This window comes from Telluria sp. ZT3P26 (assembly GCF_059686035.1).
In genome coordinates this window covers 338544-396214 of record NZ_JCASII010000002.1, presented here as the reverse complement: position 1 = coordinate 396214, position 57671 = coordinate 338544, and the positions used below count along the sequence as shown (strand labels likewise).

Annotated in this window: 40 protein-coding genes, 1 tRNA gene and 2 pseudogenes (2 of these 43 cut by a window edge); 15 read left to right on the top strand and 28 right to left on the bottom strand. The window is 57.5% G+C overall.

Annotation, left to right across the window (positions count from 1 at the left end; all coding sequences use genetic code 11):
* From prsR to AC56LN_RS09580, 4 genes are all read right to left on the bottom strand, one after another.
* A protein-coding gene (gene prsR / locus AC56LN_RS09595) for a PEP-CTERM-box response regulator transcription factor (protein WP_499571253.1) crosses the window boundary here: on the bottom strand, positions 1-1345 show its 5' portion. The gene continues 20 nt to the left of window position 1, outside the view; 1345 of the gene's 1365 nt are visible here — the first part of the coding sequence; the start codon lies at positions 1343-1345; its stop codon lies beyond the left edge, outside the window.
* A gap of 13 nt (positions 1346-1358) precedes the next feature.
* A complete protein-coding gene (gene prsK / locus AC56LN_RS09590; protein ID WP_499571251.1) occupies positions 1359-3434 on the bottom strand; it encodes an XrtA/PEP-CTERM system histidine kinase PrsK in 2076 nt (691 codons plus the stop codon).
* Positions 3435-3531: 97 nt separating this feature from the next.
* Complete coding sequence (locus tag AC56LN_RS09585; RefSeq protein WP_499571249.1) at positions 3532-4935, bottom strand: TIGR03013 family XrtA/PEP-CTERM system glycosyltransferase; 1404 nt, start codon at positions 4933-4935, stop codon at positions 3532-3534.
* A 600-nt stretch (positions 4936-5535) separates the two neighbouring features.
* Positions 5536-6639: a glycosyltransferase family 4 protein gene (locus AC56LN_RS09580; RefSeq protein WP_499571247.1), complete on the bottom strand. Its 1104-nt coding sequence runs from the start codon at positions 6637-6639 to the stop codon at positions 5536-5538.
* Between the two features lie 285 nt (positions 6640-6924).
* Between AC56LN_RS09580 and AC56LN_RS09575 the strand changes: the two are divergent.
* The 4 genes and pseudogenes from AC56LN_RS09575 to AC56LN_RS09560 form a co-directional block, all read left to right on the top strand.
* Positions 6925-7787: pseudogene (locus AC56LN_RS09575) on the top strand (IS30 family transposase); the annotation flags it as partial.
* Between the two features lie 291 nt (positions 7788-8078).
* Positions 8079-9302 (top strand): acyltransferase family protein, encoded by a 1224-nt coding sequence (locus tag AC56LN_RS09570; RefSeq protein WP_499571245.1) that lies wholly within the window; start codon positions 8079-8081, stop codon positions 9300-9302.
* Between the two features lie 176 nt (positions 9303-9478).
* Positions 9479-10495, top strand: a pseudogene (locus AC56LN_RS09565) (IS30 family transposase).
* 1685 nt (positions 10496-12180) lie between these two features.
* On the top strand, positions 12181-13098 hold the full coding sequence (locus AC56LN_RS09560; RefSeq protein ID WP_499571243.1) for a hypothetical protein: 918 nt from the start codon (positions 12181-12183) through the stop codon (positions 13096-13098).
* Positions 13099-13403: 305 nt separating this feature from the next.
* Here the strand turns inward: AC56LN_RS09560 and AC56LN_RS09555 are convergent, their stop codons facing one another.
* The 4 genes from AC56LN_RS09555 to AC56LN_RS09540 form a co-directional block, all read right to left on the bottom strand.
* A complete protein-coding gene (locus AC56LN_RS09555) occupies positions 13404-14084 on the bottom strand; it encodes a hypothetical protein (RefSeq protein WP_499571241.1) in 681 nt (226 codons plus the stop codon).
* A gap of 106 nt (positions 14085-14190) precedes the next feature.
* Positions 14191-15888, bottom strand: coding sequence for a hypothetical protein (locus tag AC56LN_RS09550; RefSeq protein ID WP_499571239.1), 1698 nt, complete (start codon positions 15886-15888; stop codon positions 14191-14193).
* A 4-nt stretch (positions 15889-15892) separates the two neighbouring features.
* The gene (locus tag AC56LN_RS09545; protein ID WP_499571237.1) at positions 15893-18442 is read right to left on the bottom strand and encodes a hypothetical protein; all 2550 of its coding nucleotides are present in this window, start codon (positions 18440-18442) and stop codon (positions 15893-15895) included.
* A gap of 1016 nt (positions 18443-19458) precedes the next feature.
* Positions 19459-20085: a hypothetical protein gene (locus AC56LN_RS09540; protein ID WP_499571235.1), complete on the bottom strand. Its 627-nt coding sequence runs from the start codon at positions 20083-20085 to the stop codon at positions 19459-19461.
* Between the two features lie 90 nt (positions 20086-20175).
* Here AC56LN_RS09540 and AC56LN_RS09535 point away from each other — a divergent pair, with 90 nt between their 5' ends.
* Positions 20176-20886 carry a hypothetical protein gene (locus AC56LN_RS09535; RefSeq protein WP_499571233.1) on the top strand — a complete coding sequence of 237 codons (711 nt, stop codon included), beginning with the start codon at positions 20176-20178 and terminating at the stop codon, positions 20884-20886.
* 9 nt (positions 20887-20895) lie between these two features.
* Complete coding sequence (locus AC56LN_RS09530) at positions 20896-21327, top strand: hypothetical protein (protein ID WP_499571231.1); 432 nt, start codon at positions 20896-20898, stop codon at positions 21325-21327.
* A gap of 52 nt (positions 21328-21379) precedes the next feature.
* On the opposite strand, the gene AC56LN_RS09525 is transcribed toward AC56LN_RS09530, so the two are convergent.
* Entirely contained in the window at positions 21380-22780 is a 1401-nt protein-coding gene (locus AC56LN_RS09525) for a replication initiation protein (protein WP_499571229.1), read from the bottom strand.
* A 779-nt stretch (positions 22781-23559) separates the two neighbouring features.
* Between AC56LN_RS09525 and AC56LN_RS09520 the strand changes: the two genes are divergently transcribed.
* Positions 23560-25677 (top strand): DUF4357 domain-containing protein, encoded by a 2118-nt coding sequence (locus tag AC56LN_RS09520; protein WP_499571226.1) that lies wholly within the window; start codon positions 23560-23562, stop codon positions 25675-25677.
* Positions 25678-25906: 229 nt separating this feature from the next.
* On the opposite strand, the gene AC56LN_RS09515 is transcribed toward AC56LN_RS09520, so the two are convergent.
* From AC56LN_RS09515 to AC56LN_RS09475, 9 genes are all read right to left on the bottom strand, one after another.
* Positions 25907-26617 (bottom strand): YgjP family zinc-dependent metalloprotease, encoded by a 711-nt coding sequence (locus tag AC56LN_RS09515; protein WP_499571224.1) that lies wholly within the window; start codon positions 26615-26617, stop codon positions 25907-25909.
* A 2-nt stretch (positions 26618-26619) separates the two neighbouring features.
* On the bottom strand, positions 26620-29901 hold the full coding sequence (locus AC56LN_RS09510) for a type I restriction endonuclease subunit R (protein ID WP_499571222.1): 3282 nt from the start codon (positions 29899-29901) through the stop codon (positions 26620-26622).
* A 36-nt stretch (positions 29902-29937) separates the two neighbouring features.
* Positions 29938-31200, bottom strand: a complete 1263-nt coding sequence (locus AC56LN_RS09505) for a restriction endonuclease subunit S (RefSeq protein ID WP_499571221.1) — start codon at positions 31198-31200, stop codon at positions 29938-29940.
* On the bottom strand, positions 31197-32807 hold the full coding sequence (locus AC56LN_RS09500) for a type I restriction-modification system subunit M (RefSeq protein ID WP_499571219.1): 1611 nt from the start codon (positions 32805-32807) through the stop codon (positions 31197-31199). Before AC56LN_RS09500 ends, AC56LN_RS09505 begins: the two co-directional genes overlap by 4 nt.
* 343 nt (positions 32808-33150) lie before the next feature.
* Positions 33151-33990 carry a hypothetical protein gene (locus AC56LN_RS09495; protein ID WP_499571217.1) on the bottom strand — a complete coding sequence of 280 codons (840 nt, stop codon included), beginning with the start codon at positions 33988-33990 and terminating at the stop codon, positions 33151-33153.
* A 9-nt stretch (positions 33991-33999) separates the two neighbouring features.
* A complete protein-coding gene (locus AC56LN_RS09490) occupies positions 34000-34641 on the bottom strand; it encodes a hypothetical protein (RefSeq protein WP_499571215.1) in 642 nt (213 codons plus the stop codon).
* A 12-nt stretch (positions 34642-34653) separates the two neighbouring features.
* Positions 34654-35448 carry a TIGR04255 family protein gene (locus AC56LN_RS09485; protein ID WP_499571214.1) on the bottom strand — a complete coding sequence of 265 codons (795 nt, stop codon included), beginning with the start codon at positions 35446-35448 and terminating at the stop codon, positions 34654-34656.
* A 1063-nt stretch (positions 35449-36511) separates the two neighbouring features.
* A complete protein-coding gene (locus AC56LN_RS09480; protein ID WP_499571212.1) occupies positions 36512-37087 on the bottom strand; it encodes an HAD domain-containing protein in 576 nt (191 codons plus the stop codon).
* A 164-nt stretch (positions 37088-37251) separates the two neighbouring features.
* The gene (locus AC56LN_RS09475) at positions 37252-37440 is read right to left on the bottom strand and encodes a hypothetical protein (protein ID WP_499571210.1); all 189 of its coding nucleotides are present in this window, start codon (positions 37438-37440) and stop codon (positions 37252-37254) included.
* A gap of 267 nt (positions 37441-37707) precedes the next feature.
* Here AC56LN_RS09475 and AC56LN_RS09470 point away from each other — a divergent pair, with 267 nt between their 5' ends.
* Both AC56LN_RS09470 and AC56LN_RS09465 read left to right on the top strand, forming a co-directional pair.
* On the top strand, positions 37708-38028 hold the full coding sequence (locus tag AC56LN_RS09470; RefSeq protein WP_499571208.1) for a hypothetical protein: 321 nt from the start codon (positions 37708-37710) through the stop codon (positions 38026-38028).
* A gap of 2063 nt (positions 38029-40091) precedes the next feature.
* Positions 40092-40469 (top strand): hypothetical protein, encoded by a 378-nt coding sequence (locus AC56LN_RS09465; protein ID WP_499571206.1) that lies wholly within the window; start codon positions 40092-40094, stop codon positions 40467-40469.
* Positions 40470-40626: 157 nt separating this feature from the next.
* Here AC56LN_RS09465 and AC56LN_RS09460 read toward each other — a convergent pair whose 3' ends face one another.
* From AC56LN_RS09460 to AC56LN_RS09445, 4 genes are all read right to left on the bottom strand, one after another.
* Positions 40627-40932, bottom strand: coding sequence for a hypothetical protein (locus tag AC56LN_RS09460; protein ID WP_499571204.1), 306 nt, complete (start codon positions 40930-40932; stop codon positions 40627-40629).
* A gap of 55 nt (positions 40933-40987) precedes the next feature.
* Positions 40988-41116, bottom strand: coding sequence for a hypothetical protein (locus AC56LN_RS09455; RefSeq protein WP_499571203.1), 129 nt, complete (start codon positions 41114-41116; stop codon positions 40988-40990).
* 26 nt (positions 41117-41142) lie between these two features.
* On the bottom strand, positions 41143-41718 hold the full coding sequence (locus AC56LN_RS09450) for an HAD domain-containing protein (protein ID WP_499571201.1): 576 nt from the start codon (positions 41716-41718) through the stop codon (positions 41143-41145).
* Positions 41719-41855: 137 nt separating this feature from the next.
* A complete protein-coding gene (locus AC56LN_RS09445) occupies positions 41856-42644 on the bottom strand; it encodes a HEPN domain-containing protein (protein WP_499571199.1) in 789 nt (262 codons plus the stop codon).
* Positions 42645-42707: 63 nt separating this feature from the next.
* On the opposite strand from AC56LN_RS09445, the gene AC56LN_RS09440 reads away from it, so the two are divergent.
* A complete protein-coding gene (locus tag AC56LN_RS09440; RefSeq protein WP_499571197.1) occupies positions 42708-42851 on the top strand; it encodes a hypothetical protein in 144 nt (47 codons plus the stop codon).
* A 68-nt stretch (positions 42852-42919) separates the two neighbouring features.
* Here the strand turns inward: AC56LN_RS09440 and AC56LN_RS09435 are convergent, their stop codons facing one another.
* From AC56LN_RS09435 to AC56LN_RS09425, 3 genes are all read right to left on the bottom strand, one after another.
* The gene (locus AC56LN_RS09435; RefSeq protein ID WP_499571603.1) at positions 42920-43138 is read right to left on the bottom strand and encodes a helix-turn-helix transcriptional regulator; all 219 of its coding nucleotides are present in this window, start codon (positions 43136-43138) and stop codon (positions 42920-42922) included.
* A 62-nt stretch (positions 43139-43200) separates the two neighbouring features.
* On the bottom strand, positions 43201-44460 hold the full coding sequence (locus AC56LN_RS09430) for a tyrosine-type recombinase/integrase (RefSeq protein WP_499571195.1): 1260 nt from the start codon (positions 44458-44460) through the stop codon (positions 43201-43203).
* 113 nt (positions 44461-44573) lie between these two features.
* A tRNA-Arg gene (locus AC56LN_RS09425) sits at positions 44574-44649 on the bottom strand.
* 178 nt (positions 44650-44827) lie between these two features.
* Between AC56LN_RS09425 and AC56LN_RS09420 the strand changes: the two genes are divergently transcribed.
* Together AC56LN_RS09420 and AC56LN_RS09415 are read left to right on the top strand one after the other, a co-directional pair.
* The gene (locus AC56LN_RS09420) at positions 44828-45748 is read left to right on the top strand and encodes a c-type cytochrome (RefSeq protein WP_499571194.1); all 921 of its coding nucleotides are present in this window, start codon (positions 44828-44830) and stop codon (positions 45746-45748) included.
* 287 nt (positions 45749-46035) lie between these two features.
* On the top strand, positions 46036-47685 hold the full coding sequence (locus AC56LN_RS09415; protein WP_499571192.1) for a right-handed parallel beta-helix repeat-containing protein: 1650 nt from the start codon (positions 46036-46038) through the stop codon (positions 47683-47685).
* A gap of 78 nt (positions 47686-47763) precedes the next feature.
* Here the strand turns inward: AC56LN_RS09415 and AC56LN_RS09410 are convergent, their stop codons facing one another.
* Together AC56LN_RS09410 and AC56LN_RS09405 are read right to left on the bottom strand one after the other, a co-directional pair.
* Positions 47764-49830 (bottom strand): M13 family metallopeptidase, encoded by a 2067-nt coding sequence (locus AC56LN_RS09410; protein ID WP_499571190.1) that lies wholly within the window; start codon positions 49828-49830, stop codon positions 47764-47766.
* Between the two features lie 76 nt (positions 49831-49906).
* A complete protein-coding gene (locus AC56LN_RS09405) occupies positions 49907-51994 on the bottom strand; it encodes a M13 family metallopeptidase (RefSeq protein ID WP_499571188.1) in 2088 nt (695 codons plus the stop codon).
* Positions 51995-52285: 291 nt separating this feature from the next.
* On the opposite strand from AC56LN_RS09405, the gene AC56LN_RS09400 reads away from it, so the two are divergent.
* The 3 genes from AC56LN_RS09400 to AC56LN_RS09390 all read left to right on the top strand — a co-directional run bounded on the left by AC56LN_RS09400 (position 52286) and on the right by AC56LN_RS09390 (position 56257).
* Positions 52286-53254, top strand: a complete 969-nt coding sequence (locus tag AC56LN_RS09400; RefSeq protein ID WP_499571186.1) for an IS1595 family transposase — start codon at positions 52286-52288, stop codon at positions 53252-53254.
* A 344-nt stretch (positions 53255-53598) separates the two neighbouring features.
* Complete coding sequence (locus AC56LN_RS09395; protein ID WP_499571184.1) at positions 53599-55023, top strand: S41 family peptidase; 1425 nt, start codon at positions 53599-53601, stop codon at positions 55021-55023.
* Between the two features lie 112 nt (positions 55024-55135).
* Positions 55136-56257 (top strand): beta-ketoacyl-ACP synthase III, encoded by a 1122-nt coding sequence (locus AC56LN_RS09390; protein WP_499571182.1) that lies wholly within the window; start codon positions 55136-55138, stop codon positions 56255-56257.
* Positions 56258-56421: 164 nt separating this feature from the next.
* Here AC56LN_RS09390 and AC56LN_RS09385 read toward each other — a convergent pair whose 3' ends face one another.
* Positions 56422-57671, bottom strand: partial view of an oxidoreductase gene (locus AC56LN_RS09385; protein ID WP_499571180.1) — the 3' portion only. It continues 790 nt past the right edge of the window; 1250 of the gene's 2040 nt are visible here — the last part of the coding sequence; its start codon lies off the right edge, out of view; it ends in the stop codon at positions 56422-56424.

Below are 57671 nucleotides of genomic sequence, written 5' to 3'. Positions count from 1 at the left end.
CGTGGCGGTTCATCAGGTCATACATCGTCGGGCGGCTGATGCCCAGCATTTCCGACGCCTTGACGATATTGCCGTCGACACGCGCCAGCGCCTTCACGATGGCGCCCTGCTCGGCCTCGTCGCGCACCTGGCGCAGGTTCAGCGGTTCCTCGACCGGCGTGTCGCCTTCGGGCAGGCCCAGGTCATCGGCCACGATGGTCGGGCCATCGGCCATGATCACGGCGCGCTTGACGCAGTTTTCCATCTCGCGCACATTGCCCGGCCAGGCGTAGCCTTCGATCGCCGCGATCGCATCCGGCGAGAAGTGCAGCGTCGGGCGCGACTCCTGGGCGCAGAACTTGTTCTTGAAGTGGTGCGCCAGCAGGGCCGCATCGCCCTGGCGGTTGCGCAGCGGCGGAATCGTCACGACGATCTCGGACAGGCGGTAATACAAGTCTTCACGGAAGCGCCCGGTGCTGCACAGTTCCTTGAGCTTCTGGTGCGTGGCGCAGACGATGCGCACGTCGACGGGGATTTCTTCGTGGCCGCCGATGCGCTCGATCACGCGCTCCTGCAAAAAGCGCAGCAGCTTGGCCTGCAGCGCCATCGGCAGGTCACCCACTTCATCAAGGAAGAAGGTGCCGCCGTGGGCCAGTTCGACCTTGCCCTTGGTCTGCTTGGCCGCGCCGGTGAAGGCGCCTTTTTCGTAGCCGAACAATTCGCTCTCGAGCAGGTTTTCAGGAATCGCGGCGCAGTTGATGGCCACGAAGCGCTCCTTGGCGCGCGGCGAGATCGCGTGCACGGCGCGCGCCAGCACTTCCTTGCCGGTGCCCGATTCGCCCAGCAGCATCACCGAGGCCGAGGTTGGGGCGACCTTCTCGATACTGCGGCACAGCTTGAGCATGCCGGGGTCGCGGCTGATCACGCCGGCCATCGGCGAGTCGGCCTGGCTGGACGACATGCGGCGGTTTTCTTCCTGCAGGTTGTGCAGGAAGAATGCGCGCTGGATGACCAGGTTGAGCACTTCGGGCTCGGGCGGCTTCTGGTGGAAATCGTAGGCGCCCATCGCGATCGCCTTGACCGCATTGGCGCGGTCCTGGTTGCCGGTCAGGACGATCACGCGCGTTTCCGGCGCCAGCGCCAGGATCTGCTGCAGCGTGGCCAGGCCTTCGGTCGAACCGTCCGGGTCGGGCGGCAGGCCCAGGTCCATCGTGACCACGGCCGGCTCATGGCGGCGGATCTGCGCCAGCGCGCTTTCGCGGTCGTCGGCGACCACCACGTCATAGGCGTCGAAACTCCAGCGCAGCTGCTTTTGCAGGCCCGGGTCGTCTTCGATGATCAGCAGTTTGGGTTTGTTTTGGCTCACGATTGTCCTTTCATCACGCAGCGCGCTCGGCGCCAGCCTCACGGTACAGCGGTAACGTGACGGTAAATGTGCTTCCCTGCGCGGGCACGCTGGTCAACGCCAGCGCGCCGCCCAGTTCCTGGATGTATTCACGGCTTTCGAACACGCCGATGCCCATGCCGGCCGGCTTGGTCGATTCGAACGGCTTGAACAGGCGCTCGCGGATGAATTCCTCGCTCATGCCGGCGCCGGTATCGGCCACGGTCACGGCGACCTCCCCGCCCGCGCGGGCAATCGATACGCTGACACGGCCGCTGCGCGGCGTGGCTTCGATCGCGTTCTGGATCAGGTGGCCCAGCACGCGCTCGAGGCGTTCACGGTCGGCCAGCACCAGCAGGCCCGCATCGACCACGTCCAGAACCGGATGCGGCTCGAACGCGCTCTTGAGCGCAATCGCCTGGCGCACCACGTTCTCGACGCGCAGCGGCAAGGGCCGTTCCGGCGCGTCGTTGCGACTGAGCTTTTGCAGCATCATCTTCATCTTGTCGACCGAGTGTGTCACGGTATCGAGCATATCGCGCTGGAACTCGGGATTGTCGCGGTGCTTTTCGGCGTTCGCGTTCATCAGCGACAACTGGGCCACCAGGTTTTTCAGGTCGTGCACGACGAAGGTCGACATGCGGTTGAACGACTCGAACTGGCGCGCCACCATCAGCTCGTTGGCCGCATCCTGCTGCGCCAGGTAACTGGCGGCCTGGCTGCCGGCGATTTCGAGCAGGTCGAACACTTCCCAGTTCAGCGACACGGCGCTGCGCGCATCCTGCAGCACGACAAAGCCGAACAGCTTGCCATGCATGATCAGGGGCACCACCAGCCAGCCACGCGGAAACGCGACCAGCCACGACGGCAACACCAGTTCGCCGTATTTTTCGGGCAGCGCCGCGTATTCGCGCAGGTCGATCACCCACTGGGTGGTTTCCAGGAAGTGACAGAAATTCGAATCGGCCGGCTCGGTCGCGGTGCTGGTGGCCTGCCACCCCGCCACCGGCTGATAGTGACCGCCATCGCCGTCGCGGCGCTGCCACAACACGCCGCCCGGACTTTCGACCAGCGCGCCGACCGCCTCGATCGCGCGCTCGCCGATGTGCGTGCTGCCCGACGACAGGGTGCGCGTGAAGCGCATCCATTCCTCGCGGTAGTCGTAGCCGTAGCTGTAAAAATGCTTGCTGATGAAGACCTTGAGCCAGGCGCGGAAGGTGCCCGAGAACAGGGTGCCGGTCAGCAGCAGCAAGGCGCCGCACAGGAACGCGACCTGCATCACGCCGCCCCAGCTGCCGCCGAAATAGCGCAGGTAGTAGCCGGCAAAGCCCATCGCCAGCAGGTAGATGGCCGAACCGAACAACGCGGTCGAATGGAACATCACGCGGCGCGACAGCACCAGCGCGGTCGAGCGCGACGTGCTGCGCTTGACCGCAGTACCGATCAGCGGCATGGCCAGCGCATTGACGATGCCGCGCGCGGCCCAGGTGTCCGGGTGCATGTCGTGGAACAGCATCGCCTGGCTGTACATGTAGAAATCGTAGGCGAACATCGCGCCGATGCCCAGGCAGGCAAACTTGATGGCCCAGCGCTCCTGGATCGTCTTGTTGCGGTAGACCTGCTCGACGAGCAGCATGCCGAGTACCGCCTGGCACACGCGCGCCGTGACGTTGGGCAGCAGGCCGCCGTTCAGATTGAGCATCAGGTCGGTACGCACCAGAACCGTCACCAGCAGCAGGATCACATAGCAGACGGCGCCGATGAAGATGGGTGTGCGCAGGCTGAAAGGCCAGCGGCTGGCCGGATCACGCGAGTTGCCCAGCAACAGCAGCAACACGACGCACCAGGCGGCGCTGCGCAGGATTTCAAGCGTGTCGGTCCAGACCGACCAGAGGTCGTGGCCAGTGGCGGCCTGCCCGGCCAGTGAGGCGGACCAGAGCGCGGTGAATCCGCATGCGAGGGCAATGGCGGCAACCTGGGTGCGGCCGCGCCAGATGGTGAACAGCAGGCCGATCAGCAACAAGAAACCGATGGCGGCGACGCTATAGCTATAGACGGCAATGGTGGTCAACGTATGCCATCCATGAAAACGACCATTGAAAAATTCGGGATAGAAACGTTAAAGCCAGCAACCTGCGGTGCATGCACCGCAAGTCGGTCCGGGATGATCAGCGGCCGCTACGGAACAGCACGACCTTGAGCGTATTGATCAGGATGAGTACATCCAGGAACAGGCTGTTGTTCTTGACGTAGTAGAGGTCGTATTGCAATTTCTGCAACGCGTCCTCGGCCGACGATCCATAACCATAACGCACCTGCGCCCAACCGGTAATGCCTGGCTTGATGCTATGACGGACATTGTAATATGGAACCACTTCGATCAGCTGCTCGACGAAGTAGGCGCGCTCGGGCCGCGGGCCCACGAACGACATGTCACCCTTGAACACGTTCAGGATCTGCGGCAGCTCGTCGATCCGGGTCTTGCGCATGAAGTTACCCACACGCGTTACCCGTGGATCGTTCTGGGCGGCCCACTGTGGCGTACCGCCTTTTTCGGCATCGGCGCGCATGCTGCGGAACTTGTGCACGCGGAAAATCTTGCCATCCTTGCCGACCCGCTCCTGCGAGTAGAACACGGGACTGCGGTCTTCCAGCCACACGGCCAGCGCCGCGAACAGCATGATCGGGAACGTCACGGCCATGATCAGGGTGCTGCAGATCAGGTCAAACCCGCGCTTCATGAAAGTACGGATAAAGCTCTGGTCGAAGCCACCGCCGAATACCAGCCAGCTCGGCTGCAGCGAATCGACCCGGATCTGGCAGGTTTCGCGCTCGAAGAACGTGGCGGCATCGGTCACCTTCACGCCTTGCAGCTTGCAGTCGAGCAGTTCCTTGATCGGGAAGCTGCCGCGCCGGTTCTGCACCGACACCACGATTTCCTGCGCGCCATACTGGGTCGCCATCTTGACGAGCGAGTCGCCTTCACTCACCTTGAGCACGTCGGCGGCCGGCACGCACATCTCGTCGCTGCCCACCGGAATGAAGCCGACGACCTTGTAGCGGTGGTAACTGTTCTTGTTGACGGCCAGGTCGCTGCACTCCTTGGCCAGCGCGCCGTTACCCAGGAACAGGATGCGCGACTGCATCAGGCGCAGTTCGGACGTCTTGAAGAAGATGATGCGCGCGATGAAGATCCCGGCTGCGGCAAGGCCAAAGCCCAGCAGCAGGATGCCGCGACCGAAGTACAGGTCGGGCGCCACGTAGAACACCAACGTCAGAATCAGGAAACCCATCAGGAACGCCGGCATCAGCTTCATGAAGAACGGATGACGCAAGCCTTCGTCGAAATCGAGCTGATACATGCCCATGGCGCTCATGCTGAAGCTGACTGCCACGGCGAATGCGACAGCCGACGCCAGGAAGTGATCGAACTGGTCATTCGTGAGCGGTGCACCGATGTCGAGAAAACGCACGGCTGCGCCTGCATAGGCGGCGCCCAACAGGATCAATATTTCCACGAACAGCAGGACGAAGACGATCTTCGACACATAGTGGTTAGAGATCCGAAACATGATATTCCTCAGAATTGATTATTACGCTTACCACGTGCCCGGAAACCGGTGCCTGCGTCACGTGCGCTATGGACTGGGTACGCCACGGCTGCCACGCATGGCTGCTACAAAATGATTGCGTTAAATTGCAAAAGTCAGCGCGCGCCCGGATTGCCTGTTCCAGTAAAGAAATTTCGACATGATTGGGGGCAGCGCACTGTTGTCTTGATACTACATAGACTCAGAATGTGGCCGATTGATGCAAATTTAACATTGCTTCTGCATTAATTTTTTGACATATTTTTAACATTAAATATATCACGGAAACATCTTATCCTCAATATTGCTCTCTTAGACGTCAGCTTAATGCAACAAGTGATATTCGACCATTTATGTTGCCAAAAAGCATGAAAAACAACAGTTCATTGTCAAATCGATTCTTTATTGCAACAAAGGGGATGGATTTTAGCACTTACGCGAAATCGACTCCGCGCTCCACACACTAGTGTGACACTGGTGGACGCCAAACCAGACACGGCAAATTATTTGTCAGATTTTTTACACACTCGTGACAATCATTTCGTATTCCCGAATTGTCGGGGTGATCATCTCAGACGGGTATCAGCGGCCCGCAGCCTGGCGCAATAGCGTTGCGAAACGTTGCATGTACCGTGCATGAGAAAAGTCGCGTTCAAGACGCTGACGTGCAGCACGTCCTAGTGATGCACGCGCCTGTTGGTCGCCCCACAATGACGACAACACACTGGCCAGTCCGGCAGGGTCACCGGGCGTGACCAGCAAGCCATCCTTGTCATGCTGGACCAGTCCAGTCGTCATTGTGGTACGAGACAAGACCAATGGCTTGCTCATCGACATCGCCTCATAGATGGCGGTTATTCCACCCGGATAATCGGACTGCTTCAATGGGACAACAACAATGGTCGCCTGCTCGTACAGTTCCCGGAGCTCCTTGTAGGTGAGTCGGCCTACCAGACTCACATGAGACACATCATCGGGCATGGCAAACTTCGCGCTGCTTCTCAACTTCAACGGCAGGCCTGCTTGCCGGCATGCCTCGATCAGTGTCGGATAATCGCGACTGATATCGTCACCGACGGCCAGGACATACTGGCCATCCCGGACATCCGGCCGTGAACGGAAGAACTCGTCGTCAATGGCAAAGCCAAGTATCTGTGCCGGATGGCGGAGCTTGTATTGTGCTTCCACCGTGCTGCGCTGGTCTTCGGTGAGGACAAACACCTGATCCACTCGGGGAACCACGTAATCGAGAATCTTGTCGCGCTTTGGCCAACCACGTCCCGACACTTCCCACAGGACAATCTTCGGCTTGAAACGGAACAGCCGACGCAACATCAAGACAAAAAATACATTGCTCTCGAACACAGAGACAATCACATCGGCCTTGCGATCGAACAGCAACACTTTCAGGGCGCGCAGCAGATCCAGCCCTGCCAGCAGCGACCCCTTGTTGACCAGGGGATTCCATGGAAACGCATGCAAATCGCGCTCGACGCCTTTCACACCATATTGTTCAATGCCACCACCTTCACGCCCCGGGTTGGGACCGTCCTCCGCAGCAACCGCAGCGCGCTTGGACTGCATTTTTACATTGGGCAGGAACACCACGGATACATCGTGTCCGCGCTGACCAGCGGATGGATATGGCGCTGCGCTGTCATCCTGGCGTGACATATTGTCTGGCATATCGGTTTCCAGTCACTCAAGTTCACGTAAGATATTCCGAGCTCACAGATACATCATCACTTCCATTGATGATCATAATGCCATCAGCGTGTGCGAATGATTCCAACACGGGTCACAAAAGGGCGTAGGGAGTCGCGCTACCGTAGTGACTATACACAATGCCAGTTAACAGTACTCCCGGGAAATAGCTACATAAAAGAAGCTGGGCAGTCTCAAGAATCAAGTGCAGCACTCCTCCTGTAGAGTGCTGCCATGCCAAAAATCTATACCCATCTGACTGCTGATTACGATGCAACCCTTGCTCACCAGCAGAGTTACGCTCGGCGTATCGCACCGCGACGCATGCCCAAACTGCACGTTGATAGCGCGCTCTTCCAGGTAGTGAGGCGTTTCCTGAAAGCACTCTGGTCGCCACAACAAATTGCGAACATACTGCGCGCCATGTGGCCTAACGATTCCGACAAAACGGTCTCTCACCAGACGATCTACAACGCGATCTACGTGCATCCGCACGGGGAACTGAAGCGCGAATTGATTGCCTGCCTGCGCCATCACAACCAAGTGCGCAAGCCGCGCAGTCGGGGCGTTGACCGCCGAGGCCAGATCAAGGACATGCAGAGCATCCACATCCGTCCGCCCGAGATCGAGGACCGTCTCATCCCTGGCCATTGCGAGGGCGACCTGATCAAGGGCGAAGGCAATCGTTCCTCGGTCGGCACACTGGTCGAGCGAACCACCCGCTTCGTGGTGCTGGCCAAGATGGACAACGCCGGCACGGTGGTCGAGAGCTTCTCAGCCGTGCTCAACCGTCAGTCGGCGGGAATGCGCAAATCGATGACTTATGACCAAGGCCACGAAATGCATGGCCACAAAATTCTGACCGAGCGCACCGGTGTGCAGATTTACTTTGCCGACCAGCACAGCCCGTGGCAGCGCGGTTCCAATGAAAATACCAATGGCTTGCCGAGGCAGCACATGCCCAAGGGCTTGGACCTGTCGATCTACTCGCAGGACGACCTCGATGCATAGCGCTCCCGCTCGATACTCGACCTCGAGAAACGCTTTGCTGGAAAACGCCGCTCGCTGTCTATACCGAGCACGTGGCTCGACTACAATTGCACGACCCCGGTGTTGCAGTTGGTTCTTGAGACCGCCCAGTTAATAAGCCTGACAGCCCGACCAGCGTAGTAAACGATGTGGGATTTATCGGCACATAGTAAACTTGTCATTCACCTAGATATCTGCTAAAGCCAATTTCCCAAACTAACAACATATTTGTTAAATTGCCAAAAAATATATTAACAAAATTTTACATTTATTGATGAGAGGAAAAATCAGTATTAGTCTGCTACCAGTAGTTTAATCTAATAGTTCGCGTATACGCATGTTAAATAAAATTTTCTTGTTTATTGTTTAATTAAATTCCACATAAAATACTAATGCCACATCGAGAAAAAACACTCACCACTAATCGAAGGCTTTCAGGTATCGAAGCGTGTCGGGGAATTGCGGCGATGATGGTTGTCTTTTATCATGCAGCGCGCCACCTTAAATCTGATTATGGTTCTATGCCGTGGCATGGGATTGCCCAATTTGGTCATGCCGGAGTTGATTTTTTTTTCGTGCTATCTGGATTTATAATTTTCTTTGTTCACAAACGCGACTTAGGAAAACCGTCGACGTTGATCGGTTACTTTGAACGCAGATACACAAGAGTTTACCCGTTGTTTTGGCTATCATTGATAGTCGTAGTAGTTTTAGCTGCTTTTTCTTCAAAACACATAATTCCCAGCTTTGATACGTTATTAAAACGCGCAACCCTATTACCTTTTGGCGGCGATGTTGGTGTTGCTTGGACATTGCAGCACGAGATAATTTTTTATTTATTTTTTGCCGCTTCAATAATTAACCGACGATTGGGGATCGTCGTGTTTCTCGTGTGGCTATGCTTTATCCTTTACTCGTCGGCAATAGGTTATGTGCCGGTAGATTCGCCGTTGCTTTCGTGTGTAGCGTCTATGTTTAACGTAGATTTTTTCTTTGGCATATTAGCGGCATACGTCGTAAGCTCCGAGTCCATTAAAAATGATTCGCTGATATTTGGCTTTGGGGTCTTCCTATTTTTTTGTTTCGCTTTTGCCGAGAATATTGGCGTAGTCAATGGATACACAGATCTATCCAAAATTGCTTATGGCCTCAGCTCCATGTTAATCATCATGGGCATCGCAGGAGGAAATTTAAATGGCCATCTTAATGCTCCCGCATGGTTAACTCGACTGGGAAAAGCGTCTTACTCCATATATTTGTTCCATCTTCCTTGCATTGGTATTATTTACAAAATCCTGACGATATTTGGATTAAAAGAATATTTCACGCTTGGGGGACTCTATTTTCTGCTCTCAACTGGCTCGATCTTAATGTGTATGATGATTTCTAAATATATAGAATACCCTCTTATAAATAGATTTGAAAAAACCAATTCAGTATTACGCCGAAATTTCGGACAGGTCATTAGCTTAGTGAAGCAGATTGTTCAGAGTAGATACGGGTCGGTATCGATCACAGATAAGAGAATAGTACCCCTCAACTCTCAAAGTCAAATCCCTGTTAATTCTGCAATACCGAAAGCGTCTCACATCGCCGCTAAAGCAGACACTGATTGAGGGCATAACGGCTGCGAACTATTACCTCGACGGTCTTTCCCTTTGTTTGCTCAATTCAGGTGACGAAATTTCTTTATCAGTCCAATTGGAAATATTTTCCCGGATCTTCACCTGACGTTCTATATCAACGGCAGTCTCAAGAATCAAGTGCAACACTCCTCCTCTAGAGTGCTGCCATGCCAAAAATCTGTACCCATCTGACGACGCAGGAACGCGCCGTCGTGATGACCAGGCGGGAAGACCAGTGCAGTATCCGATCCATTGCGAAGCGCCTTGGACATGCCCCAAGTTCAATCAGCCGCGAACTGCGTCGGGCACTTGTAGCTGATGATTACGATGCCAACCTTGCTCACCAGCAGAGTTACGCTCGGCGTATCGCACCGCGACGCATGCCCAAACTGCACGTTGATAGCGCGCTCTTCCAGGTAGTGAGGCGTTACCTGAAAGCACTCTAGTCGCCACAACAAATTGCGAACATACTGCGCGCCATGTGGCCTAACGATTCCGACAAAACGGTCTCTCACCAGACGATCTACAACGCGATCTACGTGCATCCGCACGGGGAACTGAAGCGCGAATTGATTGCCTGCCTGCGCCATCACAACCAAGTGCGCAAGCCGCGCAGTCGGGGCGTTGACCGCCGAGGCCAGATCAAGGACATGCAGAGCATCCACATCCGTCCACCCGAGATCGAGGACCTTCTCATCCCTGGCCATTGGGAGGGCGACCTGATCGAGGGCGAAGGCAATCGTTCCTCGGTCGGTACACTGGTCGAGCGAACCACCCGCTTCGTGGTGCTGGCCAAGATGGACAACGCCGGCCCCCGTACGGTGGTCGAGAGCTTCTCAGCCGTGCTCAACCGCCAGCCGGCGGGAATGCGCAAATCGATGACCTACGACCAGGGCCGCGAAATGCATGGCCGCAAAATTCTGACCGAGCGCACCGGTGTGCAGATTTACTTTGACGACCCGCACAGCCCGTGGCAGCGCGGGTCCAATGAAAATACCAATGGCTTGCCGAGGCCGTACATGCCCAAGGGCTCGGACCTGTCGATCTACTCGCAGGACGACCTCGATGCCATAGCGCTCTCGCTTAATACTCGACCACGAGAAACGCTTTGCTGGAAAACGCCGCTCGCTGTCTATACCAAGCACATGGCTCGACTACAATTGCACGACGATTCGATTCATTAATCCCGGTGTTGCAATTGGTTCTTGAGACCGCCCTGTATACGCTTTCGATGCTTTATCAGTATCCAGAGTGCTCGCTTGCCACTCGGGCGATTGCGTGCCGGCCAACCATGGCGAGGACAGGCCCTGTTTGCAATTCTGACGTATACGGCAACAGCCGGACATGACTTCGGAGGGGGTAGTAAAACAACGTCACGTAAAACGTTGTGAAGCCATGATGGCAAGATGGCAAGATGGCAAGATGCCAAATTGGTGCGGCTGGCTGGAATCGAACCAGCGACCCTTGGCTTCGGAGGCCACTAGTCGTTGCCTTGGAGAACCGCATGAACACTGTAACTCATTGAAATTGCTTACTATTGTACATCGCAACAGCAGGCAGTAGTGAGCAGTATTAGGAAGAAAATCAGGCTGTTTTCTCCCCAATTTCTCCCCAAGGCCCCAGGAACCTGCCCTCGGGTCACGCTACAGTTGTCTATTGTAGTGAGTGCGCATTAGCCTGCGATGGCTCCACACGGCGGCCGTCGCTTTTTGTGCGCGGAGCGGAGCCGGGGGCGGGGCCGCTCTATTTCGCTGGCGGGCATCCAGCGGTATATCTCCGGGCGCCCCTCCATGTGAAGCCGCCTCTACACAAAACGAAACCCGGGTACGAGACCTGGGTTCGCCAACCCTTCAGCAGTTACAGCTGCGTCATGAGGACCCCCGGTCGCAGTGCTCACATCATATAGCGACTGTCGTTGCCAGGAATGCTTGAGGAAAAGAAATATGTGTAGCCAATTTTGTCGATTCAGAAAAACAACGCCGCCCTGGCAAACGCACGCTTTGAGTACATCCCGCACCCTATCTACGAGGCACGAACTTACCGCGCTGGCAGGAGCACGGCCGGCACCTAGTCGCTATCGCAGTAGTAGTGACAGCTGCAGCATTAGTACGACACCAGTCCGAGCACGAGCACGCCCTCCCCTTGCGCACGTCTTTGACATGAACATGAGCACCAGTCTACGCCGCATTCGGTGAGCGGCAGTTGGCCAAGGTGTGCGTCCCGGCGAACTTCGCAGCACCTGCAGTGCTCGCATATCGTTTCGACGCAGCGGCTCGGCCGCCGGCGCAGCTGGTGGCCGGGTTGAGCGGTTGCGAGTGGTGTGCACGCGTCGACGTAGCGGTTCGTGCGCTGGCGCAGCTGGCGGACGGGCCAAGCGGCAGAACGGTGGTGTGTGCGAGGGTCCGAACTGTCGTGCGCGGCGTAGTGGCGCACGGCCGTGAGTGCCGGGGTGTTGGCGACGAGTCCGAGGTACGCGCGCCGGACGGAGGCTGGCGGGTGCACCGAGTGCCAGGTGCCCAGCATCACATGCTTACACACTTCTGCGCGCCTTCCATAAGCACGCCTTGCAGCAACTTTTCAGGGCCAGCCTTTCCTTTTCTGGGACTGCGCCGGTTTTCGAACAATAGGTTTCCTCGGACACGGTGCTTCTGCGCGAGGCGGCCGAATAGGCGGGAATCGCCCAGCAAACTCCTTGGCCGACTGGTTTTCTAACGGACCTCTAGCGCGCAGAAGGGGGCGCAGAAGCACGCGCAGAAGCTTCCTGTTAACTATTTTTCAACTTTACCCCTTCTGCGAGCCGGCATGTCGCTATACATGTTAGACCGACAACGAGTCGGCGCATCTAAAAACAACTACAAACCGAGCGACCATGACCACCCAAAACACTACCGGCCACGGCATCGACAACCGCGTCAAATGCCGCCTGAACCAAGAGCGAGTGCTCCTCGTCCTGCACCGATTTGGATGGCTGCCAGTGCGCCAGGTTCATCAGGCATGCTGGCCCGACAAATCCACGCCGCGCAATGCTCAGGAGTACCTGGCGCAGCTCCTGAAGCTCAAACAAGTCGCATTCAAGCAGGGCCCGGACGGTAGCCGCGTGTATGCTCTGACGGCTCAGGGAGCTCGCCGGCTGCGAGCGGAGCTGGGCGTGGAAGCGATGTTCGACGCTGACTTCACGCGCCGTGCAATGCCCACCTTTCAGCACCGGTGCCTAGCAAATGACGCTTGTTTGTGGTGGTCGAATCTGAACGGACCAACTGGCTACTACACCGAGCACGAAATTGCTACCGGCCGCGCTCCAGTCACATGCGCGCCGCAGTATATGACGGACCCCCTTGGGAAAATCCCTGATGCACTGCTCACCCTGCAGATGGAAGTCAATGACGAGAACCCTTACTCGACCTGGTACACGTGGGTCGAGGTCGAGAACAGCGAGAAATCAAAAGCGGCACATGAGCACATGGTTACGGCTCTATGCGACGTCATCGGATTGGGAAAGCAACCTTGGGAAATCGGAAGTGCTAGTGTCATGCGTTTTGCAATAGTCGTGTGCCCTCACCTGAACCAAGAGTCCAAACTGGTTGAAGGGATGTTGAAATTCCTGGGTAAGAACAAGGCTAATTATGATGCGCGCACAATCGTGAACCGGCTTTATATATGGCGTCCGGGTGCTGAGGAAGGCATTGCCCTGCGACAGTGGATTGAAGAGCGGCCGGCGTATCTGGCACTGCGCGACAAACACCGGTTGTGGTGGCCAGCCCCCCCGAAATGCGCTGCCACCGATTAAGACACCAAAGCAAAAAGCCCCTTGTTTGAGGGGCTTTTTGCTGAAACCACGGTCTAAATGCCATGCGGGAAAAAGTTAACGGTGCGTATCGCAGCCGACACGCGGGCGCGTCTAAGCTGCCATGCTGGCGGCCGGCCTGACGCAGACAGAGGTGGCCCTGCCAGTATCCTGACGCAAGTGCGGCCAGGGCTATGAGGTTGAGGTCGGGCATAAAGACCACCGGGCAATCCCGTTGGCCACTGGGACCTGTTCCGCGTGCTGAGGGGACAGCATCGCGCGCTGGTGCTGACTAAGCGCGAAACGACTCAAGGGTGTTGGTCCAGGTGAAACTGCCGTACGTCATACGCGGTGACGAACTGCCAGCCGTCGGGGAACGCCCAGTTTTCCTTGACGAGCCGCAGCTCGATGTCCTCCATGGTAAGAACACGCCGTGCATCGGGGTAGGAATGGGTGTCATAGACGACTGAGCCGCCGGCAGTTGGGTAGCCCACTTCACGCGAGAACACCGGATAATTGTCGAGCATGGCGCGCACGACCTCGAGGTGCGGATGCGTGCCTTCAACCTCCACCCTAAACAGTGAAATGCCCGCCAGCGCGGCAATTTCATCCTTGATGTTGTCCAGCAATGTCTGCCTCGCCCGCGGGTCAACGAGCGCTTTTGCTGCCTCGTCATCGAGCAGTGTCGAAGTGTTGGGATGATATTTGCCATCTGCCTCGAATACGAGCTTCGGGAACCCCTGGCCATCCGTGATAAGGATGTCGAACGACATTGCGTTGACCTGCACTTTTTGAATGTAGGTGTGGCTGATTTCGATGGCGTCCGTCAGGCGAACCTGGCTCAGCACCGGATGTCGGTTCGACTTCTTCTGGTTCAGGTAGAAGTATTCCTCGCACAGGTTGTATAGAGTCTGCTCCCAGGGATTGAGCACCGGCTTGGGCGAACAGGTGAAGCCTGCTGGCAGGATTGAGGTCGGATTTGCGGCCATGCGAATTCCCTATCGTTATTGTAGTGGCGCGACTGTAGTCATCAGTGCCTCGCAAAGAACAGACTGGATTGACCACCTTGCTGTTGCTATTATCTGCACCTGCAAATCAGACGGCAATCTGCTGCAATCTTCGCAGCCCCTCAGGTGTGAGTGAGAAAGTCCCAAGCTCCTCGTTTTGGACCAACAGGTCGCACTGTGCGGCGAGGAGCAGGGCATGGCGCAATCGGTCTGTCAGCAAGTCAATGCCGACAAAACTCTCACCGTTCCCCGTTCGCTCGAGACCTTGGTCACCCTTGAGCAGGACATAGCGACTGCGTCCGTCCCGGGCAGCGCGCTCCTGCACGATGCCGAAATGCTGAAGCAAGACGTAGTGCTGGACGACGTGTGCCATGAACACCGCAGGCGAATCGTACATATGCGCAGACATTACATCGGCAAGCTTCCCAAGCGTGAGTTGCTCGTTCGCAAGCGCCAGGTCGAAATAGGGGTCCGTCCGGAAGTTCTTCGCTTCGCTCGCACAATAAAGCAGAGCAATATAGACGCTGCGCAACGCTTGGTCTTCCTCTTCCGAATTGTGCGCAAAGTACCGCACGCTCAGCAAAGACTCAAGGAGAGATTCGATGCGTTGTGTATTTTCTAGGGTCGGCCCGGCCGCGAAAAGCGTCGGCTCATTGCCGCGCCAGTCTTCCAACATCATGACCAGGCTTGCCACGTCCTTGCTGGCGTTCTCCGGGAGGAGCGCAAGTAGCTTCTCACCCAGACCCTGCGCGCAGTCGAGAATTTCGCGCGGCTTGTTAGTGACGACTGCCCGGTGCACCCACGACTCGCACAACCTCAGGAGGACACCTTGGGCTAGTCGAATGTATTGGCGCAACTGCAGGCTTGCCCACCAGCTTTGTGCTTGGGCGCAGTCGTCCAGTGTCAGCTCGTAGCTGCCATCATGTGTACGCCCCCGGGCCATTGTGAAACGAATTACGTTCTCCGGTACGCCCGCCTTGTGCATGCGCGTCTGCTGCTCCGCATAGATGGCGCGCAACGCGAGGGTTAGTCCCTGGTGGCGGTATTCCCAGTTCGGTCCGAACGTGAGTCCATCTGTAGACGCCGGATAGTACTGCTCAGTGAACGCGTCAATCTCGCCTTGAGATGGATTCAGCAAGTCCAGCATCCCTCCCATCTCTGCGACTTCCTCATCTGAGACATACAGCTTGCCAATATCAGCGAGCCAGTCCCGACGGGGATGCTCCTCAATGGCCTGCTCGTAGGCGTCCGCGAGTTTCTCGCCCGCCTCCGTGAGCAGGTAGGCACCAAGAATGCTTGTCACCTTTAAACAAGGCATACCATTGATGAGACTGGGTCCATACTGCACGGCCTGCAGGAAATTGGCACCGGAGCTAGGCTCGTAGTCAGGGTTACGTCCCATCGCCTTCTGGTCTTGTGGGCCCACAATAACCTTCATGCTCAACGGCACCTTCTTGCGCCCCTTCGGATAGAGGCGACTGCCACCCGCCAGCCCCCTGATATTTTGTCGCACGTTGTGCCAGCTCAGCAGCAGCTGAATTTTCTCAAGCCCATGCAAGGAGAGTGCCTCGATGTCCGGAGCACGCTTACGTCGGGCCGTGTCATCAATCTGCCGCACCATCCAGCAAATGGCGGAGTACACCCGGATGAAAGCCACTACGTTATTAATGCCTGGGAATACAGAGCGATAGAGCGACTCCACGGCCGCGTTCGTCCCCAGCGGGTCGAGCACGAAGTTGTCGATGAGCGGGTCGGTGAAGTACGGCTTGTCGAAGTGCTGGAGCATGGATTCAGTTTTTCTTGTATAGGTCAGCCAGGCCGTGCAGGTCCAAGGCTGCGGTGTCGAGGGCGTAAAAGACAGGGCGTTGACAGTTTATGCACAGGCACACTTGGTCAGAGCGCAACCGCGAAGCGTCCTCCGACTGCAGTTTTACGTTGCAACATGGGCAACCCACACGGCTACTGTTTCGCGACAGCACCCCGAACCCGCCGCGCGTGTTATTGCGGTGCTGCCACAGCGCGTCAAATGCCTTCTGGTAACGGGGCGGCACCTTCGGAGCCGATTTTGCGGTCCGACTCATAAATTGACCAATCAGCTCAACCAGCTGTTGCGACTGAGTCAGCTCAGCCTCAATGGTGCTGGCGGCCGCCAGCGCGACGCGTTTCATATCGTCTGGAATGCGGTCGAATCGGTTCGTGCGCAGGGCCAAGTGCGCGCCTGCCGCAATCTCGCCGGGTTCCAGCGTGCGCCCGGCAAGCTGTTCAAGGGCCTCCTTAAGGGAGGGCAGCGAAACCTGCGTGTGTGCGGCAACCGCACAGCAGGCCATGGCAGAGAAGAAGGGCAGCAGCCCCCCCCGGTTATCCTCCCCATACTCGAACGTGGCAAATCGAGTCAGCCAGCTCTGGAGCATCATCGCCCCATAGTCGGCAGCCCCCTGCCCGCCAAGGGTACCTTGCACGAGAGCCTGCTTGAGCCGCGCACAACCTGAAAGTTCAACCAGTAGTGGGGCTACTGACGAACGGGCTTCAAGGGCGAGCCCCTTCGGAATCGCCTCCAAAAGTGCCTGATACAGCTCTTCCGTACGTTGCCGGCGCGCTTCTTCGGTCGAGCTATCAGCCGACGTAAATTCAGACCTCTCCGTGGCCAACAGCGCCCGCTTTACTGCTGGCAATGCGTTACCCATCGGCTTATTCTCAGATGGTTGGGTATTACCCTCATTCGTCGAGGTGACAGCAGCGTCTAGCGTGATGTCGCGATTCAGCCAACGCAGGACGGCTTCGACCGTATTCCGCGTGAGGCCCGCCGGGGTTTTCCCCAACTTCGGTGCCTCGATGCTTGAGCGCCACTCGTCGTAACTCATCTTGCGAACAGGTGCTGGTGCTGTGCCACTTTTGGTTGGCGCGGGCGCGCGGCGACCGGCGCCGGGCTCACCTTTTTCCTGCGGCTGGATATGGGACTGCAGTCGCGAGAGCCACCCGAAGATAGTGTCCAGGTCTTCCAGCCGGAATTCGTTGGTCATGACGCGGCTGGAGGCTTTGGCCAGATTGCGTTGATTTTCATCGCCGGCAAGGTCGAGCTCGACGTTAATCCAGCCTTCGGCGTGCAAGGCCGCACCTTCGACGATGAGACGAAGTGCCCCGCGAGCATTGACCGGTTGCCCCATCTTTACCGAGAACCTGCCATTTTCAAAACGCACCTCGTCCACCACAGCAGCACGCTCGTCGCCGTCCCAAATGGACAGCGTGACGACTTCGGCATTTCCAGCAGGTTCAATACGGCCAACCAGCTCGTTAGCTACCGTCCATGTAGCCTGGAGGGCTAGGTTACGGGCGGTCATCGCTTCGACTTTGAATTCGCAAGGCGTGAATTCGACTGGCTGTGCCATCGACCATTTGAACGGGGATTGTGGCAGCATGCGAATGAGTGATACCTCCACGTTGTCTGTGGAACTCAGGCTCTGGCCAGTCGCATTAACGGAGCCAGTCATTACGAGGGTACCGTTGCTGCCCTGGAGCTCAAAACATTTGGCGTGGAGACGGCGCGGCTCCTCATCCTCCCGCCCGGCAACCACATAGCCGGGCGGTACGTCGAACACGTCTTCGCTCGTGAACGGCGCGATGAGCGAGCGGGCGTCCAGCCCAATATACAAGGAGTCCACGCCAATATCCCGCGCAAGCTCCTGCACAGGGGCACCACTGGGGGTATGGAAGGGTGCGAGGACTGTCAGGCGATTGGGGTCGTCGATGCGTGACGCATGGTCCAGGAACTGCTCGTCAGCAGGAGTGGCAAGCGTATGCACCAGCCACGTGCGACGCGCCGCCTCATCGACCACACCTGCACGCGCAAGTTGGCTGGCCGCGCGGCGCCGGTAGGCCTGAAGTACGTCCAGGCTCTCTACAGAGAAGGAATATTTTTCAATAAGCTCCTGCAGAAAGTCCCCAAACTCCCCAAATACGGCCGGCTCTCCGTCTGAGCTCAGAGCGTCGATGACTTCAAGGTTCCGACCATGCCCTGACATCGTCAGGTTGGCGCTAGCGACCACGAAATGGTCGAGGTCTTCCCACCCCTCCAGATAGACAACCTTGGGGTGAAAAACCGTGGTCTTTCCCATGTAGACCGGAATAACCCGGTAGGCACTACCAGCGTAGAGGCTGGCGGCTTCATCAGTGGATTTGCACGCTTGCCGAGCATCAACCAAAACGTCAATCTGCTCGCAATTACTCTGGCGCAGTGTTGGCAGGATGAGGGCCTCGAACCAAGACAGACTAAACGTAAATGTCGTGAAGAGGGCTCGGCGCGGGCGCGCCATCTTAATTAAAGAAATGAGTGTATTTGACATGCCCTTGGTAGCGGAAATTAGCGTCGTTTATCTTTTTAAAATCAATTTAATGCGGATGTTATTGCCATTTTTCGGACTCGACTCTATTGTCAAATCGCAATTTCTCGAGTCTAGCCCTAGAACCTTGAGATGTCTATTAAGCATTTTGGGGGCAACGCTGACGTCTAACTTGATAACGATGGAACAGGAAGATGGCAGTTCGTGACAAAGAGAGCCTGGCACCTGCGGCACCGTTTGCCAAGTATGCGGCGTGGAAGTCGCTGCGCGCTATTGTTTGCGCACCAGCCGTCGGACGTGGCCAACAGAGCGGCGGTAGCCCCTGGACTCTCGACGTCGAGGAGTCTTTCTGCTCAAAAACCACACGCGCCGTCTCCGATTGCCCAGAGCCCGGGACGCGTAAAAACTAGCCTTTGAAAGTACGATTTTTCTGGGAAGAAGAGACAAAAGCTAAGATGCCGTTTTTTCTTTAATAATCAATTATTCAAGCGAGTTTCTTGGCACAGTGGTACGGAGATTTTGGCATAGTAGTACGGATAACCTGGCATACTAGTACGGAGGGTATGGCACAGTAATACGGGGATTTTGGAGCGCTGGAGTGGCTCGGACAGTAGTACGGAAATTTGCGACAATAAAAAACACCCCCCTCTCACACCCTAAGCGCACATAGTAACTGATTGAGCAGCCCTAGATGGCTGTCATCATTGAGCTTTTAGCGCAGACATATGAGATGTATAAACCCATCTGCATGCATCGCAACTACCAAGCGTCGACGGCAACGTCGGCGCTTTTTTGGTGTAAATTGCACTCCGGTGCGTACCCCGGTTGCGCTGACCAGCTGAATCCACAGCTAGAAACGGACATAAGCATCTGATTAGCGGAAGGCAGACTGACAAGTCTGAAGAAGGAGCTACGCGAATTGCAGGCTCATGCAGTAATCCTCAAGGCAGAACTTTGAGAGAAGGGGAAGTTTGGCGCACGAGTGCACGCCAGCGCCAGTTGCAGTTCCCTTGGGGGGTTTAGTTCTTTTTCTGGTTTGCGATGCGGCGCTGGTGCCGCACTTCACCCGCGTAGCTCCGTGCACGGGCGATGTCGTCCTTCATCTCTTCGATGTGGGACTGTGCCGCTGCGTCCTCGAAGACTTTTTCGAGTCGATGCACCAAGCGCCAAAGCGACCACGCGGCAATGAGCACCAGGTCTTGGAACGGCTCGTCGATGTACGCATCACCGACGGCCTTCTTTCTCCCGGACGCACCGTACCAGTGGGGGTTCTTCATGAACGATGGTACGTGCTCTTGGCCAAACGACAGGATATAGCCGTGAACAAGGCTGTTGCGGTACTCGTTCAAGTCCTCAGCAGCTTGCGCGGCGACCTTAAGGACGGCATTGCACTTGTCACTCAGCTTGTGGTTGCCTTCGCCAAGCATCTTAAATTGAGCTTCTGTGTTCATCTTTTCAGTGAACGGTCTCGTGCCCTCAATGCTGGTCTCGCTCAGCGTCCACAGGGCCCGCTCGAGCGTTGTCTCGAACATGCCGTAAGAAACAATGAACGAACCAATCAGCATTAGGTGGGTCGGCATCAGGCCAAGACCCATCAGATGGGTTTGTATTTCGAGCGACTTCGCGGGGTAGTTGTATGGCGGCATTTAGCGTACTTTGGTATTGTGGCGCTTGTCAAAGCGTAACAATACCGGCCACCGAGCGGGTGGCGCAAGCACAAGAACAAGGAAGAGAGAATGGCGACGGTCATCGAACACGCATGGGAAAACCTGTCGAATACGCTACGGCTGTATGTCGAGGCCCACATGGACTTTGCTGCGCTCTACGAGGTTGACCGCCCAGACGCGGTCACGAGACAGGACCGCACTTTCGAGGGAAAACTTGAGAAGTTTCATACGCTGTACGACGTCACAAAAGACCTGCAAGGATTTAACTACTTAAAGCACGCAGACACGGCTCTGCTCATCGTGCTACGTAACGCCATCCATCATCGCGACCACAACCTTTTTGTGAGTTGGGAGGCCTTCGTACTGGCTCACGAAGAGACCAAAAAGATGCCATCAAGCAAGTATCTGTTCGCCAGCCTGACGCCCGAGTCAGAGCGTGTCGTGCTACGTTATTACCTGCCGCTCGATGACTTCCGGAGGCGGTTGCCCGACGCCAAATTGAAAGCAGCGGACAGGGCAACCATCGGCCCGCTGTGGGAGCAAGACCTGCGCTTTGCCGACATGATGACTGTGGCAAACAGGGAGGGCTTCGATGTCGGAAGCGTGTATGTCGATGTGATGCCGGCCTTCATCTCCGCGATGCACCGGGTACGGGGATGGCTGGCCACAACGAACTTTGTCCCAAGCGGAAGCGATGGCCGCATCTACTACCGCTCGTTCGGAGATGAGCCGCCGGCTCAACAACTAGGCTTCAGGGCATTAGCTACACCGAGCAATTAAGAGGATAACGTGTTTGGATTATTTAAGAAAAAAGTAGCACCCCGGCCAGCGCCGTCGGCTAACGAAAACATCATCGATAAAGCGGCAGTCCTGCTGAATCTGCAGCTGCTACTGTGCCGGTCACAGGACGGCTACCTCTCAGGTCTGGACAGCAAGCCGGTTCGTGGGTATCTAGTCGGATTCTTCGACTGCGCACTGCAAAAACTCGGTAATCCGGTCCGAAGCGATGAAGAGTTTGCAACGTTGCTGGTTCATGGCCACGCACAATTGCTAGGCAGCGACCTAGGTGACACACAGCGCTACACGTTCGCGTCTCTGCGCTTGCAAGATGACCCCGATTTTGCCCGAGGGCAGGCTGAAGGGGGTAGCGAATGCAATGACATGCTGACTGGGAAGACCGCGAGCGCGCTCGGTTTAGCGCGGTATTTCATGCAAGATTGACGCCAACCCGCAGGGGTTTGAACGAAAAAGCGGCCTCGCAGGGGCACCTATGTTACGCTTTGACCAGGTCCTGGTTTGGGGTCCGGTTTTTCACTAGGGCAATAGCGAATGCTTTCTGCCCGCCTCGCTTTAGCCCACCGCCGAAGCCATCGGCAGTCTTCGGATAGCAGGTGCCGTACTCCGGTGCCGCCGCCCCCATGAAGTAGCCTTTTGCGAACATCTCCGCATGGGCCTTCCCGATTGCTTTCAATAGCTTATCCTCGCGTTCAAAGCCCATTCCCAGATAATCCCGCAGTTCGGGCAGCGTGAAAGGGCGCGGGTCCACGTGGCGTCCGTAGAGCAGGTATAGACGACGGGCGGTCCTGTTCTCGAGTCCGTAATAGGCATCCTCGCGGAACCACGACGAAAGACCTTTCCCGAACAGTGCGCGAACGTTCGGCGGGATGTGGACGACGTGGCAGCCCTTTTTATGTGGGGTCGAGGTCGACGAGTCGCCCAGCAGTGAAACCGTTATCTGCAGCTTGCCCGTCTTCCGAGCCCTCTGGGCTTCCAGGTCCTCGGGCAGCGCTTCGGCTATACAATCGATTAGCGCCGGATGCTCCGTCTCGATAGTAAGTTTCGCGTTCTGTAGCCGCTTCAGCTGCCCGCGCAGTGCGTTATAGTTTCGGTCCCCATCCGAGCGTCGCAGGGTCTTCAACATTTGTCCTTCTCGCAGTTGGACAGGCGTTCCGAGCGGCAATTCCGCGCCGAGGCGGACAACAGCGACCCAGGTCTCTACATCAGACGTACGCAGTTCTTCGCCCTGATACGTGACGGTGGTAGTTCCCGTCTTGATTCCGGAAATGCGAGTAACGAGTAAAGGGCTTTTCGCCGAATAGTCGCCGCGCGGACGCCGGCTGCCCGACAGCAGCTGCGAGCCGCAGAACAGGAGTGACACGTTTAGTTGCCCATAGTACATTTTTGCCCCCAGAAATAGTGGGGCCTCTGCGGATAGGATATCGTTGTCGAGTGGGGCAACGGTGATTGAGGCGTCGGGCGCCGCCGGTGCCGCCGGTGCCGCTAGCATTGTCACGTCATCCACGGCCTCGGCTCGGGAGCGCTCAACAGGCTTGTTCCCCCGGACGCGGTGGCGCTCGCACTTCGTGAGGGAGACTTCGTAACCGGATTCTTCCACGTCGACCGCCGTCCACACGTTGCCTAAGCATCCTTTGCAGATGTTCAGCAGCTTTTTAATGAATTCGCGGTCCGTCAGTGGCACCAGGTAGCCCGGACGGTCGAACTCAACCGTATTGTCGTCAGTTTCACGGAATACGCGGGTAGTCAGCTCCGCTGCAAGCAGGGAAAGCATCTTCGGGTGCGAACGGCAGGTAGCGCGCAGCGATTCCGGAGAGAATCCAAAAAGTACATCGCCCTCACCGAAGTCAAAACACAACTCAAGCTCGATTGAATCCATTGCGGCGACGGCTTCTGGAGTATAGATATAAGACTTACTTACCAAATGAGTTCTCCACACAAAAGTTAGCGTAACTGCGTAGACACACGTAGATTTGCCCACTGGGGGTCCGGTACGAGACGGAGATGTACATTAACAGCGTGTATATGCTGTACAAATTTCCAAGTACGAAGCGTCCGTCATCTCTTAATCCAACCGTTTGAACGCCAAGGGGGTAAGAGAGCGGTTAAATCGATAATGGTTGACCGAGGCGGCTTTGAGAAGTCACTCCGTTCGAGCTTTTTTGCCTGCTGCCGGGCTCGGTACTGCCTTGCCGCAAAGGCATTTGCTGCCCTTTTCTGCTCGCTTGTTACATGTTTCAAAGGTCTGCCCACTTTTCGTTTCTCTACTGTTGCCATACCTACAACCCCCACTGCCGTTGAGTAAGTCATGTCTAGCAAGTCGATTTATATGAATCCTTACCTCGGGAAGCAGCACAGGGCGTTAATTGATGCAATTCTGACTAGAAAATGTACGCCCAGTTTCGATGATGCGTCATGTATAGATATGCAAAAATATGATGCGTCATCGGAACTAGGCACTAGAGAATTAAGGGGCCGGATTCTTACTCTCAAATGGTGTAATGTGAACCTAAGTGGCACCATGCGAGAGAGGTCACTTCTCTCTCAACAAGCTGAAGATTGAATAATTACCCTCAAACGCTTCATAGCACCGCTTAATGCTGCTGCCGCCATCGTCCAACCGTGTACTGCACTTAAAATATAAACTGCGAGAAAACCTTGTCTCACACCCTCACTGCCAAAGAACAATCGCTCGCGAAAATCTTCAGTGACGACTACGTCTTCACTATTCCTGGATATCAGCGTCCCTATGCTTGGGGCAGAGACCAGGCCCAAGAACTGCTGGACGACCTGCTAGGTGCGCTGGCCACTACACCAGCTCAGCTCAGCGATGCAGCGCCGTACTTCCTGGGTACTATCGTGCTTATTAAGAGTGATGCATCGCCGGAAGCAACGGTAGTCGACGGCCAGCAGCGCCTCACAACGCTTACGTTGCTGCTGTCTGCCGTGCGCGCCACGGTGCAGAATACGGCGGTTCAGACCGGTATTACTAAGCGCATTTACGAGCATGGCGATGTTGTCTCAGCTACCCAAGCACGTTACCGTCTATTGCTCCGCGAGCGCGACCGAGACTTTTTCCGGGAATATGTGCAACACGAAAATGGTCTGGATGCGCTGGCGAAGCTCAACGCAGTGCTACCTGACGCACAGGCGCGTCTACGGACCAACGCTCAAGTATTCATGGATGGGCTCGCCAAACTGCAACAAGCGCAGCTTGTGCGATTGGTACAGTTCGTCATAACGCGCTGCTATCTAGTTACCGTCGCGACACCGGATTTGGATTCGGCCTATCGCATTTTTGGTGTGCTCAATAGTCGTGGCCTGGACCTGAGCGCGACCGACATCCTCAAGGCAGAAATCATCGGCGGCATCGAACCGGCGCTACGCGACGACTACACTAAAAAGTGGGAGGACGAGGAAGAGGACCTTGGGCGGGATGAGTTCGGCGACTTATTCAGCCATATACGCATGGTTTATCGCAAGGCCAAACCTCAGGGTACTCTGCTTAAGGAGTTTAAAGAGCACGTGGCGCCGGCTCAACAGCCGCGCGCTTTTGTGGATGAAGTTTTGCTGCCGATGGCGCAAGCCTTCAGTGAATTGCGCAACGCAGACTACGCAAGTCAGTACCACGCCGAACAGGTGAACTCATACCTACGATGGTTGAACCGGTTGGAATTCAACGATTGGGTCCCGCCTGCGTTGGTCTTCTTCATACGACATCGCCAACATCCCGCTACCGTACTGAGCTTCTTCCGAGACCTAGAGCGGCTGGGGTACTCAATGTTAGCTCGCAAAGCTGGCGTCAATGAGCGTATCGAGCGCTTTTCTGCGCTTACCCGTGCAGTTGAGTCTGGTAGCGACCTTTTCGCCACATCGTCACCTCTGCAGCTCTCCCCTGAAGAGCAGTTTCAAATCTACGCAGCGCTGAACGGGGCCCTGTACGAAACCCACTCCTCTCGTGCCCTCGCCTTACTGCTGTTACGGCTAGACCATCTGATGTCAGATGGCAGCGCCAGCTATCAGCACGACGTGGTTTCAGTCGAGCATGTCATGCCCCAGCAGCCAGCACCGAACGGCCAATGGGCCGCGTGGGTGCCCGACAAAGCGATGCATCAACTCTGGGTGCACCGACTCGGTAATCTAGCCCTGCTGAGCAGGAAAAAGAATAGCTCGGCCAGTAACCGCGACTTCGACTGGAAAAAATCGGCCTACTTTACCAAGGGTGGCGTTACGGCCTTTGCGTTAACGACGCAGGTGCTACAGTACGCGGATTGGACAACGGACGTCATGCAGCAGCGTCAGGATGCCATGCTCGCCAAACTGGAGACACACTGGCGCCTGCAAGACCGCAAGAGCAAGGTGGCCCTTACAGAGGCTTTGCTGGCCGAGTTAGAAGGAGCTGGTGACGCAGTGCCGTTCGAACTGGAAAGCGCCATACACAGCCTTACCGCTGCGGGAAAGGAGAACGGCAGCGCGTTCATCGTTCTGGCCGGTTCACAGGCCAAGCTCGAATGGTCAGGGCAGCCGCATTCCTATCAACAGCTACGGGAGAATCTGCGCAGCTCGGGCGCTTTAACGCTGTCCAAGGACGGGACGCACTTGGTATTCACTACAGACACAAGCTTTAAGAGTCCTAGCGCAGCCTCAGCCACTGTCTTCGGACGTACGGACAACGGCCGCAACACCTGGAGGGTCAAGGGCACCTCAATTACCTACGCCGCGTGGCAGCGTACTTTGCCCGACAATCAACCGGCAACGGGTCGTTCGGAGGCTTGAGCCGACGATTCGAGTAGAATTTGCGTCCAGTCGACCCGACTGGACGTTCGTACTGCGACGCGACACCGAGCGGTTCGACCTAGCAGCCGTCCTGCCGGACCTTCTAACCCGGAAAGACGCCAGGCTGTCCGAAAGTTGACGACGTCTGTCCGGATGCCCGGGGCCGCGCTGCTTCGAAATATCTGAGGTGAGTGGAAGCCGGTAGGGATTCGCGGTGGCCCAACCGTCCCTAGATTGCGTCCCCAAACACTGCCAGTTCCAAGGTCTCGTGCTGCCGATGCCAATCGGGCATGTGTCGTGCCACTAGCGCCCAGAATGCTTTTGTATGGTTCTTTTCCACCGTGTGGCATAGCTCATGGACAATGACGTAGTCCTGTACGCTTGCAGGAAGCTCCATCACGCGTGGGTGAAATTCGAGCACGTTGTGGGTATCGCAACTGGCCCAGCGGCTTTGGAAGTGCCGAATGCGGGCGCCACCAGCCTTCAAACCCGTCTGTCGCTCCCAATGACGCACCCGTACTGGCAGCTTTTCATGCGCACGTTCGCGGTAAAACTGCTCCAGCCAAGGCATTAGTGCATCAAACTGGATGACCAGGCCATTCGGGTTTTCAACAATAAAACGCGATGCGGTAAAGGTTACCCTGGGCTTGGTCAATTCCGGACAATGCCGCACTTCGGTGAAGTAGGTCCGCCCGCAGTAGCGCAGCCTGCTGCCTGTGGTGATGGCTTCGGCGCTCTGTGGCAAGTTCACCAATGCCAGCCTATCCCGTATCCAACGGGCACGACCACTCACCAAAGCTTCTTGTCTGGCGGAGTCAACCATCGGTCCACGTAACAGTACCGGCTGTCCGTGCTCCACGGTCACGTAATGGCGCTTCAGCTTGGCATCGGGTTGGAAGCGCCATTCGATAATGGTCTGGCCGTACTGCAAAAAGGGCATGGTCAGTTCTTGAGCAAAATATCCAGAATGCGGCTTGCGTGGTCGCGGGCGACCGACCGTTCCCAACCAGCCAGGGGCATCAGTAACTTACGCAGCAAGTCGCGGATTTCTGGGTGCAGGTCATGCATCTGTTTCCAGTTGGCCGCAACAATTGCGCTACTCAGGCTGACATCGTCGAACAGTGTGGTCGTCGCCACCCTTGCTGTTTCTTCCGCCAACAAGGCGGCCAAGTAGTGATATGTCGCTGAATGCGCCGGATGAGCGAAGCCAGTGTTGTCCTTGTCTTTGATACGTTGGCCAAACAGGTCGAGCTGCTCCAGAAACTGAGCTTGACTGATACGGCCGGCGGCTTCTTCCGCCAGCAGCTTTTCCAGTTCCTCAGCCAACTTGTCGAAGAAGGCCGGGTCTTTGTCTCTGCCGGTGACAATGGTGTGCTTCAACTGGTTTTTCATTACCAGCGCCTGACTGCCAGGGCTCGCCAATTTCCGCAGGCGGGCCATGTCGCCGGCATCCAGAATCGACACCTCCTTACCCAGCAGGCTCCTGGCCGGGCTAGCAGCAATATAATCATCCAGCAGTTGCTGTAACAGCACCGACTCAAGCTTTGTGATGCGCTCGCGATAGGTGTTGCCGGGCAACTTGTCGCGCAGCATGAGGCGGATTTCCGCGAACAGTGTGAAGTACGACTTGAAGGATACGCCGCGCACATCGGGCAAGATGATGTCAATGCTTCGGTTGAACTGCTTGGCCAACTCCAGGAAGTCTTCGACCGCGTCCAGCCTGCTCGTCGGGTCAAGGAAACGCTCGGCGTCATCCTTATAATCCTCGCGCTGTCGGACCGGGTCGTGCTTCTTCGGCAGCAATTTTAGAATGCGGTCGAGTGTCGCTTGCAGCTTGGGCAATTCGCTTTCGACGCCTTCCCAGACTTGGGCTGGCTGCACTTCCCCACCGTAAATTTTCAGCGCATGGTCGAGGTGCTCCACCACTCCATGGTAATCGACGACATAGCCCGCATTCTTGCCTGCCATAGTGCGGTTGACCCGTGCAATCGCCTGTAGAAGCGTGTGTTCCTTCAATGGCTTGTCGAGGTACATGGTACCGACAATCGGGGCGTCCCAGCCGGTCAAAAGCATATCGGAGACGATGATGAGGCCCACATTGTTGGCGTGGGCCTGCCCGTCCCGACCCTTGGTCTCGTCGCCATAGGGAAGCGGGAACAACTTGCTGACGAAGTTGGCCACTTGTTCCGTGGGCACAGCGACCGGCCGTTTGCCAGCGTGCAGCTCGCTTCTGATGCGTTCTTCGATGGTCTGAATCTGGTTTCGGCTCAGCTTATACTCAGCAGCGGCTTCATGCACCGAAATGCCGGTGCGTGACGCGGTGACGCTTGCCAGCGAGATTACCACCCGACTTTCGAAGGTCGGCAAGCCGCTGGCTTTCCGTTCTTCCATTAAGCCATCAAGCAAATCCTTGTAGCGCACCGCCATGTCACGACCGTCGCACACCAGCATGGCCTTAAGCCCTTTGGCCTGGACGTTGGCGACGAAGTGTTCGACCAGGTGCGCTGCGACCTGTTCCATGCGGTCGCCGGCCTGCCGCCAGCGGGCCAACAGCGCTTTCTTGAGCGCCTGCTGGCGGCCCTCCGCTTCTTTGTCGAAATGGTCCTTAAACGCTTGGTCAAGCTGCGCATCCGGGGTCAAGTCCACCCAGGCGTCCAGGTACTTGATGGGCAGAGTCGCGCCGTCGGCTACCGCCTCATGCAGGCGGTATTCATCGATATATGTGTCCCCACCAAACTCGGCCAGCGTGTGCTTGTCGTCATTCAGCAGCGGCGTGCCGGTGAACGCAATGAATTTGGCGTTGGGCAAACTGGCGCGCATGAATGCGGCCAGGAAGTCGTACTGGCTTCGGTGCGCTTCGTCGACCAGCACATAGCAGTTCGGCTTCGCGCTCAACACTCTGAAGTTGACCTGCTCTCGCCTCATTACTTCCCATCGGGCGTCTAGCATCACCCCCTCGTCATCAAACTGGCCGAAGCACATGTTGCGCTCCTCTACCATGAAGAAGTCCTTACCCTCGCGCACGCGCCGGTGTCGCGTTGCTTCCAGGGTGGTGGTGTCCGCATCCGAAGGCGCATCGGCCGGGGCGTTCGACTGTTCGTTCTCCTGAAACTTCTGCACGGTGCTGGTGAAGATACTGCCGTAATCGTTGCCAAGTAACTTTCCCAGACCATCGACCGACACAGCCTGAATTGCCTTGATGCCGACCGCGTGGAAGGTATCGAAGATTTGCTTGTCGAGGTCTCTGCGGTCGGTGAGTACGAGCACGGTCGGGTTATTGAGCCCGGTGCTATCGGCCCGCAGCATCCGGGCCAGTAGCGCCATAGTCAGTGACTTCCCGCTGCCCTGTGTGTGCCACACCACGCCGCCGATAGGCTTAGCCGCCGTCAGCCGGGCAATGGTTTTGCGCACCGCGCGCCATTGCTGATAGCGCGGCAGCTTCTTGACTGTCTTTCCGTCGCGTGTCTCGAACAGTACGAAATGGGTCACCAACTCGAGAAAACGGCTCGGTTCAAACAGTGCCCACAACAGCTGGTCTTGTGTGCTTGGGTCTGCCCCTAGCACACCAGACACCGCGGCCAGTTCGGTGTCCTGCAGCCTGTATTGTGCGTAGAACGCTGGCTTGGTGAGGATGGCGCCGTACAGGCCCTCGCGCCGGTTCAGGCCCACGCAGACTTGGTTGAATACGAACTGCGCAGGAAAACTGGCCTGGTAGCCGTCCAGTTGTGCCAGCGCTTCGTCCAGCCGAAGATGGCCGGCCTTGCATTCGATGATGGCCAGCGGCAGGCCGTTGATGAACAACAGCAGGTCGGGTCGGAACAGGTCGCCGTCGGCATTCTGGCCGACGTACTGGTCTACCACGTGAAAGTCGTTATTGGTAGCCGTGGTCGCGTCGAAGAAACGCACGCTCCGCGGCCTGCCCTCGACATCCTTGACCTGGATGTCGGCGCGATGCACGGCCTGCTCCCAAAACGCCCTATTCGCGGGCGACAGGTCATCGTTTACCCGCTTGCGTAGCTCAATCAGCGCCGTATCGACGCCGCCTGGCGCTGTGCGTAGCCATGGATTCAGACTTAGAAGCCTGGGTCGGAGCACGCTTTCGAGGACGGGAGCCAGATGGCGGTGTTGGACCTCGACCTTGCTGCCTGACAGATTTGTGTAGCCCAGTTTGACCAGCGATTCGATAGCTGGGGTTTCGACACCAGTCTTCTCTGCAGCCAGCATTGTTGCGCCTTTTTCGTTTGTTTTCTGTTCTATCGGTCAGGCGGCAAGAGCCACTTCTTGCTGCGCACCTAGAGCTACCCGCCACTCTCCAGTCAGCAGTTTTTGCATTAGGCCGCGTTTGAGAATTTTTTGAGTTGCCTGCTTTTCTTCTAGTACAGCGATTTTTGCGTTGATGGCGTCAACTACCGTGGCAATCTCACTCTGAACTGAGAGCGATGGCAAAAGCACTGGAAATGCCTTGAGTTGCGAAGAATTGATGCTGGCTAGGTTGGTTGTACGTTTTGCGCAGGATAGAAAATATTTTCGCCCATAATCGCTTGCCGCTAACGCAGCAAGATAATCAGGATTCAACTTGTCGGGCGCCGGCCGCACTGCGAAGACATGGTTCTGATGAAGGCAAGGAGAAATCTGTCCCTTCCACACCCCCCCTCGCCCTAGCTTGTCAAAGTCTCCACCTTCGGTCATAAGCACATCGCCGGGCTGGAGAGAATATCGGGCAACTTGGGTTGCTTCAATCTCAATCATTTTGACCTCTCTAAGGTCAATAAGGGTATCTTGAACGTTTGCAACACGCAAGTAAGGCAATTGCACTGGTTCTTTTAATTCTTTTTTACCTTTCGCAACTCCAGTTCGCACTTCAGCAACGTCACACAGAGGCACTATTGGCCATTCGTTGCTGTCGCAAGTGCTTACTTCTCGGCTGAATAATGTTTGCATCAGGCCCTGTTTCAGAGTTCTAGTAGATGCAATCTGACGACAGATTACATCCAATTGGTCGTCTACAGCTGTGAGGATGGCTGCAATTTTTTGTTGTTCAGGAATCGGTGGTATCGGGAATTCAAAGCGCGCAAGGTCCTCATAGTAGATGCGAACTCGAACGCTTCCGTCGCCGGATGCGCCGACATATCGCTCCCAGAGACCAGAACGCCGAACTTGGTCGAGGTAGATTGGTAGTAATTGAAGAGTGTCGGTCTCGAATACTATATAGTCCGGGCTGACCATTACCGCGTGTTGGTTCTTATTCCTAGCAATCGAGCCGATATTAAGTCGCATCGGGTTGTACGCGAATGCGTTCGGAGCCACCACCTTGCATCGGTCGGTCGAGACACCCTTCACGCGCTCGCGCATCGGCGCGAGCCCCTGATTCTTCAAAACACCACACAATAATTTGTCGTCAACTTTGGCGTTGTTCCGCACCTTGCATTCAGTGGCAACCTGGCCAAGCGACTTTACCTTCCACGTAGACGGAATCCCGCCGGAAATGCTTGCATCATGCCCAGCCATTTTTGTCGCACTCATACCGCCTTCTCCAGCAAGCCGAGCTCTGCAAGATAAGCATTTAGCCGCACGTTTATCTGCGTCTCTTCGTTGGCCAAGTCGGCCAATTTCGCTAATGTAGCGATGACGTCTACGGGCTCTTCGAGCACGCCATTATCAATGTAACGAGAGAAATTAAGGTTACATTCGTTGCCACGAATTTCCTCAATTGTTACCACTCGACAGTAGTTTTCAACCTCAGTCTGGTTGTCGAATGCAGTCTTATGCGTGCTAACAATGCGGACAATGTCGGCTGGACGGAGGCTGTTCTGGGCCTTGCCTTCGAGGTAGTTTGCACTAGCATCGATGATGATGACTTTTCCCTTAAGAGCGGGCGGCTTCTGCTTATTTAGAACTAGGATACAGGCTGGAATGTCGGTGTTATAAAACAAGGCCGACGGCAGGCCCACGATTGCCTCAATCAAGTCGCCCGGTTGGTTGCCGCTCGCGGTATCGGTGCCGAACAGAAGCCCCTCACGAATCTTGCCTTCTTCACCGCTACGGAACAGCACACCATGCGGCAAGATGATACCCATACGGCCGTCGGCCTTCAGGCTAGCCAGCATGTGCTGAGCAAAAGCGAGGTCGGCATAGCTGCGCGGCGGAATGCCATAGACAAAGCGTCCGTACGGGTCGCTGACCTGTTTGTAGTTGGGTGCCTTGGGCTTCTTGTCGCTATCCTGCTCGGCTTCATTGGCCAGTTCCAGCGGCGCCCACCAGGACTTGGCCGAGAACGGCGGATTCGCAATTACGCGGTCGAATGTCTGGAGGTAATCGCCATCCAAATGCTTGGGTTCGACAAGCGTGTCCCCACGCTCAATCTCGGCACGCATATTGTGCAGGTAGAGATTCAACTTAGCGATGGCCCAAGTGCCGAGGTTTTTCTCCTGGCCGAACAGCAGCACGTTCGGCTTGCCCATGATGGTGCCGTCGGACAGATTGGCAATGTGATGGGCGCTTTCCACCAGCATGCCACCACTACCGCAGGTCGGGTCATATACGGAATGACCCGGCTGGGGGTCAATGAGTTCGACAACCAGTTGCACCACGGACTTGGGCGTGTAAAACTCGCCGCCCTTCTTACCGGCGTCGTCGGCAAACTGCTTGATGAGGTACTCGTAGGCGTCACCCAGCATATCCGCCTTGTACAGGTCGGCGTTACCGAGTTTGTACTGGTTAAAGTGGCGCAATAGCCGCTGCAGGGTGGCATCGGACAGCACGCGCTTGTCGCCGTACTGGGTGGCGGTCAGCACGTGTTGCAGTTCGGGGTTGTTGGCTTCAATAGTGGCAAAGGCTTTGTCCAGCGCCTCGCCGATGTTTTCAGTACGCGCAATCAGCTCGTGCCAGCGAGCGCTGATGGGGAAGCGTCCCCACTTGTCTTGGACTTCTTCCTCAGCTTCCCTTCCTGTCAGGCCCTCGTCCTTCACCAACTGGGCGGTGCGCTCTTCGAACACGTCGTTGAAACGTTTCAGGAACAGCAGGCCGAAGATGTAGTTCTTGAAGTCAGACGAGTCAATGGAACCGCGCAGGATATTGGCGGACTCCCAAAGCCAGGTCTCAAGAGCCTCAAGAGATAGTTTATTGCTCATGGTAGGTATTGCTCACAAAAACGCGATTTATAAAGTGCAGAAGTCTGGAGATTGAAATTTTCGCAGCGAACTGGTTTCGTAAGAGGAGAGTTGCTCCTGGCACAAAAGAGCTGCTGTGGCAACTGTGCTTCTAGCTTGGACACATCTGGAGCCTGTTCGCGACTGCCGGCGCAGGTTGCCAAGAGACGCGCACAAGGCATGTGAATTGTTGACGAGGCCGTATCATGCCTCTTGCCGAGCCCAAATGCTAGCGCTCGGTAAATCCGACCGCTGCTGCTGCTACGCGCAATAATTGCCTCGGTGCATTGCGCCCGACGCAGCTTCCGGAGAGAGCGCAGATATGTTATTCCGCCAGCACTGGTTGTTGCGGGTCAGCGGCAAGGCTAATGTGTTCCAGCCGCCAGCGTTTGAGTTGCTTGAAATCATGATAGGAAAGTACTGTCTCAGAGATGGCCTCACAGGAGCGTAGCTCAATGTGCTGCCAAGTCTTGCTCGGCGCAAACAGCTTTTCATTGAACACGCTTTGAATGGCTTGCGCAACTTTTTGTGCAGCCGCTTCTGCTGTCATGAAATCTGTTTCTGCTGCGTGCAGAATAATGATATCCAAGGTGTAGGTATCGTCTGGACCGCTCCGCGCTAATTCTTCGCCTCCGTCCACATCGAAGAAGACACCTGCAATCAGTTCACCATGCGGCTTCACTGCCTTTGCGATTTTCTCGGCCAGCTTGAACTCTTTCGAGTTTAGCCGGCGCTCGAACTCATCTGGAAATGCTGAGCGACGGTAACGGCTGGCCAACCACATCTGCAGGATGGCGTGATTCTCGGGAGACAAAGTAGCGTCGGTGCGTGGGGCGAATTCGTTGAGTGCCAGCTTTTCAATTGGTATCTTGGCTGTAGCCTCGAACTCGGCCCAGAAAGTAGCAACGCCGCCAAACTCTACATGTAGCTTGCGAGCGTTCTTTGCATGTGTGGCGTTGCCGTCTTTGTCCGTTACCAAGCGGCCGACAACTACTTCGATGACAGGCTCTCCTTCCGGGGCCTGCGCAAGGTCGCAGTCATGGCTGGCGACAATGACGAGGGTCTGCGCAGGCTCCGCAGCGTGACGAAGTCCTAAGGCAGCTATTGCGTCGCTACCTAGTAGATACCCTTGGCGCCATAAGGTGTCACGGTTCCATTCCGCCACGTCTCACCTTCAGACTTGGTCGTTGGATGCGGGGAGGTCAAAGTCAGCGGTCGGCGCTGTCCTTGGTCGATTCGCAAATCGAGCGCTCATACGCTCACGTTGAGCTGCTTCGCGCTTGTGAATCTGCACTAGCATTAGCGCGGCGTCACTCGCAGATTCACCTGCCTGAGCAACCTGCAGCAGCGTCCGGCCACTGGCAAACTTGCGTTTCAGCAGCGCCGCATTGACGGTCACGCCTTCGTGCGCCAGCACGTCCGCAGCTTGAGCAAGGTCCTGCAGCTTGGCTGCGTTTTCGTCCGCAACAGGGTCGCCATTGAGCCAGTTATATATAGACTGGCGCGACACGCCGAAGGTAGTCGCAAGGTCTGACACTGCCGGGTTCAGTACTTCACGGATACGTGTCAGGTTCTCAGTAGGAGTACGAACCAGCTCAACTTCGGCAACTTCAATAGTAGGTGCCCTGTACTGCGCCTGATGGGCATTGCGCTGCAAGTGCTCAATCGAAAGTTCCCCCCCGGTGCCCACAGCAGCGAGTGCGGCACCTGCAGCCGCCACCCATCCGACTAGGCGAACGACAGTGGATGTGACACCAGTAGCTGTCCCTCGTTCAGGAACCCATCCACCATATTTGTAGCTCAATGTGGCGTCCATAATGCTCTCCTGTTAGGCCCACGAGGCCCAGGCATGGTTTGTAACCGTCGCTTTGAAAGACTTGTCGATTTCATCGTGGAGGGCGGTTAGTCGCTCTTCCACTTTGGACAATTCGAATGCCTCTCGATGCACAATCGAAGCATCTGTATCGACCATAGCATGCAATCCTTCATGCTGAGTGAAGCGTGGTTCGATGACGAGAGCCAGCCCACCCAGTTCCATTGGCAATCCGATTTGTCCATTGCGAACAATAACGCGCGAAATGAGCTGACCTGCAGTCGTTGAAACCGTAGTCTCGCTGACCGATTGCTGAAGTTGTCCTTCTCCTCGCAACGATAGCCCTAACACTTCAGGAACTAAGTAGTCTCGAAGCGTCTCCCCATCCTTGAAGGGCTGTACTGCATCCAAATAGCGCAGACCAATACGCTCGACGAAGTCAAGGCGCATGGCGCTATGCAAGAAACCTAACCCCGTTAGCAACATCGCAGAGAACGTCTCGAAGGTATCGTACGCAGTGGTCTGTAACGTTAGCGCGTTGGTCTCCAGGAGAAACGCACTCCGACTGTCGATGTCGCCAAACAAGTAGCGTGCCTGCGTTGTCAACGTAGGGGGGACCATCTGCCCTTGCTGGGTTCCCAGCACAGGAAAATCAAGGCGCTGAAATACTTCCTTCTTGAAATCAGGGAAGTGCGCTTCACGCATCTTCGACTGAATAGTAGGGACGTAGCTATCCAGGTCCAGTACATGGTTAAACTGAACTTGAGCAACCGTGTAGTAAAGCGGTGCATTGGCCAGCTTCTTTCCCATGACATCCTCGATAGTGTACTTGACAGACAGGTTGACACTTTACACCCCACTTAACACTCGGTCAATCGGAATTCTGATACCCCCTATCTCTCAGCCAGCGACCACCGTGGCATCGCGCAGTACCAAGCCGCCTCGTCCAAAGTTCTTGATGTTGCCACAGTGGTTGTTCCGGCCTACGTCCAGGAGCTCTCGCATGTGCACTTTTGGGAAGCGGTACTTCTAGTCAGAAATTCCTCCATTCAGTGATTGGAGCGCTTTTTTGCAAAGAATTGCTATACAAGCAAGGCACGCATATAGGACATCCATGAATGAACGCATTTCTGCAATTCCGAACTAACAGGGCCTTTAGCGATGGCATGAAGGCATACCGCACTGGCCATCCGCCACACGCACCCATGCACTATTGCGAACATTCCGGCGATTGGGTACGGGGTTGGCACGTTGCATGGCTCGCGAAGAACTTTAGACAGGATAAATTACCACTTGGGAGAGCCGGCTCGCAGGTTGGCACATAGTTATTCGGGGCCCTCTGAAGAGGGCCCTTTTCTCACTAAGCAGTGTAGAGCACCACCACCACCGTCCCTCTCTCATACCGCTCAAGCTATCTTAGACGCTGCCGGCCGAGCTGGGACCCTGACACCTAATATGAGTGAGACTCGCGCTACAAGAGCTTCACTCTACTCCGTGCGCTCGTTTTAACTGATTCCAAGGTCCGCTGGGTGCAGCTTAGGCAGCAGATAGCTTCTCTTAACGGTGGCGCTTTAATGCCATATCCGCAGAGTTGAGCCGGCTTAATTCGTTCACATACAAGTAGATGTTCACGAAACCAACCGCTCTGTGCACTTCTATTTTTATGGCATCGCCCACTCGTGGTTGAGAGGGCCCACGAAAGAAAAAACCTGGCAATAGTTGCCAGGGTTGTGATGTTGGGCATGGTCGTTAGTTGCACACACGTTTGCCGGATGCCAAACGCTGTCCTAGTCGAGATATAGGATAGGCGACATGTTTAGTAATGGTACTCTGCGAAGAGGAGTTGAGCCGGCTCAACCGGTTCTTGAGCGGCTCAATCTGTGCCAAATATGCGGCCGGTTGTCGGGGATAACCTTGGGTGCGCGCGTATACGTCCCTCAAGCGAACTGCCAGAACAGAGAACTTCTAGTGCTGCAGACAATTCGTCAGAGACGCCTGGTTGTGCTAATCCTAGCCATGTGTCGTTCGGCGCTACTACTAGGTGCAGACGGTTCTCGGGCCAGTCATTCAGGTCGTCGTCAAGCGCCAGCCATCGGGTCAAGCCTCGGGCATAAGCATCAGTCTGGATAACTTCATACCGTGAACCGGGCGGGTATTCAATCAACGAGCCGCACCAGACTGTGTCAATAACGCGCTCCCGGAGGCCGAGGGGCAGTTGCTGCGCCGCATACTCTAAGCCGAGCTCCCGAGCCCACAATGTTGCCAGAACTATCTGAACGGCTGGGAACGGCTGCAAGATGCGCTCCAGTAGAGGCGCATGCTCGAATAAGGGGTGAGCAGTTGGCTGACCGCGGTAATAAACGCGCGCACGTGTGCGGTCGTCCACTGGAACACGAACATCGGCGGGATGCAGCACGCCGTCGTAATCGAGGTAGAGAACAGGACCCATTAAATTTCCATGCGTTGTTGGAGCCAGCTAAGGAAATGCACGTTTACCACTATATTCGTATTCTTCATTATGAACTCTTGACCAGTAGAGTGAATTAAAATCGCTAAGCGAGGGTTCTGGAACTGGTGTTGGCCACGGCTGCGGACTTGAGCCGGCTCAACTGGTCAACGGGTTTTTGGTGGGAGGCTCTCGGCCAGCAGCAGATGCAGCGCAGAGGGGGTAGGCACCAGCGCGTCGAGCGTTTCCTGCAGCGCCGCTGCGGCCTCCGGGGATAGTTCGACCGGTATCGGGTGCCAGTCCTCGCCGTCTCGCTCGACGCCGTCCAGCGCCAGCGCACCCTCCTTTCCCTGCACCAGCGCCACCTTCGGCTGGTACCCGCCTATTGCCGCGGCCTGGACATGGTGCCTCCTGTAAGTTTTGCCGGCTCAACCGGCCTTGCGCCGTAGGCTGAACACGCGGCCGGCGGCAAATCCGCCAACGAATGCGGCAATGACCAAGACCGTAATTTCCGGTGTACTCACGCTAACTCCGCTGGTAAAGGCCACCGTAAGCAGCTCACCGAGTTACAATTAAAAATCAACAACAATTGTGATGTTACAACTTCGCGTTACGAGAAAAATATGAAAAATACAACTAAAAAGTTAGACGCCGCTCTAGCTTTACTTGCGCTTCTCAAAAAAAACGTTGTGGTCGGCGTGGTCGGGGAAATGAGCGAAGACGACCGCATCAGCCTACGAGGGCTATGTGCTGAGTGCGACATCCCGGCCCCTCAGCTGAGTTCCGCTATTGCTCAATCGATTGAGGTAGTAGAGCAGTTGATTGCATCTCTGACTACTCAGTTGGAGGCAGAAAAAGTTGAAATCGAAAAAAAGATTGAGCAAGCTCAAGATGTTCCTGAGAGTAATCCTAAGCCAGGAAATCGGCTTAAAGTCAAGCTTTAAGAATGAGATTTATTCGTTTCATTTTTACTAGTAGAAGTACCCCAAAAATTGTAATTAATGCAAATGTTCAACCAAGAGAGAATTAGATGAAAAAATGGAAAGTTACTTTCGAGCGTAATGGTGGCCAAACTACATCCCAAATTATAGAAGCCTCATCTGCCGAGGAAGCTGAATCAAAGGCACTTAGAGCTACATTTGGAAACGTTACCTACCTCAGAATCATCTCCGTTGTGAGAGCTTAGTAGGTCACTTAGCATCCTAGTCGTCAATCACAATTTTCTAGCTTGTCAAGAGCCGAGGAAGACGATGTCGCTAGCGAAAAGCTGCAAACCCGTTCGCCTCGGCTGACAGCTCAGCCTATAATGCCGGGGCGAGTACTTCCGGGAAGTCATGGATTCGAAAGGCGTGAACGTCTTTGTCTCTTGTCGAATTCCCTGCCCGGCTGAACCGCTCGCTGGGTACGAGGTTAAACCTCTTCTAAACCCACCGGCTCGGGCAGCTAGAGCGGTAACTGCTGGGTTTTCATTCTCGCGACTCAAGTCAGGGCGCTAGGCGGAACAGTCTCGAGGCTGGCCAAGAATCGCCGGGCCAGCACCTTGGCCGAGACCTGGCCGCTCTTTTTAGAGGGACCTCAGCCCCACGCGGTGAAGCCATCGTAGCTGTTTTTAGCTCGCGGAACCGCGCCTCACCCTGCAGCGAGGTGGGCGTTTTCTAACTTGTCGTACAAGTCATCCCGAAAAGAAAAACGCTCCAGACAGCTAGGCTGTCGGGAGCGTCAATTATATTGTTCGGTTTAGTTGTACATCTTGAGCTCTTCAAGAGTCACACGACGATTGTAAGTTACACCGTATTTCGCGGAAGTTTCTGAGCTTGGCGCCGCATCGAGGATGCTACCAACACGCTTTGCAGCGATTTCGCGCTCAACGCAGGCCTCGTCGGTTTTTTCGCACACCAGACGCAAAATCCGGGTGTACCGCTGCTTGCCGAAGTCGCCTAGCGCCTTCGAATTCCGAACGCGGAGGTAGTACTCGCTACAATGCGCGGTTGGTCGACTGTGAAACAAAGGGAAATTTTGTTGAAAAATATTTCTCGCAGACGTAAAAAAAGCCCGCCTAAGCGAGCTTGTTGGTTCTGTTGGCCAAGGCCGCTGACTTGAGCCGGCTCAACTGGTCAACGGGTTTTTGGTGGGAGGCTCTCGGCCAGGAGCAGATGCAGCGCAGAGGGGGTAGGTACCAGCGCGTCGAGCGTTTCCTGCAGCGCCGCTGCGGCCTCCGGGGATAGTTCGACCGGTATCGGGCGCCAGTCCTCGCCGTCTCGCTCGACGCCGTCCAGCGCCAGCGCCCCCTCCTTCCCTCGCACCAATGCCACCTTCGCTTGGTACCCGCCTATTGCCGCGACCCTGACCATGTACTCCCCTTTGCGCATTTTTCACTAAGAAGCTAGGCTCACATGTCGCCCAGCCACTAAGAAAACTGGTGATATGTCGCTCAGCCACTAAAAACCCGGTGAAGTTGAGCCGGCTCAACTGGTGCGATTGTGCCGCAGCCCGGTAACCCGGCCGGCCGCGAATCCCACGACGAACGCCGCAGCCACTAACACCACAATCTCAAGTGTACTCACTATGCAATCTCCTGCGGTAGAGGCCAGCGCAGACACGTTGCCACGCGCCGGAATATCCATCGTAGCTCCTGGTCGTTCTCGCCCCACCCCAACGCGATAGCCGAACGGTAGGCAGCTGCGACCAGATGAACTTCCTGAAGCATCGGTGCCCTCCGTTTAATCGCCGCGAGGTCGTCACATAGGCTTTCGATGCATTCGGTCCTCACTGCAGTATCGTTCAATTCACGTTTATCCATAGCGGGCTCCGGCGCTGTGTAAACCAACAGAATACTGTGTTAACGTACAGTAGTCAAGAAAGCAACACATTGATTGAAAGACGAGCGGTTGAGCCGGCTCAACTGACGACTGACTTTGTCGCTTTGCTGCCAAACGGGCCCGTCAAGCCAACGTTTGGAGTTGCCGCATGGGAAAATTTCCCCTCTAAACGATGATAGGTACTGGAAATGATGTTACTGCTGGATGCGATTGAAGCTGAAGTTGTGCCCGTACCTGGTAAAGACGGCTGGTTCCGGCTCACTGGCATAGACATCTTGATGCTCGACTATCCAAACGCTATCGACTACATCGAAGACGCGGAACAAGCAGGTCAAGTTGTACACCACGATGCGCGAATTGAAGGCATGCACGACGAGCGCGCAGAATGCTTGGACAGCGACCCTCGTTTCAACCACGAAGGCGAAATGAACTTTGCGGTAATCGAGAAAGACGACAAATACACGATGGTGCTGGACATGAACTGGCCAGAGGCCGTCATCCTGCGCCAACTCATCAAACGCCGCGGCTACGAACACGAACCACTGCCGACCACTGCCAGCTGGTAACCGGTTGAGCCGGCTCAACTCTCGGAGCGGTGCCGGGGCAGGCCGTCCCAAATCGTGGGCGGTATCTCACCGGCCGATTGCATGAAAAGCCCTGGCAACGGTTGTCAGGGCTTTTTATGTTGGCCAAGTGAGATGGCTTTGGTGCGGTTGAGCCGGCTCAACTAACTTTCAACCTGGCGACTAGCGCCAGCAGCGCCAAGTGCTTGGAGCCGCCGGTACGAGGCCGGCCAATAGCTGCGTCGGCACTCGACCAGCTAGCAGTGCTCCGGGCATACTCTTCGCGGTCGACGGCAGCGGCAAAAACATTGCCGAGTCCGGCAGGCCGGATGCCAATTACGCCGTGCCGCATCTCTCCGACGAGACGGTCAAATACGTAGGCTGTCAGGCCTTTTTCTGCGAGTATTTTGTTGAATTCCCTGACGGTGTTGGCCGCCGGTTCGACGGGCGTTGGTTGGTAATTCATGGTGGGTCTCCTAGGTAGTGGTACCCCCATATAGCAACTGCTCAGTTGAACCGGCTCAACCTAACACGACGACAGCCGCAACCGCCACGGCCAGGCCGAATGCCATTATCGCGACTGACATGTTCACGAGTACTCTCAGTGCGCGCGATTCGTCTGCTAAAAAATCGCGGATGGTTTTATTCATTCTGTGTCCCCGTTGGTTGAGCCGGCTCAAGTTAGCCCGAACAGACGCTCAACGGTCGACGGAAAGGGCACTTCTGGCGATAGCCGAGACTCGAGTGCGCCGCCACTGCACAGCAGCGCCAGCGCCGCAGACAACTCATCAGGTCTGCCCGGTTGTGAGAGACCCTGCCACGAGTTAGTAGGCGCTATTACCCGGTAACGCTGCTCATATGGCCAGCCGTCGGTGTCGTCGTCGAGCGCCAGCCAGCGCTGTACTCCCCGCTCTGCTGCATCGGTAGCGATTGCGTCATGTCGCGTTCGCGGCGGGAACTGCAGCAGAAATCCCTGCCAAATGGTTCCAACGACGCGAGCCTGCAGCCCTGGTGGCAGTTGCTGCACAGCGAATTCGTACCCGAGCATCCGAACCCAACTCGTGCAGAGAGAGATTCTGATATCAGGGTACGGCTGCAGGATGCATTCTAGCAGCGCGGCGTGCTCGAATAATGGATAGTCGGTCGGTTGGTTGCCGTCGTACACTCGCGGGCGCGTTGGCTCCTCCCTAGTCACACGTACGTCTGCTGGATGCAGCACGCCGTCGAAATCCAGATATAGAATCGGTGCCAAATCAGCCTCCTAGAGTACGCCGCCTCGGTTGAGCCGGCTCAACTCATCAAAAAGACGGCGCCGGTAGCCTTAGTATACGATATGACAACAAAGACGGCGGTATAAAGTAGTGTCGAAGACCAAATAAAGAACCGGAATCATATAATCATTCGCTGCTTTAGCCAGTTAATAACGTGCATATTGACCCCGGAGCGTGAGTTCTTCAGGAGATACTCCTGTGTCGTACAGTGAACTTGAGCGAGCATCTTAAACGAGTGCTGCGCGACGCCGCCGTCTTCACCGCTCGAGACAGGGTAGAAATAGGGGTTATTATCTCTAAAGGCAGTTAATACGCTTTCGTCAAATCGTTTTAGGCTAAACTCAATAGGTAGCGCGCCGATACGTGACCTGAACCCATGTATGAAAGAATCTAGTGCGAATACGAGATTGGTATCAAACTCGATTCCCGCCGCGTTGTATCGATTGTCCGGGTCTCCATTTCGCTCAACAGTGTCTATGAACTCCGGTAGCTGAATTGGTCGCTTGGGCTTGATGAGCAGCAACCGGACATTGACGTCAGGATGGGGGCTGATGTCGATGTCTGCTACTGTCGGGTCCAGCGCGACGACAGCATCGTAGAGCGCTCTAATAGCATGTCGTCCAAACGGGGCACCTTTGACCTTCTTGCCGCGGAACAACATAAACGCCTTGAAGTATTTTTCAAGCGCCTGACCGGCACCCCAGGCGAATCCGCGCGGCAAGCCATTTACGGCGAGCGTGCGCGCAGTTAAATAATCCTCATCAGCTGACGTTACAAAAGATTCATAAATAACCTCAACAATAAGCTGTTCCGCTGTCGCCTGCCTATCGTCAGGCAGGTGACTAAGAGCATCCTCAGGTCCAAACGCGAACTGATAGACAAAGCTTGCAGAAGGGGTAGCTTCCATTGGCAGCCCTTATATAGTAGATGTTAGGATGGACTCATCGTTATAAAGACATTTGAGATTACCATGGAAAAGTTTATCCATAAGCATTTCTTCACCAGCGCAGGGCGGAACAAAATCATCGATGCACTCGGCTGGTTTGCTATCGTCGGCGGCACTATTGTCAGTATTACAGTGCTCATTGCTGTCTACCTGCGAGATTACGCCTGAACAATGATGGCCCGGGTAACATAGGTCAGAACTACGGGGAAAGCCGTTGGCCAACTGCGCCCTCAAACCTAAACGGCCATAACTTTGCGCGGCCGTCCTCGTTTTACCGGTCCACTACTGTTATTAGCGAGCACTGGCTTGGGCTGTATGAACTGAATGACTGCACCCTGCTCCCACAGCAACCGACGCCCTAGCTGCAGCGGCTGAGGCAGCAATCCCTGGCTCATGTAGGTCGTTACAGTGCGCACAGAAACACGCAGCATCGAGGCTAGCTCGTCCTTCGTCATATACGTCGTCATAAGGGACTCCACAGTCAGTAAAAACCTGTGTAGCCCCCTGATTTATTTCCTTACGTGGCCGCAATCATGGTGGCGGCGCGTGGATGTTGGGTAAGCCGGTCGCCGATGACGTTAGCACGCTGTTGCAAATAAACCTTCTGTAGCACCGCCCGGTCACTATGCCCAGAAAACACCATGACTTCTTCGAGAGACGCTTCAAGCAGCTCGACTAGCCGGGAGATGCCTTCGCGACGCATGTCGTGCAGGCGCACGTCAAACAACTCGACCCTATCCGCTGCCCGCCGTAGTGCCTGGGAAATGCCACTAGGTGAAACTTTGAAAATTTGGCCTACTTTGCCCGAGCCGAGCTGCTGCAGAATCTGAAGTGCAGGTGGCAGCAACGGAACGTCTCGCGTGCTAGTTTTTGATTTTTTCAAATGGCCTGGCTTGCGCAGTGTGATTATCTTTTTTTCCCAATTTACATCCTCCCACCGTAGTGAGCAGACCTCACTACGACGTAGCGTTGTCATAACTGCAAATCGTACGAACGCTATGTGCCTCGGGTCTAATTCCGTTATTAGAAGAGCCAGAGCCTCCTCGTCCACTCGAGTTTCACGGGGCTGCGGTTTTTCTGGCAATGGAATTTCCATCACATACTGAGCCGCTAGCCAAGCTCCGTGAAACTGATTCAATTTGTTGGCACGAAAATATGCCACGAGTGTACGTCGCATCAACGTAATTTCGTGGCGAACTGTTTGCGCTGACGGGGGGACTATCACAGCAGGCGGCAACACTTGGCCCATTTTCCTCCGGTAGTGCCGCTGATGTTTGGTGAGTGTTGGGTCGGAAACTCGTCCTGAGCCCAGCAGGCCTGCCTGTCGTTCAACCATCCAGCGGTCTAGCAGGTCGTAGTCTAGTTGGCCTAGGGAGAGGTGCCCAAACCACTCGTCAAGACGCTTGAGGCGTGACAGGTCTGATGCAGCGCCCGCCAGCTTCGGCAGCTCACGAAGTCGATAGTTTTCAAGGATGTCGCGCACTGTGATGTCTGCTGGAGTACACCCAAGGGCGATTGTAGGAGCCGATGGTGCGACCTTCGGCTTTGCGTCCGATTTTTGCTCGAGCAGTTCAACGCGACGACGACGGGCCCAGCGCAGGCCTTCCTCGAATTGGTCTATGTCGCAGGTATGTGAGTCTTTGGGGAGGGGTGATACTTGGACAACAAAGCGCAGGGAGCCGGAACGGACCTCTACGTAGATATTTTTCTCGATTGCGCCTGTTGTGACCTTGCTTGGCGTGACCTGCTTGCTTGGCGTGACCTGCTTGACCTTCATGCTGAACTCCTCAGTGGTGGAGTCCAGTGTTGCAACGCGATTTATTTTTCTCCCCAAAAACTCAGAACTTTCTCCCCAAACTCAGCAGGAAGTGTCGTAAGTTCTTGATTTTATGGTGCGGCTAGCTGGAATCGAACCAGCGACCCTTGGCTTCGGAGGCCAATACTCTATCCACTGAGCTACAGCCGCACTGGCAAGCGTAGCGAAGGATACAGTCTTTCGTCGAGTACGTCCATGGGCAGCGCCCGAAAAACCCTGGCACCAATACAGGTTTACACTATAATAAGATGCTCGACGGCACTTGCAAAAAAGCCACTAGATCGCAACGCCCCCAGTGGCCGGTTTTTTTAATTGAATTAAGGAAATCATGAGCGACGCACAGCACGACCACGAATCCCTCATTCGTACGCCAAAACAGCTCGTGATCGCTGTCGCGGGGTTCTTCTTAGTTATTGTCCTCGGCATCATCCTGCTCGTCACCTTCGTCACCAATGCCTCGACCACCGGGGCCGGCAGCAATGCCCAGAGCGCCGAGGCAATTGCCGCGCGCATCCGCCCCGTTTCCGATGCAGGTTTCACACTACGCGACGCCAATGCCCCGCGTGTCCTGCTGGCAGGTGGCGCCGTGTACACGGCTACCTGCGCAGCGTGTCACGACAGCGGCATGGCCGGGTCGCCCAAGACGGGCGACAATGCCGCCTGGGCTGCCCGCCTGGCGCAGGGTTACGATACGCTGGTCAAGCATGCAATCGAAGGCATCCGCGCCATGCCGGCCAAAGGCGGCAATCCGGACCTCGATGACCTGGAAGTGGCGCGCGCCGTCGTCTTCATGACCAACAAGAGTGGCGCCAGCTTCAAGCAACCGGCTTCACCCGCACCCGCGGCGGCTGCCGCGCCGGTGGCCGGTGACGCTGCTGCTGCGACAACCGGCGCACCGGTTGCTGCAGTACCAGCCACAATCCCCACCGCTACCACACCGGTAGCAGCAGCGGCACCGGATGCAGGCGCGCCGGTTGCAGGCTTGGCCGTGGCAAGTGCCGATACCGGCAAGAAAGCCTACGACACGGCGTGCATCGCCTGCCATGGTACCGGTATCGCAGGCGCGCCCAAATTGGGCGACAAGCCCGCGTGGAGTGCACGCATCGGCCAGGGTGCCTCGGTCCTGTATGACCACGCCATCAAGGGATTCCAGGGGAAAGCCGGTGTCATGCCGCCCAAAGGTGGCTCCGCGCTTCCCGACGCCGACGTCAAGGCTGCCGTGGACTACATGGTGGCTTCAGTCAAATAAGCATCGCCAGGATCCGCAAACAACAAAGCGCCGCATGCGGCGCTTTTTGTTTAACTGACAGTTTTACTTCCAGCACAGCATCGGAGCCTGCCTGCACAACACCCCTATCCAATATTATTTGAACAAATAATTGAGTTACTTTCAAACCTCTAGATTTATCATATATGTCATATTGATTTAAAAGTAAAGTAACAATTGCTTACAAAACGGAACAAATAAATAACTTATCCTGCACAGCCTCCAGTCGAAATAAATTCCTCGCGGAATCTTTACAGGATCAGTACACCATGTCCCTCAGTTCCCCATTCCCTGCATCCGCTTCGGGCCGTTTGTCCGCTTTTTTCCTGATGTCGCTCGCCATGGTCGGCGGCGCATCCGCCGCCACTTTGTCAGTGGGGCCAGGGAAAACCTACGCTGCACCGTGCGCTGCCTTTGCCCGGGCACAGACCGGCGATGTCATCCAGATCGACGGCGGGAAAACCTACAGCGGTGACGTGTGCGCCATCGGCGCCAGCAACCTGACCATCCGCGGCGTAAATGGCCGGCCCGTGATCGATGCCGCCGGCAAGAATGCCCAAGGCAAGGGCACCTGGGTTATCCAGGGCAACAACGTCACCGTCGACAACGTCGAGATGGCCGGTGCGTCGGTGCCGGACCGCAACGGCGCCGCACTGCGCATCGAAGGCACCAACTTCACGCTGCGCTCGTCGTACTTGCGCAATAACGAAAACGGCATCCTGACCGGCGCGAATGACAACAGCAGCATCGTGATCGAAAACACCGAGTTTGCGTCCAACGGCCGGGGCGACGGTTACAGCCACAATGTCTACATCGGCCATGTCGGCAGCCTGACGTTCCGCTACAACTATTCGCACGACGCCAATGGCGGCCACAACCTCAAGTCGCGCGCGAGCGTCAACACGATCAACTACAACCGTTTCTCGAGCAGCACCGGCAAACCGAGCTACGAGATCGACCTGCCAAATGCCGGTACCTCGTACGTCATCGGCAACGTGATCCACCAGCCGGCCAGCCACAACAACCCCGGTTTGCTGGCCTATGGCATGGAAGGTGCGAGCAATCCCGGCAAGGATCTGTATGTGGTGAACAATACGTTCCTGAACGACGACAGCGTGCGCGGCACCTTCGTGGTGGTCGGCGGTAGCGTGACGACGCCAGTTCTGCTGCAAAACAATATCTTTGGCGGCACCGGCGCTGCGACCAACCAGTCCAATGCCATCGACCGCACCAACTTCCGCTCGCTCGTGCCCGGCTTTGTCAACCGCGTGCTGTTCGATCTGCACCCGATCGCCAACGTGCTGGTGATCAATGCCGGTTCGACGCCAGGCGTGTCGGCCTCCGGTGTGTCGCTGACGCCAGTGGCGCAGTACAAGCACGTGGCGTCGGGCGAAACCCGCGTTGCGGCGAGTGTGCGCGATATCGGTGCCTACGCGGCACTGAACCCGGGCAGCACGCCGACGCCGACGCCAACACCAACACCAACGCCGACCCCGACGCCGACGCCATCGGCCTGGACCACCTGCGCCAACGAAAACGCCACCTGCGGTTTCAGCGGCACGCGTGAGGTGCGCTATGGCGCGGGCAATTCATGGGTCGTCAAAGTGTTTACCAACAATGTCCAGTGTTCGAACGCCGTGTTTGGTGATCCGATCGAGGGCACGGTCAAGACCTGCAGCTATGCCGGTACCGCGTCGAGCGCGCCGACCCCGGCGCCGACCACGCCCGTGACCTGGACCGCATGCGCCGCCGAAAACGGCACCTGCTCGTTCACCGGTACACGTGACGTGCGCTACGGCGTGCCGGGCGCCTATGCCACCAAGGCGTTCACGACCCGCACCGCCTGCACCAATGCGGTGTTCGGCGATCCGATCGAAGGCACGGTCAAGTCGTGCAGCTATTCGAGCCAGGCGCGCTGATCGCAGCAAGGTAACGGAAACAACAAGGGCCGCGAAAGCGGCCCTTGTTTTATGCGCGCAGTGTTTTGCGCTGCAGGCTTACCAGATGATCACGCGATCCTTCGGTGCCAGGTACATCTTGTCGCCGGCCTTGACCTTGAACGCTTCATAGAAACCAGGCTGGTTCTTCAGCGTGCCGTTGGCGCGGTATTGCGCCGGCGAGTGCGGGTCGGTCTTGATCTGGGCGATCTGCGCCGGTTCGCGCATCTTCGTGCGCCACACCTGGCCCCAGCCCATATAGAAGCGCTGGTCGCCGGTGAGACCGTCGATCACGGGCGCTGGCTTGCCCTTGAGCGAGATCTTGTACGCTTTGTAGGCGATCGCCAGGCCCGAGTTGTCGCCGATATTTTCGCCGAGGGTCAGTTCGCCATTCACGTTATAGCCTTCGAGCGGGCTGAATGCAGCGTACTGGGCGATCAGGGCCTTGGTCTTTTCGCCGAAGCGCTTGCCGTCTTCTTCGGTCCACCAGTTGCGCATATTGCCGTCGCCGTCGTACTGCGAACCCTGGTCATCAAAGCCGTGGCTGATCTCGTGGCCGATCACGGCGCCGATGCCGCCGTAGTTGACTGCGTCGTCGGCCTTCGCATCGAAGAACGGCGGCTGCAGGATTGCGGCCGGGAACACGATTTCGTTCAGTTCCGGGTTGTAGTAGGCGTTGACGGTCTGCGGCGTCATGCCCCACTCGTCACGGTCGATCGGTTTGCCCAGCTTGTTCAGTTCGCGGTTGTATTCGACGTCGCGCGAACGCATCACGTTGCCGACCAGATCATCACGCTTGACGGTCAGCGCCGTGTATTCCTTCCACTTGTTCGGGTAGCCGATCTTCGGCGTGAACTTGGCAAGCTTGGTTTGCGCTTCCTTCTTGGTCGCAGGGCTCATCCAGTCGAGCGTGTCGATCGAGTCCTTGTAGGCTGCCAGCAGGTTCTTGACCAGCACTTCCATGCGCGCCTTGCGCTCGGCCGGGAAGTGGTCTTTCACGTACAGTTTGCCCACTGCATCGCCCAGGCTGCCTTCCAGCGTCGAGACGCCGCGCTTCCAGCGAGGTTCCAGTTCAGGAATGCCGGCCAGCGTGGTGCCGTTGAACGAGAAGCGCTGGTCGACGAAGGCCTTCGACAGGTAGTTCGCATAGCTGTTGACGGTCTGGAATTGCAGATACGCTTTCCAGGTCGCCAGCGGCACGCTGTTCAGGACGTCGGTAAACCCTTTCAGGTAGGTCGGCTGGCTGACGATCAGGTACGTCGCCTTGCCCTGCAGGCCCGAGGCTTTCAGCCATGTGTTCCAGTCGTAGCCCGGCGCCATTGCAGCCAGCTTGCTGAATTCGACCTTGTTGTAGGTCTTGATCGGATCGCGGTTCTCGACCTTGGTCCACTGCACCTTGGCCAGCCGGGTTTCCAGGTCGAGAATGGCTTTCGCATCATTGGCGGCGGTCTTGCTGCCGGCCAGCGCCAGCATCTTCTCGATGTGCGCCTGGTACTTGGCGCGCACGTCCGCCAGCTTGGCGTCGTCCTGCTTCAGGTAATAGTCACGGTCGGGCATGCCCAGGCCCGACTGGTACAGGTCGGCGACGTACTTGGTCGAATCCTTGGCATCCTGGTGGATGAAGAACGTGAACGGCACGGTCACGCCGGCGCGATTCAGGTGGGCGAACAGTGCAGGCAGTTCGGCCTTGCTCTTGACTGCGGCGATCTTGTTCATCTCGCCCTTGAGCGGCGTGGCGCCCAGTTGCTCGAGGCGCGCTTCGTCCATGTAGCTCGCGTAGAAGTCACCGATCTTGCGCGCTTCGCTGCCGGCGGCGGCGTTCTTGTCGGCAGCGGTGCGCTCGATGATCGCGCGCAGTTGCGGCAGCGTGTCATCGCGCAGCTGGTGAAACGCGCCCCAGGTCGATTTGTCTGCCGGGATCTCGACGGTCTTGAGCCACTTGCCGTTGAGGTGTTCGAAGAAGTCGTCCTGCGCGCGCACGGACGGTTCGATGTATTGCGTCGCAATGCCGGACGACAGGCCAGCCGGTGCGGTGGCGGTGGCGGCGGTGGCCTGGGCCAGCGCCATCGGCGCGATGAACGACGTGGTCAATACCAGCGCTGCTGCGCTGATCAGTTTTCGTTGCATGTTATCTCTCTTTGTTAGTTTGTGAGTGCAATGCAAAAGGCCGGCGCTCGTGACGCCGGCCCCTTGTCATGGAACCTTACCAGATGATGACCCGGTCTTCAGGCGGCAGGTACATCTTGTCGCCTGGTTTCACGTTGAACGCCTCGTAGAACTCGGGCATGTTCGACACGGTGCCGTTGGCGCGGAACTGGCCCGGCGAGTGCGGGTCGGTCTTGACCTGGTTGATCTGCTGGGCTTCACGCATCTTCGAGCGCCATACCTGGCCAAAGCCCATGAAGAAGCGCTGGTCGCCCGTCAGGCCATCGATCACCGGCGCCGGCTTGCCCGCCAGCGACAGTTTATAGGCCTTGTAGCCGATCGACAGGCCGGCGTTGTCGCCGATGTTCTCGCCCAGCGTCAGTTCGCCGTTCACGTTGTAGCCCGGCAGCGGCGCGTAGCCGTTGAACTGCTTGACCAGCTTGTCGGTGCGGGCCTTGAAGGCGGCGCGGTCTTCGGCCGTCCACCAGTCGCGCAGGTTGCCGTCGCCATCGGACTGGCTGCCCTTGTCGTCGAAACCGTGGCCGATTTCGTGGCCGATCACGGCGCCGATCGCGCCGTAGTTGACCGCGTCGTCGGCACGCATGTCGAAGAACGGCGGCTGCAGGATCGCGGCCGGGAACACGATCTCGTTCATCGTGCTGCGGTAGTAGGCGTTGACCGTCTGCGGCGTCATGCCCCACTCGGTATGGTCGATCGGCTTGCCGAGTTTGTCGATGTTGTAGTTGTAGGCGAAGGTCGACGCACGCATCGCGTTGCCCACCAGGTCATCGCGCTTGATCGTCAGGCGCGAGTAATCGCGCCACTTGTCCGGATAGCCGATCTTCGGCGTGAACTTGGCCAGCTTGGCGCGTGCTTCCTTCTTGGTCGCAGGGCTCATCCACTCCAGGTTGTCGATCGACTGGCCGTAGGCGATGATCAGGTTCTTCACCAGTTGTTCCATGCGCGCCTTGCGCTCGGCCGGGAAATGCTCGGCCACATACAGCTTGCCCAGTGCCTCGCCCAGCGTGCCTTCAACGGTCGACACGCCGCGCTTCCAGCTCGGACGCTGCTCGGCCACGCCGGTCAGCGCGGTGCCATAAAAAGCGAAGTTCTCGTCGACGAACGCCTTCGACAGGTACGGTGCGTACTCGCGCAGCAGCTGCCATTCAAAGTACGACTTGAGCGTGGCCAGGTCGGTCTTGGCCAGCAGTGCATCGAAGCCCGTGAAGTAGCTTGGCTGGTTGACGATGATGGTGTCGATCTTGTTGCCCACGCCGGCGGCGGCCAGTGCGCCTTTCCAGTCGTAGCCCGGCGCCAGCTTGGAGAGCTCGGCGACCGTCATCTTGTTGTAGCGCTTGACCGGGTCGCGGTTCTCGACCTTGGTCCACTGGACCCTGGCCAGATCGGTCTCAAAGTCGACGATTGCCTTGGCTTGCGCAGCGGCGTTCTTTTCGCCGGCCAGCGCCAGCATCTTCTCGACGTGCACCTGGTACTTGGCGCGGATCTCGGCCAGCTTGGCGTCGTCCGCCTTCAGGTAGTAGTCGCGGTCGGGCATGCCCAGGCCGCTCTGGCTGATATAGGTTGCGTGGCGGGTCGACTCGCGCATGTCCTGGCCGACGTAGATGCCGTACGGGCTGGCCACGCCGATCTTGCCCAGGTGAGCGGCCAGCGCCGGGATGCCCTTCTTGTCCTTGAGTGCGCGGATGCGCGACAGTTCACCCGTCAGCGGCTTGTAGCCGAGAGCTTCGCGGCGCGCGTCGTCCATGAAGCTGGCGTACAGGTCGCCGATCTTCTTCGCTTCGGTGCCAGCCTTGGCGCCGGTGTCCTTCTGCGCGGCCTCGATGATCGCCAGCAGTTGCGGCGTGGTGTCTTCGCGCAGCTTCATGAAGGTGCCCCAGCTCGAGCGGTCGCCCGGGATCTCGGTCTCTTTCAGCCACTTGCCGTTCAGGTGCGTGAAGAAATCGTCCTGCGGACGCACGCTGTTGTCGATGTACTGGGTGTCGATGCCGGAGATGACGCCGGCCGGTGCGGTGGCGGTGGCCGGCGCTGCGGCGGCGGCGGCAGGCGCGGCGTCGGCGGCCATCGCCGGTGCGGCAAAGGCTGCCGCCAGGGACAGGGTCAGGGTACTCAGGAGAAGTCGCTTCACGGGTAAGTCCTTGGTTGCTAAGTGTTCGCAGGAATAAACAACGTCTGACCGGTCGCGCCTGCTGCGTGCCGGCAAAAGAACATTCTAGCGGGTGGACTTGCAACGGCGCTGGCCGTGGTGATTTTTTTACTTTTCGATACACGCAGAAGGGTGAATATCGCGTATGCATGTGTTGGAAGGTGACAACAGGATGACACGCATAAAGGCGCAGTCAGCATTAAATAGAGGCGAGCGTTGAACTGATGAGCAGCGAGGTGGTCGAACCCCTGTCCCCAGCCTCAGGAGCCGATCATGAAAGCGCCCCGTTTCAGGAAGTGGTTCGCCGGGTTGTCATCGCTGAACCAGCCGCAGCGCCGGCAAGTGCTCGACGCCCTGCATCCCGCAGCCGGCCTCGACCAGGTGGTGGCGCTGATCGCGCAAGCCAGAGCGTCAGGGCGCTGCTGTCCCCGCTGTGCTGGCGAACACTGCCACCGGCACGGATTCGCCAACGATCTGCAGCGCTTTCGCTGCTGCGCCTGTGGGCGCACCTTCAACGACCTGAGCGGCACGCCGCTGGCGCGCCTCCGGCACAAGGCCAAATGGCTCGCATATTCACAGGTGCTGCTCGATTCACTGTCCGTACGCAAAGGTGCAGACCGGGTTGGCGTACACCGCAATACCGCCTTCCGGTGGCGCCACCGCTTTCTGGCCTGGGTCAAGCTCGACCGACCGGCATCCCTGAATGGCATCGTTGAAGCCGACGAGACGTTCCTGCTCGAATCGCAAAAAGGATCGCGCACGCTCGATCGTCCAGCGCGTCGGCGGGGCGGGCGCGTGCCCTTGCGTGGCATATCCCGCTATCTGGATTGCATCCTGGTGGCGCGCGACCGCAACGGACAGACCATTGATGCCGTCACTGGCCGGGGCCAACTTACGGCCGCGCAACTCGAACGCAGCTTGCTGCCCAGGCTTGATCCGCAGGCTCTGTTGGTTACCGACAGCCATGCTGCCTACCAGGCCTTTGCACGCAAGCACCATATTGCACACGCGGCGGTGAACCTGCGCGCAGGCGTACGCGTCAGGCGCCTGGGCGGCCAGGCCATTCACGTGCAGAACGTGAACGCCTACCACCAGCGCTTCAAGGCCTGGCTGATGGGTTTTCGCGGCGTGGCGTCACGCTATCTGCCCAACAACCTGGGGTGGCGCTGGGCCCTGGATGGCGGACGGGTCAGTTCCTCGGCACAATTGTTCTGCATCGCAATCGGCGTCATCAACAGATAATGTTGACTGAGCCCGGGCAAAAAAAATCCCGCAGCCGGAAAGCCGCGGGACAAGACCACTTCAAGAGTGGAGAGAGAGAAAAACTAGCCACGACTATAGGTGCGCACTGTTGTAGCGGGCGCCACTCTTACATTTGCTTACCCTCGCTAACGGCGTGTAACAAATCGCTATCTGGCGCCAATTGGGTCGATGTTGCGTATTGGCGCCTGGATTTCCGGATCGCTGGATGCCGCAGAGGCTGCCAACACCGGCGCGCGAACCGGTTTATACTCCGCTTGCGCAATCTCAGGCCTATCGCAGCGCCTCGGATTCCACGATCGGCGCGCGCTGCCACAATGGATCACATGGGTGCCACCTTCAAGAATGCCTGCCTGATCGGCCTGGGCGCCGTTGCCGGCGTCGGCCTGACGATGCAGTTTTCCGCCCTCGCCTTCAAACCGTCGCTCGAATCGAGCATGCCGGTGGCCGAGTTGCGCGAACTGGCCGACGTCGTCGGCATCATCAAGACCAGCTACGTCGAACCGGTCCAGGACAAGGCCCTGCTGTCGCAGGCCATCACGGGCATGGTGGCATCGCTCGATCCGCACTCGGCCTACCTCGATGCACGCGCGTTTCGTGAACTGCGCGAAGGCACCGAAGGCCGCTTCGTCGGCCTGGGCATCGAGATCAGCGTCAGCGAAGACGGCTACATCGAGATCATCAGCCCGATGGAAGATTCACCGGCCTACCACGCCGGCATCAAGGAAGGTGACCTGATCACGCGCATCGACGGCCACCCGGTCCAGGGCACGCCGATCGACGACGCCATCAAGCGCATGCGCGGCGAACCGGGCACGCGCGTGACGCTGACGGTCGTGCGCAAGTCGGTGCCGGCACCGCTCACCATCACCGTCGAGCGGCGCGAGATCGTCCAGAAAAGCGTCAAGGCCAAAATGGTCGCACCGGGTTACGCGTGGCTGCGCGTGGCGCAGTTCCAGGAGCCGACCGTGGACGACATGGCCGCCAAGCTGCAGGCGCTGTACCGCGCAGACCCCGACCTCAAAGGCCTGGTGCTCGACCTGCGCAACGATCCCGGCGGCCTGCTGCAGGGTGCGATCGGCGTGGCCGCCGCGTTCTTGCCGAACAACGCCGAAATCGTCTCGACCAACGGCCAGCTCGCCGACTCGCGCCAGCGCTTCTATGCCCGGCCCGAGTTTTACATGCTGCGCAGCGGCGCCGACCCGCTGGCGAGCCTGCCGCCAGCATTCAAGAAGCTGCCGATGGTGGTGCTGGTCAATACCGGTTCGGCCTCGGCCTCCGAAATCGTCGCCGGCGCACTGCAAGACTACAAGCGCGCCACCATCCTCGGCAGCCAGACCTTCGGCAAGGGCTCGGTGCAGACCATCCGCCCGATCGGCGGCAACGCCGCCGTCAAGCTGACCACGGCGCGCTACTACACGCCGGCCGGGCGCTCGATCCAGGCGCGCGGCATCGTGCCCGATGTCCCGGTCGATGAGTATCCCGATGGCGATGGCCTGAACGCCCTGCGCATGCGCGAAGCCGACCTGCAGCACCACCTGACCAACGGCGCCGGGGCCGAAGTCGCCACGCGCGAGGACGACATCGAAGAGCAGATGCGGCTGTTGAACGCAGCGCGCCAGCGCAAGCCGCTCGATTACGGCAGCGCCGACGACTTCCAGCTGGCCCAGGCGCTGCGCCACCTGAAGGGTGAGGCGGTGGCGCTGTCGGGCCGCGCCAGCGGTACGACGCTGGCGCGCCAGGGGCGCTGACGCCAGCGCAGCGCAGCCGGCTTTCTGCCCGATTCCCAGGCTCGCGCCGAGCGTGTAGAATCGGCGCATCTTGCGGCCAAGCGGCCTTATTTTCCTTGAAAGTTTCCTGAACATGATACCTGTCGTCATCAGCGGCACCGGCCTGTTTACGCCGCCGCATTCCATCTCGAACGACGAGCTGGTGACCGCCTTCAACGCCTACGTCGAACTGCACAACGCCGAACACGCGACTGCCATCGCCGCAGGCGAGGTGACGGCGCTCGAGCCGTCCAGCAGCGGCTTCATCGAAAAAGCGTCCGGCATCAAATCGCGCTACGTGATGGAAAAAAGCGGCATCCTCGACCCGGCCCACATGACGGCGCGCATCGCCGACCGCCCGGACGACCAGATCTCGCTGCAGGCCGAGATGTGCGTGGCCGCCGCGCGCGACGCGCTGGCCCGCGCCGGCAAACAGGCGCACGAGATCGACATGGTGCTGGTCGCCTGCAGCAATATGCAGCGCGCCTACCCGGCGATGGCCGTTGAAGTGCAGGAAGCACTTGGTATCGACGGCTTCGGCTTCGACATGAACGTGGCCTGTTCGTCGGCCACGTTCGGCATCGCCACCGCCGTGGACGCGGTGCGGGGCGGCCGCGCCCGCGCGGTGCTGGTGCTGAACCCCGAAATCACCAGCGGCCACCTGAATTTCCGCGACCGCGACAGCCACTTCATCTTTGGCGACGCCTGCACCGCGATCATCATCGAGGCGCAAGCCACGGCGACCAGCGCGCACCAGTGGGAAATCCTCGACAGCCGCCTCAAGACCAGCTTCTCGAACAATATCCGCAACAACTTCGGCTTCATGAACCGCTTCGACGAAGCCGGCGTCGGCCAGCCCGATAAACTGTTCCGCCAGCAGGGCCGCAAGGTGTTCAAGGAAGTTTGCCCGATGGCAGCCGAGACGATCAAGGACACCTTGACTGCCGCCGGCTTGACGACCGACGATGTGGCGCGCTACTGGCTGCACCAGGCGAACCTGAACATGAACCTGCTGATCGTGCGCATGCTGCTGGGCCGCGACGCGACAGCCGATGAAGCGCCGGTGATCCTGGACAGCTACGCCAACACGTCGTCGGCCGGCTCGATCATCGCGTTCCACAAGTACCAGGACGATCTGGCGGCGGGCACCAACGGCGTGATCTGCTCGTTCGGCGCCGGCTATTCGATCGGCTGCGTGGTGGTGCGCAAGCTGTAATCAGCCGTGGTGGTGTGCCTGGCAAGCACTTGGGTTCCCGCCTTCGCGGGAACGACGTGCGACTAGTGGCGGCTAAATCGATACATTTGTCTCTGCGCCAGCCTGAAACAACGTCGTTCCCGCGCAGGCGGGAACCCAAGTCAGCCGCCCACCACCACGAACCATCAAAGCCGCGCCGCCAGCACGAACCCTTCGCGAATCGCGCGCTTGGCATCGAGCTCCGCCGCCAGCGCAGCGCCGCCGATCTTGTGGAAACCCGGCCCGCCGCTGCCGGTTGCCTCAACCGGCATCAGCTCGGCCAGGCTCTCCTGCCCCGCACAGACGATCACATTGTCCACCGCCAGCACGCGCGCCTGTCCACCAACAGTGATGTGCAGTCCCGCGTCATCGATGCGGTCGTACTGCACACCCGCTAGCATCGTCACGCCGTTGCGCACCAGCGTTGCGCGGTGCACCCAGCCCGACGTCTTGCCCAGCCCCGCGCCCGGGCGCGTGCTCTTGCGCTGCAACAGCCAGACCTGGCGCGGCGGATGCGGCGCCACGGGCGCCGTCAAACCGCCCGCCGTGGTCACCAGCGGATCGACGCCCCACTCGCCCATCCAGTGCGCAGGCGTCATTGGCAGCGACACCTGCGGATCGTGCACGAGGAATTCCCCCATGTCGAACCCGATGCCGCCGGCGCCGATGATCGCCACGCGTGCGCCGACCGGACGGCCATCGCGCAGCACGTCCAGATAACTGAGCACCATCGGATGGTCGATGCCGGGAATGGCCGGCTTGCGCGTGCGGATGCCGGTGGCGACGACGACCTCGTCGAAGCCTTCGGCCAGCAGGGCCTCGCGCGTGACGACCGTATTCAGGCGCACGTCGACGCCCAGTAACGCCAGGCGGCGCCCGAAATAACGGATCGTCTCGGCGAATTCTTCCTTGCCCGGCACGCGCATCGCGACATTGAACTGGCCGCCGATGCGGTCCAGTCCATCGAACAGCGTCACGCGGTGCCCCCGTTCGGCCGCCACCGTCGCCGCTGACAAGCCGGCGGGGCCGGCGCCCACCACGGCGATGCGGCGCGGCTGCGCGGCCGGACGGATCACCAGTTCGGTCTCGTAGCAGGCGCGCGGATTGACCAGGCACGTAGCGCGCTTGTTCGAAAAGGTGTGGTCAAGACAGGCCTGGTTACAGGCGATGCAGGTGTTGATCTGGTCGGCGCGGCCGCTGGCGGCCTTGTTCACGAATTCGGGATCGGCCAGGAACGGCCGCGCCATCGACACCAGGTCGGCGTCGCCGCGCGCCAGCAAGGCTTCGGCCTCGTGCGGCATATTGATGCGGTTCGAGGCCACCACCGGAATGCCCACCGCAGCGCGCAAGCGACCTGCCACCTGCGCGAACGCGGCGCGCGGCACCGACGTGACGA

Bases quoted from the DNA above. Each gene is read 5' to 3' on its own strand.
- AC56LN_RS09585 (WP_499571249.1), bottom strand. From the start codon at position 4,935: ATGTTTCGGATCTCTAACCACTATGTGTCGAAGATCGTCTTCGTCCTG.
- AC56LN_RS09580 (WP_499571247.1), bottom strand. From the start codon at position 6,639: ATGCCAGACAATATGTCACGCCAGGATGACAGCGCAGCGCCATATCCA.
- AC56LN_RS09570 (WP_499571245.1), top strand. From the start codon at position 8,079: ATGCCACATCGAGAAAAAACACTCACCACTAATCGAAGGCTTTCAGGT.
- AC56LN_RS09560 (WP_499571243.1), top strand. From the start codon at position 12,181: ATGACCACCCAAAACACTACCGGCCACGGCATCGACAACCGCGTCAAA.
- AC56LN_RS09555 (WP_499571241.1), bottom strand. From the start codon at position 14,084: ATGGCCGCAAATCCGACCTCAATCCTGCCAGCAGGCTTCACCTGTTCG.
- AC56LN_RS09550 (WP_499571239.1), bottom strand. From the start codon at position 15,888: ATGCTCCAGCACTTCGACAAGCCGTACTTCACCGACCCGCTCATCGAC.
- AC56LN_RS09545 (WP_499571237.1), bottom strand. From the start codon at position 18,442: ATGTCAAATACACTCATTTCTTTAATTAAGATGGCGCGCCCGCGCCGA.
- AC56LN_RS09540 (WP_499571235.1), bottom strand. From the start codon at position 20,085: ATGCCGCCATACAACTACCCCGCGAAGTCGCTCGAAATACAAACCCAT.
- AC56LN_RS09535 (WP_499571233.1), top strand. From the start codon at position 20,176: ATGGCGACGGTCATCGAACACGCATGGGAAAACCTGTCGAATACGCTA.
- AC56LN_RS09525 (WP_499571229.1), bottom strand. From the start codon at position 22,780: ATGGATTCAATCGAGCTTGAGTTGTGTTTTGACTTCGGTGAGGGCGAT.
- AC56LN_RS09515 (WP_499571224.1), bottom strand. From the start codon at position 26,617: ATGCCCTTTTTGCAGTACGGCCAGACCATTATCGAATGGCGCTTCCAA.
- AC56LN_RS09510 (WP_499571222.1), bottom strand. From the start codon at position 29,901: ATGCTGGCTGCAGAGAAGACTGGTGTCGAAACCCCAGCTATCGAATCG.
- AC56LN_RS09505 (WP_499571221.1), bottom strand. From the start codon at position 31,200: ATGAGTGCGACAAAAATGGCTGGGCATGATGCAAGCATTTCCGGCGGG.
- AC56LN_RS09500 (WP_499571219.1), bottom strand. From the start codon at position 32,807: ATGAGCAATAAACTATCTCTTGAGGCTCTTGAGACCTGGCTTTGGGAG.
- AC56LN_RS09490 (WP_499571215.1), bottom strand. From the start codon at position 34,641: ATGGACGCCACATTGAGCTACAAATATGGTGGATGGGTTCCTGAACGA.
- AC56LN_RS09485 (WP_499571214.1), bottom strand. From the start codon at position 35,448: ATGGGAAAGAAGCTGGCCAATGCACCGCTTTACTACACGGTTGCTCAA.
- AC56LN_RS09480 (WP_499571212.1), bottom strand. From the start codon at position 37,087: ATGGGTCCTGTTCTCTACCTCGATTACGACGGCGTGCTGCATCCCGCC.
- AC56LN_RS09470 (WP_499571208.1), top strand. From the start codon at position 37,708: ATGAAAAATACAACTAAAAAGTTAGACGCCGCTCTAGCTTTACTTGCG.
- AC56LN_RS09465 (WP_499571206.1), top strand. From the start codon at position 40,092: ATGATGTTACTGCTGGATGCGATTGAAGCTGAAGTTGTGCCCGTACCT.
- AC56LN_RS09460 (WP_499571204.1), bottom strand. From the start codon at position 40,932: ATGAATTACCAACCAACGCCCGTCGAACCGGCGGCCAACACCGTCAGG.
- AC56LN_RS09455 (WP_499571203.1), bottom strand. From the start codon at position 41,116: ATGAATAAAACCATCCGCGATTTTTTAGCAGACGAATCGCGCGCACTG.
- AC56LN_RS09445 (WP_499571199.1), bottom strand. From the start codon at position 42,644: ATGGAAGCTACCCCTTCTGCAAGCTTTGTCTATCAGTTCGCGTTTGGA.
- AC56LN_RS09440 (WP_499571197.1), top strand. From the start codon at position 42,708: ATGGAAAAGTTTATCCATAAGCATTTCTTCACCAGCGCAGGGCGGAAC.
- AC56LN_RS09435 (WP_499571603.1), bottom strand. From the start codon at position 43,138: ATGACGAAGGACGAGCTAGCCTCGATGCTGCGTGTTTCTGTGCGCACT.
- AC56LN_RS09430 (WP_499571195.1), bottom strand. From the start codon at position 44,460: ATGAAGGTCAAGCAGGTCACGCCAAGCAAGCAGGTCACGCCAAGCAAG.
- AC56LN_RS09420 (WP_499571194.1), top strand. From the start codon at position 44,828: ATGAGCGACGCACAGCACGACCACGAATCCCTCATTCGTACGCCAAAA.
- AC56LN_RS09415 (WP_499571192.1), top strand. From the start codon at position 46,036: ATGTCCCTCAGTTCCCCATTCCCTGCATCCGCTTCGGGCCGTTTGTCC.
- AC56LN_RS09410 (WP_499571190.1), bottom strand. From the start codon at position 49,830: ATGCAACGAAAACTGATCAGCGCAGCAGCGCTGGTATTGACCACGTCG.
- AC56LN_RS09400 (WP_499571186.1), top strand. From the start codon at position 52,286: ATGAAAGCGCCCCGTTTCAGGAAGTGGTTCGCCGGGTTGTCATCGCTG.
- AC56LN_RS09395 (WP_499571184.1), top strand. From the start codon at position 53,599: ATGGGTGCCACCTTCAAGAATGCCTGCCTGATCGGCCTGGGCGCCGTT.
- AC56LN_RS09390 (WP_499571182.1), top strand. From the start codon at position 55,136: ATGATACCTGTCGTCATCAGCGGCACCGGCCTGTTTACGCCGCCGCAT.